The organism is Brevundimonas intermedia (assembly GCF_004614235.1).
GTDB classification, from domain to species: Bacteria; Pseudomonadota; Alphaproteobacteria; order Caulobacterales; family Caulobacteraceae; genus Brevundimonas; species Brevundimonas intermedia_A.
The window spans coordinates 503915-558952 of the sequence record NZ_SPVH01000006.1; the positions used below are offsets into that span (position 1 = coordinate 503915).

Consider the following 55038-nt stretch of genomic DNA (forward strand, 5'->3'; position numbering starts at 1 on the left):
CTGTTCCAGGCCCGCCCCGGCGGCGCCCGTGCGGTCTTCGCCTGGATGGACCTGTCGGGCCTCAGCCTGAAGGGCCGCAATCTCGCCGACGCCGATTTCGCCGCCGCCTGTTTGGAGGGCTGCGACCTGACGGGGGCCAGGCTCGACAACGCCAACTTCTTCGGCGCTGACATGCAGGACGCGATCCTGGCCGAGGCCAGCCTGCGTCGCGCGGACCTGCGCGGCGCCTGCCTGCGCGGCGCGGACCTGTCGGGCGCCGACATGTTCGAGGCCGATCTGCGCGAAGGCACCATCGCCGCCGCCGACGCCAAACTGGGCTTCAAGGTCATCGAACCGCGTCATCGCGAGGAGACCGAGGCCGTGGGCGCCAACCTGTCCGGCGCCAATCTGCAACGCTCCAAGATGTCGGGCGTCATCGCCATGAAGGCCGACTTTTCCGGCGCGGTGATGAAGGACTGCAAGCTGGTCCGGGCCAATCTGAAACAGGCCAACTTCCGCGGCACGGACCTCGCCGGGGCCGACCTGTCCGGCGCGGACCTGTCGGGCGCGGATCTGCGCGACGCCATTCTGGTGGGCTGCAAGATGACCATGTGGCGCGCTGACGGCGCCGACATGCAGGGCGCGCTGACGGACAACAAGTCCGCCTGCGAATCCGTGGACCGGATGCCGGCCGCCGAAATGCTGCGCGAACACGCCCGCTGGTGCGAGACCGGCGGTTCCGAGGGGCAGCCTTCGGTCTTCGACGGCGTCGATCTGCGCCCGCTGAAGTCGATCACGGGCCTGAACCTGACCGCCCTGTCGGCCAAGGGGGCGGTGTTCTATGGCCTGGACATGGAGGGGGTGCAGTTGCAGGGCGCCCAGCTCGAAAACGCCGATCTGAGGTCCGCCAAACTGCGACGCGCCGATCTGCGCGGCGCGCGTCTGAAGGGCGCGAGGCTGAACGGCGCGGATATGCGCGAGGCGCAGCTGGGGCCGTTGCTCATCACGGCCGATCGTCTGATGCCGGCGGATCTGACCGGCGCGGTGCTGCGCGGTGTGGACTTGTCCGGCGCCGATCTGAAGCGCGCAGTGCTGGTCGGCGCCGACCTGGGTCGTGCCACGATGCACGGGGCCCAAATGCGTCAAGCCGACCTGACCGACGCCAATCTGACCGGCGTGCGCGGCCTGGTCGTGGACCAGGCCGCCTAACCGGCTTTAGGCCAGATTCTTAGGCTAGGGCCTTGAGTTGATCGACAAGGTCGGTCTTTTCCCAGCTGAAGCCGCCATCGGCATCGGGTTCGCGGCCGAAGTGGCCATAGGCGGCCGAGCGGGCGTAGATCGGCTTGTTCAGCTGCAGATGCTGGCGGATCGCACGCGGCGTGGCGCCGCCGATCAGGTCCAAGATCTTGTCCTCCAGCACCGCTTCCGAAATCTTGCCAGTGCGGTGCAGATCGACGTGGATCGACTGGGGCTTGGCCACGCCGATGGCGTAGGAAATCTGGATGGTGCAGCGGTCGGCCAGACCCGCCGCGACCACGTTCTTGGCCAGGTAGCGGCAGGCGTAGGCGGCCGAACGGTCCACCTTGGTCGGATCCTTGCCCGAGAAGGCGCCGCCGCCGTGGGGCGCCGCGCCGCCGTAGGTATCGACGATGATCTTGCGGCCGGTCAGGCCGGCGTCGCCGTCCGGCCCGCCGATCTCGAAGATGCCGGTCGGGTTGATGTGCCAGACGGTGTTCTCGTCGGTAAAGCCTTCCGGCAGAACTTCGAGGATGAGGGGTTTCACGAAGGCTTCGACCTCGGCGGCCTTGCCCGGCGCATGCTGGGTCGACAGCACGATGGAGGTCGCACGCACAGGCTTGTCGTCTTCGTATAGGATCGTGACCTGGCTCTTGGCGTCCGGCTCCAGCAGGCTGCCGCCGGCGTGGCGAACCTCGGCCAGGCGCTTCAGGATGTTGTGGCTGTACTGCAGGGTCGCCGGCATCAGCTCGGGCGTCTCGTTCGACGCATAGCCGAACATGATGCCCTGGTCGCCGGCGCCCTCGTCCTTCTCGTTGGTCGAGTCGACGCCGACGGCAATGTCGGCCGACTGGGCGTGCAGGTAGCAGGCGTATTTGGCCGTCTCCCAGTGGAAGCCGTCCTGCTCGTAGCCGATGTTCTTGACTGCGGCGCGGACTAGCGGTTCCAGGCTGTCGATGATGCCTTGGGTGAAGGCCTCGTTCTCTTCCTTGGTGTTGCCCGGCTGGGTGGCGCGGACCTCGCCGGCCAGCACGATGCGCTGGGTCGTGACCAGGGTCTCGCACGCCACGCGCGCCTCGGGATCCTTGGCCAAGAAGGCGTCGACGACCGTGTCGGAGATACGGTCCGCGACCTTGTCGGGGTGACCTTCGGAAACGCTTTCCGAGGTGAAGAAGAAGGAAGAACGAGCGGCCAAGAGAGGCTCCTGTCTGGGTCAGGCGATCAGACATATAAAGATATGCTTATATGTTCAAGTGATCTGACGTCGGGCGATAAGACGGAAAGTGGTTCGCAAGCCGCGCGGATCGGCTGACAGGGTCGGATTTTAGGTTAAACAGGGTGCGGGGGATCGAATGCCTGACAGCCTGACGACGAGAGAAAGCGAATGCGTCCACCTCGCCGGCCAGGGCCTGGAGGACAAGGAGATCGCCGCGCGTCTCGGCATTTCGCCGCGCACCGTCGGCAATCACCTGCACAGGGCCTACGCCAAACTGGGCGTATCGGATCGCAAACTGGCGGCGCGTCGGCTGAGTAGCGTCTACTCAGAGGCGTCGATACTCATTCCCAACACCGACCCCGATCCGCTGAATGATCCCACGTCGGCCGAACAGTCTGACGATGCGGTTTCCGACCGAACGACGTCCTGGCTTCTGCCGGCTCCGCCCCGCGGCGCTCTGGCGAGAGTGGGGATCATCGTCGCCGGCGCCGCCATCGCCCTGCTGTTCGCCATCGGGATCGTGACGGCGGGCATGGTGGTTCCATCCCTTTTCGACCGGCTCGCTCCCGCTGAAATGCGCTGACAAAACGGCTTAACGGGAGATGAGCCAATGAAGAACATGCACGTCGGCGTTCGCGTGGCGCGACAGGTCAGAACCGCCGAACACGCCGTCGATCAGGCGATGATCGAGGTCTGCCGGCTGTTCCAGACGGCGCTGGAAGGTCGGGTCGAGGCCCGGCTGGCGGCGGAAGTCGGTCAGGACGCCCTGGCCAATATGGTTCGCGGCCTCAGCCAGTTGGCCGAGGTTCGCGGCGCGGTCATCGCAAGTCACGGCGAACTGGCCCAGGTCGCCGACGAACACCAGGTCGGCTGGTATATGGACGGCCCTAGCGAGGACAAGGCGGGCACAACCACCGGCGTCGCGCCCTTCGCCATCGCCGCCTGATCGCTGCTGCGGGAATGTGGTCGCCGCTGTCCCTGCTGCTGGAGTGCCTGACCTACGCGGTCATGGCGCTTCTGCTATGGAAAGGCCGCACGCCCGAGCGGATTGTCGTCGTCGCCCTGTTCGCACTGCAGTGGGGCACGCCGTTCGTGGACCACCTGTTCATCGGGCATTTCCGATGGGGGGTGGCGTCGCTGTCGTTCGCCATGTTCTGCCTGCTGGTGGGGCTGGCGCTGCGATACGACCGCTGGTGGCTGCTTCTGGCGACCGGCGCCCAGCTTATAGCCGTCTCGACCCATCTGGCCGGGATCGCCGGTTCCGACGCCCTTCTCTGGTCGATCGTGTCGACCCGGATGGTCGTCTGGTTCGAGCTCCTGCTCCTCGCCCTCTTCGGCGTCTGGGAGGCGCGCGCCGCCCCCTACGCCCATCCCCAATCACGGCCCGCGACCGTTCGCGCGCCACACAAGGTCACAGTCCAATGAACACCCAAACCCCCAACGCCTTCATGCCCCTGTTCCGCTCGTGGCTCGAGACGGCCAATCTGGCCCAGCAGGTCGGATCGCAATCCCTGTCGGCCAGCGGCGAAAACCTGCTGGTCGAGCTGGACCTGGCGCCGATGGAGGCGGCCGAAACCACCCTGCTGGACCATGCGCCCAGCACGGCGGTCGAGGCGGTCTGCATGATCGAGATCATTCGTCAGGGTCTAGCCGACGCCGGCCGTTCGGACGGCCGCGACATGCGCGCGCTGGCCGCGATTCAATCGTGGCTCGCCGGCACGGCTCTGGATGCGCCTTCGGATCGGCGGGACGAGGTGGAGCAGTTGCTGAAGAGCATCAGCAACCGCGGCTGATCAGCCGCGCAGGCCCTTGGCCACGGTCAAGAGGGCGTCGCGTTGTGCGGCGTCCTTGATCCCGCGGAAGGCGGCCAGCAGTTCAGCGACGCCAGGGGCGGCCAGCGCAAGCTCGTCGCCCTCGGCCGTCTCCAACTCGCCCAGCAGGGCGGCGCCGGTCGACTTCAGGACCGATGCGATCTGCAGCAGACGGGCGGCGGAAACGCGGTTAACGCCCCGCTCGTACTTTTGAATCTGCTGGAAGGTGACGCCTGCGCCGGCGGCCAACTGCGCCTGCGTGATGCGAAGCTCTTCGCGACGCGTGCGGATGCGGCCGCCGATGGCGATGTCTACGGGATCTACTGCGTCGTTCATTTGGGCCTACGGACAGGACTAATGCGGGCGCCATGGCCCCAAAACGCCAACGGCGTCAAGCCAAAGCTGCTCCACTAGGGAGTGCTACGTGTGCTGATGAGTGTGAATTCAACCAATGGGATATGTGACGGAGTTTTCGCCGTCGCTTCCGGCGCGAACCGCGCTCGGAAAAGTGGTGCCGCTTAGGTGACTCGAACACCTGACCCCATCATTACGAATTCGATGGAAGCTTACCCACCAAATTCAAGCCGTGACTAGCTTCTAGCAACGTTTCGTTCAGGCTGAAAGCTCCCCACCCACAGGCTTCCCAGTTTGGGCCGAGGGGGTAGTTCGGGAGTTTCCTAGTTAAAGATCGTTAGCGTGGGAACGCGACAAATTCCGACCTGCGCCATACCTGCATGGCCCGCGCTGCCAGGAGTTCACTTCGTGGGACGGCCCCGCTTCGTGGATGCCTTCGGAGCATCTCAAGAAGGCTTAGCTTTGCGACCTTTCGCGCCCAGCCCAATCGACTTTGCCAGTTCCGACCGACGGGCCGAGTAGGCAGGCGACACCATCGGGTATGTGGAGGGCAGGCCATATCGATCGCGGTATTCGTTTGGCGTGATACCGTTCGCCGACAGGTGACGTTTCAGGGACTTGTAGGTGCGCCCGTCTACGAAGCTAACCAGGCCCTCATCGGTGATCGACTTCCGGATTTGGCCAGCACTGGCACGAGCGAAGATTTCTACAGCTTCCGGTTCAGGCTGGCCGACGTTCGCGAGCGCCGCATGAGTGGACGAGATCAGATCGCCGATCCGCTCGGGCGGAAGGTCGTTGTTCGACACGTAATTGGCTACGATCCCAACCGTCATGTCGAGAAGCGAGGATATTGCCTGGTCAGTCATGTGGCGATGCACTTTTGGTGATGGCCGGACCCAAGCGGTTCGACATTCGATGCCCACGGTAAGCCGACCTTGCGAGCGTCTGCAACGGGTGGAAGCGGACACTCACTCAGCGCACCTCGGGAGCGCTCACTCATCGGGTTGGCGCGTTTCAACGAGGAAGCCTTGGCTGGTCGTCTGTTGCTCGAATGTGTGCGCAAGGCGACGAACTTCCCCTGCTGATCTTCCCCACGGAATGATGCTCTTACGGAAATCGACATCGGTCTCCCCCGGCCTGAAACCTCTCCGGAAGAAGATGTGCGAATCTAACCGAAACAGCTGATGAGAATACAGCGTGTCTGGCTTCATCGCTTCTTCCTGGGGCCGAGTAGCGTGAACCGATGGGCGTTCGAGAAATCCAGAACTACGGCTCTACCCGAGTTTGATTCCCCATCGCGATCGTGCACCGTGAAGGTCACCTCGGGTGCACTCGCGGCCAAAGGTGGCCAACCCATAAGGATTGCGGCCACCAAGATGATTGCCGCGCCTAGCCCAAGTAAGCCCACTGCTTTGCCAATGCGCATGATCATGCAGCCAACATTGACCTCATTAAGAATGTCCGCAATGGGTCGGAATGCGACAATGGCCCCAGAACGACTAGTGAACGATGGGTTGGGCGGTCTGCCGCAGCAGATCAGGGTAGTCCTCGGGGCGGCCTTGGCGAACCACAATGCTAGTTTGGCCTACTCGCTCCACTGCCCTCCGCGCCAACTCGATGCACTGTTGGTCTTGGTCATCTCCCCAGACGATATCCACCTGATTGGGCCTCGCTTGTAGTGCGGCGAACCATCGTTCGACCATAGCCATTTCGGACATCCACATATCTTGGATCAGATAGCGGCACTGACCGTCCCGATGATCGACAGTGACTGGGTAGCCGAGCGACTGCTCCGGAACTGCCGCGCAGCCAGTGGGTAAGAGTAACAGCGCTGCGACGACGACCGGCTTCATTCCAGAAGCATCTGCCATGCGGTCAACGTCCGCAATGGGTCGGTTTGCGATACTGGCATCTCGCCGGAAACCCGACATTCCGGTGACGGTCCGGAAGCGGACTCCGCGAGGTTCAGCTAGGGGTGGCAAGCGGAAGTTGCGCTGCAGGCATTAGGCTGAAACATTGCAAGAACCTCGCAATGGAGCCGACCATGCAATCTGTTTTAGCCGCTGTCGCAGCGACAATCGGGCTCAACATTTTCGTTTTGCCAGCCTATTCCGGATGGGATGGCGCGGAGTGGGGCATGACGCCAGAACAGGTGTCAGCCGCTGTCCCCGGAGTTCGAGTTGTTCGCCGGGGAATGTTGCTGTCCGATGCGCGGAAACAGAGCGCGAGGGATGTGGAACTCTACGGCATCAGTCTCGAAGCATCGTATTTCTACAGCCCACGCGGTTTGACCTTCATTCGTTTCGACGTGCCCTTCCGACGGTGCGCTACCCTCGTCGATGGCCTTATCGCCGCCCACGGGCAACCCGCGAACGTGAGCGACCAAGGCATTCTCAAACTAATCACTTGGGAAGACCCGGACGCTGGCAACCGGCTGATCCTGTTGCAGTCCGCAGCAGGAATCTGTGACCTACGCATTCGGTCAATCGAAGCCGGGAACGGCGTCGGCTAAAGTCCGCAACGGGTCGTGAACCGAAGTTCGTTTATGGGGGGGTTAGCGGATCGTGGGCGGGAACAAGTCGGCACGTGCCTTGTCTGTCTTTTTCATCCTACCGGCGAGGACAGCAAAGCCAACTGAAGCCGCTGCGACAACGATGGCAAACGCCGCGTTTCCAGGGTCGCCGCTGATGCCCAATAGGATCGCCAATGCCAGGGCGGCGACAGCCATGACCGCGCCTTGAACTTGGAAATATCCGAGGATGAAGGACCGGATTCGAAACATTCGCCGAACAGATCAGATTTCCCGACTGTCCGCTATGGGTCGGACCACAACATCGACACCAGCGCGAAAAGCGGACATCGGCCCCACAGCCCAAAAGCGGACGCGCCGAACTGCGGCAAGGGGTGGTAAGCTGACACTTTGAATTGCAAGGTGGGCCATGCAGTCGTTGGAGCAGGGCTATGATTTTAGCAGCGGTCATTGCGTTGGTTTCGGCTCAATCTTCGCCCACCACCTTGACGCTTGAGCAATGGGAGGGCTGCGCAAAATCGACCGTTTCCACATGCGACGTGCCGGGTGGAACTGACGAATGGAAGTCGTGCCTTGAAGTAACCGACCCCATGAGCATGGAGGAATGGGACATGTGTGAGTTCGTGTCCTTTCCAGACTGCTTTCAAGACAGCCTACCCGACGATGTTCAATCGAGCCTCAGACTTTGCGGCGCTCAACGCGCGGTCGCAGCACGAAATATTGCGATGAGTTGGACCTCTGAACAGAGCGCGTGGGGTAATGAAGCCGGAGCGGCGCAGATGAGGTCCACTTGGGCTCGCGTTGAGCAACTCGCGATGGCCGATGCATCTGTCGATCCCTTGATGGCATCCGGAGCGCGCGTAGGAGCTATGGTGTCTGGCTTGAAAGCGATGGCGTTTATTCGGAATGCGTCTAATCAAGTCTCCCCTGCGCGAAGGGCGAATTCCACAAGAAGCTAGTACCCGCTCTAGGTCCGCAACGGGTGGATTTCAGCCTTTAGCATCGGCCGGAAAGCAGACATGCTGGATGACCGTCAGGGGTGGTTAGCGGACATCGTTTTGCGATAGCGTGACGCTTATGAGCGGATTTGGTTTTTTCCCACGAGACGGAGCAGGCGGGCCTTCCTCGGCGCCTATGGACTATGGATCGGCAACGGTGCGCGTAGGTGAGATGGTAGAGACCGTCTTCTGCAACCTCGCGATCTGGAGCAGCGCGGACTACGCCAGTCATTGGCGGGATGGCGCGTTGAAGTGCTTGGCGGAACAGCAGCCTCGCCTGTTTTGCACGGACCTGACCAAGCGGAATGCGACAGTCTTTGCCGCATTCCCCGAGGGTGATGGATATGCATTTGAACAGTGGGTTATTCAGCGTCGCACCTTCGCGGTGAGCGGGAAGGAAATAACCCTCAATCGTGAAGGTGACATGGTGCGCTCAGGCGGCGACGCATCGTGTTGGTGGGTAGACCGGGCGAGCATCGCCGACTTTGCCAACGCAGTCTGAATGTCCGCGATGGGGTCGGTTTGCGAACTTTCCACATAGCACCAAACGAGACGTCCAACTCACTACACGCCTACGCGTTCGATCGCGTCTGAGGGTTGAAGGAGGCAGGCAGGATCCTTCATCTCGCCTTGCGGAGCCAAACGATGCTCAGAGCGCCAGCCATGATCCCCGCGATTAGAACCGATGCGATTGCGGGTGAAAGAAGGTTCTCGCGCGCGCCGTAGAAAGCGAGGCCCGCACATAACGCGCCGCACCACGCTATTGCCTGGAGAAGGGCGTATCCCTTTGAATGCTTCTTCATGATGCCCTGCCTAGCATTTGGACCCAGGTTTCCCGCATTCAACTCACGTCCGCAACGGGTCGATTTCGGTCTTGATCTTCCGCGCCGGAAACAGACGTTGGCCCCAAGGCCAGACAGCGGTCGCGGTCGACATCATCTAGGGGTGGTTTGCGGACGTTGGAAATCACTACTTGACTGCCCCCCTTCTGCGTAGGAGTCGGGTCGACGTTTGAGGATCGTCGTGACCTTCGCGTACGTCCGCCTGGGAGATACGGATGTTCGGCGAAAAAGAGGCAAGCAAGCAGGTCTTGAACGATCTGTCTGACGACACGCTGGGCTTCGGCGGAACTGATCTACGAACGGTTCGAGACCTGCTGATTCGACCAAAGGCGGTTCTCGAAGCATGGATGGCCCACGGGCCGATGGGCGGCGGTGCTTACTCGAGGCCGCTGAAGCTCTACCTCGCTCTGAACGCCATCCTAATGCTGATTTGCTTTTTGAGAGGCGGGTTCGGCTATCTGCTGGATGCACTTCCTCCGGAACTGCTCACCAGCGTGCTCGAGCAGTCAGGGAAATCGCGAGACGCTTTCGTGGGCGACGCTGACAATTGGATGTCGCTCGTAATGGTACCCCTCACCGCTTCGCTTCTTATTGTCTTCACGACGCCCCTGTTCCGTTGGTGGGACCCCGAAGACCTTAAGTGGCGTCGCGGTGTCCGAGCCTCACTCGCCTACCTGAATGCGTGGACCGTGCTCATGCTGCCGTTCTCATGGTTCATGTACGGCGCGAGCGCCGTAGCGATGGCATTCACGGTTCTGTTCTCCTTAATGGGGGTGGTCGCCTTCCTCCGGATGGGTAGGGGCCGCTGGTACAAGAGCTACGGGCCGGGTGTGGGAAAGTCGCTGATCGTACTGCTCGCCATGCAAATCGTTGGCGCCATCGCTACCTGCATCGTCGTCGCCGTTGGCATATTCGCGGGACGATTTGCTTAGGGCTTAGGGCAGCCTGGGTCCGCGTCAAACCCAGCGCTACTGCCACGGGTCCGCAGCGGCCGCGAAGGTCCGCAACGGATCGGCTTGCGAAGTTGGCGTCCCGCGGGAAACCCGACATTCCGGTGACGGTCTGAAAGCGGACTCCGCGCGGTTCAGCTAGGGGTGGTAAGCGGACATCCGGTCAGGTTGTCATTATTGATAAAACAAACGCCACAGCGAAGATGACGACGGTCGTTCTGGCAATCAATATCAAACACCAAGACGCTCTGAACCTTACACCGTGACGCTCGACCGTGAATAAGCGGATCGTCACCCACGGCCCGGCCCGCCAAAGGTGTTTTGTCCAGCCACCACCGTTCCAAATTGCCTCGATGGTTACCGCCAACAAGCCACTAACGATGTGGATGAAAACGGCACCGACAGCTATTTCGAAAAAGGGGAAACTGCCCATGTGTCCCTTGTCAGATAACCGTTGAAGGTCTGCAATGGGTCGAATTCGGTCCTGGGCTTCGTCGCCGAAAGAGGACGTTGGCCCACTGGCCGGAAAGCGGTCCCGGTCTACGTCAGCTAGGGGTTGTTAACGGTCGTTCCATGATCCGATCTGAACCGTCGTGATGAGGCTTCCAACGGTCAGACTGCGATAGGTTCGCTCACCGCGCCATTCGCGAAACTCTCGAAAAAGGTTCAGTCCAAAGTTATGCGCCACCTCGTTTGGCGCGTATTGCCTCAAGTCCATAAGGCTGAAGTCCGTGCCGAACGGTTCCCTGATCGCGTCAATGGCATCACCCAGATCCTCACCGGCGAGACCCAGATCGTAATAGAGTTCTGTTGTCTCGGTGATTGCGTCCTCTCTCATGGTGACGCGCTTCAGCGCGCTGACCACATGGGCGCGGATAGCATCTGCTGATCGAGCGATGTCGTCGGCCATCACCTGAGTGAACGCCAAAGGGCTAATGTCTGCAACGGGTCGGACCACGAAATTCGATCCGAGCCGTTAAGCCGACATTGGCGTCAGGGGCGGACATCGGACTCTGCCGACCGCTGTTTTGGGTGGAAAGCGGACATCGCCTTATCGATTGCCACGGGCCTCGGTATGGAAGCAGCAAACTAGAACTGTGATGTTTGCGTAGGCCATTCCCACCAACGGGATCGCCAAGCCAGCGAGAAGGATCCATCTCAGGATGGAAGAGTCCGCATAGCTAAGTGGGATTGTTTTCCCCGTGTTGAGCAGAAAAGCGCAAGCCACGCCGGGAAGAAGTGCGACCGACCAAGGGATCGAAACAGCCGGTGCGATGTAGGCTAGCCGAGCAGGCTCTGTACCCGAGCCAAGTTGGCACAGCCTCTTGTGATATCGCCCTGCAAGCGTGATGAGCAAACCAGCTCTCCGACCCTGTTACGGACGTTATCATCGATGGACATGATAATGTCCGCAATGGGTCGTGTGCAGCCTTGGGATTCGGTGCCGAAAGCGGACGTTGGCCTTTAGGCCGGAAAGCGGTCGTCGCGTCGTCCGCCAAGGTGGAGAGCGGACCTAGCCTCCCAGCAAGACCGCCTCACTTCGAGTCCCGGAGGCGAGGGCACGCAGTTGAGGCACGAAGCGATCTAAGCTGGCGTAGCTAGTCAGAAGCTTGGCCTTTAGGCGACAGGTGGGGTCGTCTCTGTCGGTGATCTCGGCCCTAGCTTCAAGAGCACCCAAGGTTCCGCTGTGTCGGATGCGCAGGTGCAGCATTATGTCGTCGCCCTGCATCTGATCGTAACCCAGGACGAGTGCAGGTTCATTTGCCAGGGGATAGGTGCTCAACTCCGAGGCAAACTCCGTTAGGCTTTCCGGCGCACCCCAGAACCAGCCGCGACCTGAAAAGGTCTCGGTGTGCAGATCGAAATGTATCTGCCAGACCCCGTCGCCATCGGGTACCACACGTATAGTCAGCTGGTTCATGCAGACGAGCCTAAGTCTTGGGCGCAACTTCCGCTATGGGTCGGTTTCGGTCCTGAGCTTTAGCGCCGAAAGGGGCAACGACCCTCACTTGTGGACGAGCGGCCTCGGCCAGCGCGACTGACCCTCCGCGTCCTCGCCCTTTGAAGATCAGCCCGCTTTCAACCAGTGCGTCGCGCGCGCGCTCATAGGTCTCTTCCTGCCAGCCGAGCTCGTTCCGGAGATGTCCGTTCCCTGCGCTTCCACCGAGTTCCTTGAGGACCTCCAAAAACCGTTCCTGCCGTCCCACGACGCCCCCTGCACAACTAGAGAGGTTGATTAGCTTGGGTTATGCGGCATATGGCTGGAGGGTGTGACGCATGATCCCCACTGCGACATCAGGTCTTCCCGTCGCGCTGCTGGATGTGCTCCCCCGTATGCGGACCTCCAGCCGTTTCGAGAGCGGTCGCCGCCTTTTAGCTTTGGTGGCGATGGGGAGGCTCGCGCAGGGGGATGACCGGCCAGATCCTGATCAGCTTATGCTTGCTGCGCGCGAGGCCGAGGCTGAGGCGGAGGAAGCGCTCCACCGGTTCGACGAAATCCTGGCCAAGCTGAATGTGTGAGGTCAACGAGGCCTGCTGCTAGTCAGTTGATCCCATTGCTTCGCCTATGCGCCGCCGATTTTCTCGTAAGGGGAGAACTGGAGGTTCCGCTGAGAGTGTGACGCGAAGGCCCTTCCCACTGGGCACCCACGAATCTCCCAAGCGGAAGCGCCTTGCGGCCCATCCCGGCCCGGCTTCAAAGCTATCGCTACTCTGAAAAGGTGGTGCCGCTTGCGTGACTCGAACACGCGACCCCCTCATTACGAATGCCCCACTATGGCTAGAGGCACTCCAGCGTGGGGACGGGGTATGGACTGGGATTTGCGCGCTTTCGCGCGCTTCCGTCGTCCGTTCCTGCTGGAAGTGGTGGTGCCGCTTAGGTGACTCGAACACCTGACCCCATCATTACGAATTCGATGGAAGCTTACCCACCAAATTCAAGCCGTGCCTCGCTTCTAGCAGCGTTTCGCTCAGGCTGAAAGCTCTCCACCCACAGCCTTCCCAGTTTGGGCCGAGGGGGTAGTTCGGGAGTTTCCTAGTTAAAGATCGTTAGCGCGGAAACGCGACAAATTCCGACCTGCGCCATACCTGCATGGCCCGCGCTGCCAGGAGTTCACTTCGTGGGACGGCCCCGCTTCGTGGATGCCTTCGGAGCATCTGAAGAAGGCTTAGCTTTGCGACCTTTCGCGCCCAGCCCAATCGACTTTGCCAGTTCCGACCGACGGGCCGAGTAGGCAGGCGACACCATCGGGTAGGTGGAGGGCAGGCCATATCGATCGCGATATTCGTCTGGGGTGATCCCGTTCGACGATAGGTGGCGCTTCAACGACTTGTAGGTTCGACCGTCTAGGAAACTAACTAGACCCTCATCGACGATCGACTTCCGGATTTGGCCAGCACTGGCACGAGCGTAGATTTCGACAGCTTGCGGTTCAGGCTGGCCGACGTTCGCTAGGGCCGCATGAGTGGACGAGATCAGATCGCCGATCCGCTCCGGTGCCAAGTTGTTGTTCGAGAGGTAGTTGGCCACGATCCCAACCGTCATGTCGAGAAGCGATGAAGTCGGCTGATCAGTCATTTGGCGATGCGTTCCTGGCGATGGCAGAATCCCGGTTGAATCGACATTCCATGCCCACCGTAAGCCGACATTCTGAGCGTCTGCAATGGGTGGTTAGCGGACTATCGCACCTCGGTGCGAACAGGGGTGCACTCACCGCGTTGGAGCACGAAGTAGAACTCTTGGACTGCTCCTGGGGTCACATAGCCGATCTGGCATGTCGCGCTGGCACCATCTCCCGAACGCAGCCGAACTTCACCGGACCCTTCACAGGTGATCGGCACCCCAGCGGTCAAGTGATCTCCGCGCGCGGTCAGACGTGTTTCCCTATCGCACAGGACCACCACACCCGAGACGTTTGGCGATCCTGACGTGTCCACATCGACCGAGTTCTTGGCGGGCACGCATGCCGCAAGAGCCGCCGACCCAAGTAAGATGCTGAGGATTGTGCCCTTCATCAGCAAACTATCGCCGCCGCCATCGATGTCTGCAATGGGTCGGATTACGAAGTTGGCATCCCCTCAGAAAGCTGACCTTGGCGGCCCCTGCTAGGAGCGGACCTTCCGAACGGCGACTAAGGGTGGTTAGCGGACATCAGGAGTTGCGATCAGAGCCGTGGTCCATGGAGACCTGACCACCCAGCCCATATTTTCGTAGAGCACACGACCTTCGTCGGTCGCCACCAACGCTTGCGCCGACTTCGGCTCCTCGCTCGCACTCGCAAGCAGCGTCATGATTGCCGATCCAAGGCCGCGTCGCCTGTGCTGTGGCTGGCTCACAATGCGATCATAGACAAAGACACCGCTCGCGCTCGCTCCGTATCCGCTGGCCGCAAGTTCTCCGTTCGAAGCGAAGATACGTGCTGTAATCAGACCATCCTGCTCCGCGACTTCGGCTCTATAGCCGGGAGGGACGGCACGGCGAGCATGCGCTTTGCCAGTGAGCGTCATGAAGTATCCGCCCTCTTGAACCTCCCACCGCGAGGAGACTACGAGTCGTAAGGAGGCGACTGTTCCGCACAGTTTGAGGGCGATCAACGGGTCTGTCGTCGCCAGCGCGAGTTTCCGAAGGTCTTCGCTCACCTCCATGAAAACGTAGCGCGACCTCTCGTTTGGCTGACAGGTGTCCACGCGCCAGCCACCACGCGCATCAACGGGTGCGGGCAGGCCCCGTGCGATGGAACGTCCCGCCAACCAGTTGCGGACGAGGGAGGCATCCAGAGGCTCGCTCATTCGTCGAGGTTAGCGCGTTCGAAAACGTCCGCAACGGGTCGGAATGCGACAACGGCCCCAGAGCGACTAGTGAACGATGGGTTGGGCGGTCTGCCGCAGCAGATCAGGGTAGTCCTCTGGGCGGCCTTGGCGAACCACAATGCTAGTTTGGGCTACTCGCTCAACTGCCCTCCGCGCCAACTCGATGCACTGTTGGTCTTGGTCAACTCCCCAAACGATAGGGTGGTTAGCGGTCAGATGGCAGAGGTTCATCCGAAATCCCGTCTGGCCCAACGGTGAAGGCAGAGCAACTGATCTCATCTAAGCCATCACGCAGAAGGCACAACTCATTGCCTTTTGAGGTAGCGTCCGAGCAGGCTAATCAGCCTGGCGAGGTTTCGATGGCGACGCACCAGCGCCGAACCCGGAGGGCAGCCGCTGATCAGCCCACTGATTAAGTTGAGTTTAAGCCCTCTCTCCTATCCTGAAATTTGGTGAGGGGACTATGTCTGAAGAATCGGCGGCAACGCGAGCGCAACTGCTGCGCATACTGCTATTCGCGATCATCGCCGTCGCCGCGCTGATGCTGTCGGTCGGAGGCATGGTTGCCTACTCGGCTTCCGTGCTCGACAACATGAGTGTCCGAAACCAGGTTCGGCTGACGGAGCGGCGTGTCGAAAGACGTCTCGAAGGGCTGCGGGAAGATGTGACGTCCGCAACGGTTTGGAACGAGGCGTACGAAATGACGCTCGCCAGCGATCTTGATTGGATGCAGGTCAACTACGGCGACTACTACGCGGACTATATGAGCCACGAAGTGACCGTGGCGCTAGATGGCGATGGGAAGCCCGTGTATGCGTCACGGGACAGTGAGCCCGTTGCTCCTGAGGCCGAACGCGCTTTCCTGGACGCCGTGAGGCCCCTTGTCGACGAGATCCGAAGAGGCGCGAAACACCTGCGGTCCGAGGGTGGCAGAACGGCCTTTGGCCTGGAGGCCGTCAGCACGCGAGAAGCCCTCGTGCTAGTCAGCGATGAGCCCTACTTCATCAGCGTCTCCACTGTCGTTCCGGAGGACGCTGCACACGATCATCCCGGAGTCAGAGATCCCATCGTTGCCTCTGGTATCTCTGCGAGAACATTCGTCGGCACGCTCGCCAGGGACCTCATGCTGTCGGGTCCCCGGTTGCTCTCGCCCATGGCGCCAACCTCGCCAGCGCAACTGCAGTTAGTGGCGACTGACGGCAAAATTATCGGCATCATCGGCTGGACGCCGGACAGCCCCGGCGGCGCTCTCCTCGTTGGTGCCATACCGGCGCTGTCGGGGCTGGTCGCCGTGTTGTTGGCCTCGCTCGTCTTTGGCGGGATGCGCATCTATCGCCTGATCCGTGATCTTGCCTATAACGAGGAGGCTCTAGACCGGTCGCTTGCGGAGGCGGAAGCCGCCAACGCGGCCAAGTCGCAGTTCTTGGCCAATATGAGCCATGAGCTTCGAACGCCGCTGAACGGCATCATCGCCATGAGCGAACTTCTGCATCATCACCAGACAGACGATCGCGGACGAGAGATGGCGCGGACCATCGTCTCCTCCGGCCACACGCTGGAGCATGTCGTCAACGACATCCTGGACGTCGGAAAGCTTGAAGCCGGCATGCTGCAGTTTGACGTTGCGCCGTTTGCACTGGACGAGGTGCTCCGATCAGCGGCCCAGCTTCACGGTGCAACGGCGGCCGCCAAGGGCGTCGAGCTGACTCTGACAATCTACCCGAATGCGACCGGCGTCTATTCGGGGGATCGCACACGGGTCGCGCAGGTGATCTCGAACCTGGTCGGCAACGCCGTGAAGTTCACCGAATACGGAAGCATTCGGATTACCGCTCGTCGTCATCATCATGGCAAATTATGCCTCTCTGTCAGCGACACCGGCATCGGCTTCGATCGATCGACCGCCGCGCGCCTGTTTCAAAGATTCGAGCAGGCCGACGCATCCATCAGCCGTCGCTTCGGCGGGACCGGGCTGGGCCTCGCGATCTGCGTTTCATTGGCGCGGATGATGGGCGGATCGGTCTCGGTTCGATCGGTTCCCGGCAAAGGATCGACCTTTTTCGCGCACCTTCAACTTGAGCGTCTGTTGGACTGTGACGAGCCGGCCGCGCCCCTCGCGGCGGCGCGAGAGACGAACGAGGCGCGCGAGCTGCGGATCCTCTATGCCGACGATCATGCAGTGAACCGTCAGGTCGTCAGCCTCATCCTTGAGCCGCTTGGCATCGTGATGACCCTAGCGCAGGACGGGGCGGAGGCTTTGGCGCTCGTGAAGGCCTCAGCCTTCGATCTGATCCTTATGGACGTCCAGATGCCGGGCATGGACGGGCTGACGGCGACGCGGTTGATCCGGCAGCACGAGGTCGAACACGGGCTTGACCGCACGCCGATCATCTCTCTGACCGCCAACGCCATGGACGACGACGTCACGCGAAGCATGGCGGCGGGATCGGACCTCCACCTGCCAAAGCCCATTCGACCGGCGGCCCTCATCGAGGCCGTGGACGCCCTGCTCGTTCCATCCCATTCCGACGCGGCCTCCGTGGCTGCATGAGGCCAGCCATGATCAAAGCCATCATCATTTCTATCGTTCTCTTGGCCCCGATCTCTCCAGCTCTGGCCCAGTCGCCGTGGTCGCTCGACGCGACCGCCGGGGTAGTCAGCGACTACCGCTATCGAGGTTATTCACTGTCGAATGGCGACCCCGCGCTACAGGCCGGGGTGACCGTAGGCCATACCTCGGGCTTCTACGGCGACGCCTTCGTGTCATCGATCGACGAGTACGGCATCGGCGATGACGGCGACGGGGCGGACATCGAGGTCACGGGCTCGTTCGGATGGGCCGGTATGCTCGCCGGTTTTGACGTGGATGCAGCTGTGTCGGCCTATCGGTATCCGGATGGGGATGACGTCAACTATCTCGAGGCCCCCGTCCAGATCGGCCAGACCGTGGGCCCGCTGACTTGGACCGTCGGAGTTGCCTATGCCCCGGCACAAGACGCTCTGTCCGACGAAGACAACAGATATGGTTGGGCCGGACTGGCCTACGCGCCTGACGGGTGGCCGATTTCGGTGTCAGGCACGGTCGGGTATGAGGACGGTGCCTTCGCGCCTGACGGCAAATCCGACTGGGCCGTGGGCGCTGAGCGTGATTTTGGACCCGCGACGCTGGCGCTGACATGGATCGACAGTGACGTCGATGCCGGTGCCTTTGTGGCGTCCGCGTTCGTGAAGTTCTGATGAGGTCGACCTGCATGAGCCATAGGAGCCTAAACTGGCCGCTGGTGAGTGGCTGGTCCGCTTAGGTGATAGCTGACGGTGGCCGGGCTGCCGAAAGCGGACCTTTGCCTAAACGCAACTCCCGAAGCGGCCGCTCTTAGCGTCCGCTGTGGGTCGAAAGCGGCCCCCACCGTCAGACCGGAAAGCGGACCTTGATGGATGGCTGGCTATGGCTTCTTGCCACTACGTCGGCTGAATACACCTAGACCACCGAACAAGATGCCGAGGATGATCCACACCACCCAACTATCACCCTGAACGAGCTTGAAGACGCCCAACGCGAGGAATACCGCGCCGATGAGCGGGAAACCGTTCCGCAGAAGTTGACCCATTGGTTCTTGCCCTCGTCTGTTTCACGGACGGTATGATCCAGCCTTGACGCTGCCAAGGACAAATCAATCGGCGGTCCCGGGGAGTAAGCACGAGGGAAGTGGGGCGATTGTCCGCTTTGGGTCGAACTCGGGCATGACCATCAGGCCGGATATCCAAACAGCCTGTCCCTTCCGTGGGCAAAGGCTCCATCGTCATGGGGCAGGTGTCCGATCGGTCTGACTGTCGCGCTTTAGCCTGAAGATTTCTTGACCGTCCCGCTCAACCTCCACATGGGTGTATGACCTACTCAAGGTCAGGCGCAGCCCGGCGAGATCCCGCGCCTCCTCATCGTCGGGAGCAAGGACCATCTCTGATTTCATGGGAACGTCGGGGCCGTCGTGAAGATGAAAAACATACTTGGGCACGCTCACTCCTCCGTCTGTTAGCTCCACTGTAAAACGGCAGTTAGCGAAAGACCGTTCCCGGACACAGCGTGTGCTCGCCTGGCAGAGTTCAAAGTCCATTATGGTCGATTTCGGCCGTGGCGTCAGGTGCCGGAAGCGGGCCTGGCCGATCGTGCCCGACAGCAGACGCAGCCAACGACCACTAGGGGTGGTTAGGCGGACTTCGCTACGGCACCATCGGACCGGGACTGACCGCCGGTGTTCTGCCGTCGTTCAATCCGTAGGCCTGCATAAACCGACCGTAATCTTCGTAGGACACACGCTCGTCGTTGCCGCAAGCCACGTCGAACTGGCGTTGTATGGCGGGCTCGGTCAGGCGTGAGAATGGTGCGTCATTGTTCGCGATGAGGACGCTAACTAACGGATCGCCGTTGCCGCGATGGAGCCTCAAGAATGCGACTCTCGCTGTTCGTTCGTCACAGCGAACATCCAGCGCACCTTCTTGATACGCGGGGGTAGTCCAATCGGTTTCGGGCAGGCCGTGCCGATACACTGCATAGGTGAAAAACCGCCTGCTGCCATCGTCCAACTTAAGGCTTCTACCTAGCGCGATCGCGACGTTGTCGTCAGCACTCACGACGATAACGCGGTTGTCCGCACCGCAGCACTCCGGGCGATCAGTCGTCACTTGTTGACCCGCCACAGTAAAAAGAGCCACCGCCAGAGACAATCGGGTCATTCCACCTCCGTTTGGGAACGGCAGATTAGATGCCCGCGTAAAGTCCGCAACAGGTCGTTTCAGGCTCGGGCTTCGCCTTCCGAAGCAGACCTTGGCCGCCCTGCCGGGAAGCGTTGGCTGTGGACCTCAGCCAGGGGTGAGAAGGCACAGTGCTGGCGCAACTAGCGCCATCCTCTACTCATCTTCTGGCGTATTCCGCTCCCAGTATCGACTTGAGTTTGCCGGTATCAAAGGCTGCCAGCACAAAAGTAGCGCCGACACGACATCATGTCCCCATTTGCCGTAAGGCCCGCCTGCTGCCTCCACCGATACTGCGGCTGAAACAAATCGGATCTGGGTCGAGAAGCCGTCCTTCATCGTGGGCAAATTTGTCGAGGTTTCACTAAAGGTTCGCGTGGCCAAAGTGTCGTTATGAATGGCGGGCAAATCGCGAAAGCTGCGTGCCAATTGCCTCAAGGCGGGACAATCGTTTGAGGTTATGCGGTCTGTTCCCCGTGCCGAAACTCGGGTGGCCGTCCAGCCAAGCCTTTCCAAATCTCGTTCGGTCCGAACCGGGCGAGGCCCCTCTGCACTGATTGTTATCGTGTGCTGAATGGTGTGGTCAGCATCTCCCGCTACCTCCAACGTCACGTGCGGAATGCTCTCGTTGGATGGCTCTTGGCTAACCCCCGCTCCGCCAACAAGAGCGGCGAGACCCAAGCCGACGACAACATTTTCAATGGCGTTCAACGCTTGCTCTCCAAAGTAGCTAGCTGGAGAGGCTCGCACGATGAACGCGGATTGTGGAGTCGCCGAGGCAAACGGGACCAATGTCTGTCATGGGTCGATGTCGGTCGTGGGCTTCGCCGCTAAAAACGGCCATCGGCTCGATGGCTCGAAGCGGTCGCTGTCGACGTTACGCGCTCGATCCAGTTTAAAGGGTTGAGATGAGCCAGCAGGATTCGTCAGGTCGCCTTGCGGAGCCAGTTGATGCTCAACGCGCCAGCCACGATCCCTGCGATTAGAACTAATGCGATTGCGGGTGAAAGAAGGTTCTCGCGGAGGCCGTAGAACGTGAGGCCCGCACATAACGCGCCGCACCACGCGATCGCCTGGAGAAGGGCGTATCCTTTTGAATGTTTCTTCATGATGCCCTGCCAAGCATTTGGACCGAGATTTCCTGCATTCTACCCACGTCCGCAATGGGTCGATTTCGGTCTTGGCCTTCGGTGCTAGAAGCAGACCTTGAACGCGACGCTAGAATGTAGTCACCGCCGTGGTCGCTGCGGGTGGAAACGATCAGTTCCGCTTGCTCTCCAGGGCATCTCAAATAATGATGTTGGGTAAGCCATTAGAACCGGACCCGACAATGATCAGGCCCCTCGCTTCCCTGACCCTGGTGCTCGTTCTTGCAACGCCTGTACGAGCGCAACAAATCTTCAACTTCGATGCCGTCGCTGCCGCCCCAACAAGTCACCAAGTCTTGCTAGAAAACGAAAGCGTGCGGGTGCTGCGGGTCACCATCGAACCGGGGGCAACCGAGCCGGTTCATGATCATGCGTGGCCAAGCATCATGTATTTCGAAAAGGCGCAGGCAATCACCTACATCAGCTACGAGCTGAAGAATGGCCTTCCGGTCGAGGCGCGCCGCATAGACGCTCCCGCCGAAACTTTGACCGGTGCCGTTTCGTCACCACCCGAAGGCCTGCATGCCGTGCAAAATCGCGGAACGGAGACATTCACGGCGCTGCGTGTCGAGTTCAAACCCCAGTGACCCGCGTTCCCAATGCGGACGCCGCCAACATCAGAAACGGGTGGTCAGAGGGCATCCCTGTTTCTGACGCTCTTGGTAGAGAACGGAGTGCCGAGTTGTCAGTTAAGAAATAACGGCAGGGGGATCGTCACCTTCAAAGGAGCTGAACGGTGATCGTGTATGGGAAGCTGTGAACTCCCGACGACGCGCCGCCCTGTAAAACGACGTCCATGCTGAGATTAAAGCTGACCGTCGAAAGCAGACCAATCGCATTGAGATCGAAAACGATCATTTGGGCGTCAGCGGGCGGAGCCCCGGTTCGGTACGTCCCGCCTCTTAGGCCGGAGACGCGGAACTTAGATATGGCGATTGAACCAGTGCTCGCTGAGGCGATTGTGATGCGAACCGGCCTAAGGGCGCACAGGCCGCCTAAGTTGAGCAGCCCGCAGTTGAAGGAAACCGTCGGCACGGTCACGGAACTGTTCGACAACCGGATCGCATCACCGTTGAGGCGGCTTACCGCACCTGTATTGCTGATGGAAAACGTCGTCGCGCTGGAACCACGAATGGTGGTGCCGAGGGAGGGTGCGGTACGAGGCGACAAGCTCACTTGAGCCTGAGCTCCAGAAGCGACGCTCAGAACAGCAACTGCAAAAATCAGCCAAAGCCAACGCACGACCATCTCGACGCCCACGCAACTGTAGAAGCTTCCTGCCCCAGTGTTACCGCCAAACTCCCTCCGGGTGGAGCGACATATCCGCCTATCGCGACCCACAGGCCACGTTTGAGTTTAGTTGTAGGCTGCCGAGACAGTGAAGGTGCCGGTGTATACGCCCGTGGCTGTGGTCGCACCGACGGGAACGGAGCCGCCGACGCTGAAGGCCAGCGAACCGGCCGACCCAAGGGCGTTCGATAAGGTCTGGCTGGCGGCCGAACCCGTCAGGCTGTTCGAGGTGGTGACGACCAGGGTGTCGGTGCCGTTGGCCATCGAGAAGGAGGCCGGGACGGTGACCGAGACCGACTGGCCGCCTTCGCCGGCGACCGTGAAGGCGGCAGCGGCCGGGGCGTCGCCTGAGCTCAGGCCAACCACGCCGCCGGTGACGGAGCGGGCGCCGGCGGCGCTGATCACGGCCGTGCCTGAACCCGTCGCCGGGCGAACCACGGTGCCGAACTTCAGGTCGGCGGTCTTGGTAAGCGTCAGGGGGCGGATCACGGTGATCGAACCCGAACCGGTGGTAGAGGAATTCGACTGCGCCAAAGAAGGCGACGCAAGTGCGATCAGAACAAGAGCAGCGGCGGCGGCAATAATCTTCATGGCCATTCTCCAAACATTAATCTGGCGTCGCCGCCGGTCTGAGGGGAGAGATCGACCCGGTTTCCTCCGAAGTCGAGCAAGCGCCAGCCTCAAACGAGGCAAATCGAACTAAAGTTATACGTCCGACGCAAATTCTGTGGCGTGTATTGCCGTAGCGAAAACCACATGGTCCGCTCAGCGATCCGCAGTGACAATCCACAAGAAATAGAACGAACCATGAACGCCCGAGCTCGAAGTGAGTTATGAGGCGCGTGGGTCGTGGCGTCCCAGCGCGAGTTTCCGGTATGCGAGCCCGGCCTGAATCGACGTGGAAGGACTACAGCGTCACCGCACGTGACCTCGTCTCCGACAGTGAAATCTACATCACCTTCAGTTGCCTTGGATGTCGCCTGATCCGCGAGGTTTGTCTCTGGAAGATTGGGTCTCGGCTGGCCGACCAACCTCTTCAGCGGATGCGCTTCCGATGCCAACGGTGTGGCGTCTACCCAGAAGAGTTGAAGGTTGAGCGGCGCAAATCGATGGCGGGTGAGCCGCTGCTTCGGATCAAGCTGAACCCAGCCTGTTTCGACGACGGCCACCGAGCGGCCCAGGTCCAGGCCTTGGCCAGAGCTGAGAAAGCCTGGGCGGCCAAAGGTGGCCGGTAGTGGGCTTCAACGCCAAATATCGATTCTGGACCCGTCAAAACTGGCAGGGTTACGCCCCAACGATCAGTGACATGGAGCGCAAGTGCTGGAGCCTCACGCTGAAGTGTCAGGCCTGTCAGCTGGCAATCGGTGCCGATCCCCAGAAGATCATCCGACAGAGAGGGCCGACCTGGAGCCCCTGGGGGCGGTCAGCGGCGTGTCCACGCCTAGGCTGCGGAGGCCGGATGACGATGTCCGCATACGCCCCAGGTCCAGGTGTCACGGTCGAAGTCTAGTGGCCGAACCGGGCGTTTTCCGAGCAGCATCAACAGAAACACCGGCTCAGCAAGCTATCTCCACGGTTGCGACTAGTCATGATCGGTGTTTCGCCGACAAACACCCCTTGCGAAACGCCGGTATTACGCGGTTAGTCCGCCTCATGAGCGAACACGAAAAACAGATAGACGCCGCTATCGGTAAGGCCATTACCGGCCGTCGCGAAGCGATCGGAATGACACAGCGCCGGTTGGGCGAGGCGATCGGCGTCACCTTCCAGCAGGTGCAGAAATACGAGACGGGCAAGAACCGGATCGCCGCTCCGAAGCTGGTGCTCGCTGCCAGGGCATTGAAGTGTGATGTAGCCGAACTCGTCGGAGAGAACCGTGGCGACCACCCCGGAAGCGCCCGCTTGATCAGGGCGTGGTCCAGCCTGAATGACAAACAGCGCGAGGCCGTCACATCCATGATCGAGGCTTTCGAATAGGAGGCCCACGGTGTGCAACAACTACGCCTCGCACGTCCCCGCGTCGCAGATCGCTGACGCCTTCAGCGAGACGGGTTTCCCGCTGCGTTTCGACGGTGGCGGCATCCCAAATCTGGAGCCGAACGATGACATCAAGATCGGTGACGCGGCCTCGATCGTGACGTGGGACGAAGGCCCTCTGCTGGCGTCGATGCGTTGGTCTTGGCGATCACCGCAAGGGCGTCCGGTGTTCAACTTCCGAAGCGATGGACGAGAGTTCGGCAACAGCAGTCGGTGCCTGATCCCGGCGTCCGCGTTCTACGAGTTCACGGATGCCGAGCCTGGGCAGAAGCGAAAGACCAAGTGGTCGTTTTCGATGAAAGGGGAGGCGTGGTTCTGGATCGCCGGGATCGTGAAGGAAGGCGCTTGGGCCATGCTGACGACGGAGCCCGGACCTGACGTGTCGCCATATCATGATCGGCAGATTGTCGTGCTGCCACCACCGGCAGGGCTGGATTGGCTGAGGTTGAGCCGTCCTGCGGCCGAGATGCTTACGCCGTCGCAAGCCGGGTCATTGCAGGCTGGGAAAGTTTTTCCCTAAGCACTCGCACCGCGTGCATCGGCTTCTGGCGAAGCACACAATTCCTAAACCAACCACTGTCAGGTTCGGCTGATGCTCCGGATCATGTTTGCTACTGTAGGTCTCTCTTTGCTGGCGGTATCAGCAGTTCGCGCAGATCCATGCGAGGGACGGCTTCCGACACGACCTGGCGAGGTGTTCGCCGGAACTGTCCGGTATGTCGGAGACGGCGACAGTCTGTGTGTAGGTCGGACCGCTGACGCCAATGAATGGATTGAAGTCCGCTTGGCGGACTTTGATGCGCCGGAACTTCGGGAGCGTGACGGTCGGCGAGGTCATGAAATTCTGACACGGCTGGCGCGCGGACGTCAGGTCAGCTGCGTCGCCACGGGGGGGCGTGGGGGTAGGGTCATTTCGCACGACCGGGTCATCGCAACGTGTCGGTTGAACGGACAGAATCTTGGCAATTTGCTTAGGTCACGGGGTGCCCCCCAGGGCGGCAACTAGATACTTGCCGTGGGATTCAGCGCAGACATTGCCTGCCCACGAAGAATGTATTGAGGATGAAATCATGAGGACAGTTGACAGATACCGAGCGGAAGCGACCAAGGCGCGGAAGCGGGCAAACGCTGAGCTTGATCCTGATGCCAAGGCGGCACTCTACAGACAAGCACGTGCTTGGCTCGACCTCACGCTGACCGCCGAAATACACAGTCACCTTATGGCAGCCTTGAGAGAGGTGCGGCGGGGAGAAGTAGCGGTTCCTTTGTCTCCAAGCTGCACATCGCTTTCAAAAAATAAAAAGGGGAGCCCCGCGCGCCAGCCGAAGCCAGCGCACGAGGCGAATATAAGCTAGGCTGCAGCCTGTTTGGCTGCGCCGGCTTCGACGGCCTTCAGCAGCGTGTCGTTGGCGAGGTGCGAATACCGCTGGGTGGACTGGTAACTTGCGTGACCCAGCACCTTGCCGACAGCGAACAGATCCACACCGCTGTTGACCATGAACGACGCTGCCGAGTGGCGCAGGTCATGAAGGCGAAGACCCGGCAGCCGCGCCTCCCTGATCGCCCGTTGCCAGCCGTGCTTGATGGACACGAAGGGAAGGCGGGTCTCTGGATTGGGCACCAGCCAAGGGCAGTCCTTGAAGCGAGGCAGCGTCTCGATGATCGCCAATGCTGGTGTGGAAAGCGGGACGTGACGTGGCTTACCGGTCTTGCTGGTCGGGATCAGCCAGGACCGACGTTTGACATCCACGTTCTCCCATTTGGCGTCCAGCAACTCGCGTAGCCGTGCCCCGGTGAGGAGCAGAAGGCCGACGATGTGCTGCAACTGAGAATTTTGCGACGCCGCCACAGCCTCCCTCAGCCGGGCTGCCTCCTCGGCCGACAGGAAGCGTTCACGCCCATTGTTCAGAGGCTTACGGGGGATGCCACGCGTCGGGTTCCTGTCGCTGCCCGGCACATCCCAACTGGAGCCCAGAACAAAGGATCGACCGAGCAGCACCCTCAGCTTTTCCACCGACGCCGGCGACAACCCCTTTGCCCGCTTCTCGGTCAGCCACTGGGCCACGGCCCGGCTGTTCATGTCGGTCAAGCGCGTCTTCCCCCACTTCGGGACGATATGGACGCGCATGCACATCTCGATGCTGGAGTAGGACTTCTGATCCTTAACGGACTCCAGGTGCATGGCCGCCAGTTCGCCGTAGAGCGGGATGGACTTGACCAGAGCCTTCTGCGCGCCGGGATCGCCGCCCATCACCACTTCTGAGCGGCGCTGCTGGGCATTCTTTCGGGCTGCAGCAAACGTGATGTCGTTATAGCCGCCGATCTTAAATTGCTTCTGGCGGCCGGACTGATCGGCGTAGCGCAGATAGTAGGTCTTGCCCCCGGTGGAGCGGCACTCCAGCACGAAGCCAGTAACGGTGGTGCAGTACCAGTCAGTCTTCTTCTTGCCGACCTCGCAGCCGGCATTGGTGACGAAGGCCTGAGTCAGGTGGGCTTTGGGCATGGTTGGTCTCCTTGCATGGTTGAGGATGTCAGCGGGCGAGCGCCGAGGAGCCGCGCCGGGGCGCGACGGATGGGGTGGGGTGGGGTGGACTGGAGGCGGGGCAGGCCCGCGAGGCCCCCAGAGTCGGCCGCCTGGGCAGCACGTCGAGGGCGGAGATGGTCGGGCCATTGGAAGCCCGGAGCTGGCCTCAGCGGGCCGCAGGGGTAATCGGTTTTGCCATAGAGGCGACGCCGATCAGGTGGTGGTCAGGCGAAGGACGCCGACAAGGCTCAGGCCTCTGCGGCGCTGCGATTAGGCCTTAGCAGTTCATAGGAAAGACGGCCTCGGTTGGCTGAGCGGGCCTTCCAATAGTGGTCCCGGCAATCTGCACCCGTGTAGCGCCTGAGCACGGATAGGGCACACTGGACCGGCAAACCGCACTGTCTGGCGGCAGTCTCGGCAAGGGCATTTTGGCCCTCCGAAAAGCCACCGTCGATCAGACTTAGGATTGTGATGACCAGGGTGGTTTCGTCATCCAGATTGGTGTCGCATCGGTGGTTCAGATGTCGTTGTTTCATGGGAAAATATTCCTGATGGCAGGTCATGGGGGAGCGCTTGCCGGTGAGGCCGCCCGCATGAATGATTGAGTTTGAGTTGGTGTTGAGGGGGCTGTCCCCCGCTTGCAGTCGGAGACGGAAACTCTGGTGCGAGTACCGCCCCAAATCCCCAGTTCTCCAGATCTTCACCCGGCAGCCCCGGCCGGGGTGATGGGGTTTTGGGGAATTAGGGCGTTGGGGTGGTGGTTCCCTCAGCCGGGCGATCTGTCAGCAGGTAATAGCTTCGCTTGCCTCGAGCGCCCTTGTCGTAATTCCAATGATGTCTTTCGGGATCGCTGCCGGTGTACTTGTCCAGGACTCGGTGAGCCTGGGCACGGGAGATGTCGCCATTGACTGCCATCGCCTTGACCAGCCGGTCCTGACCGACGTGACCATGGCCCTGGGCAAGGAAACTACGGATCGCCGCAATCACCTGATCGTCGTCGAGCTGCCCGGCTTCGAGGGTGTGTCCCTCCAACTCTTCCGAATAGACTGGGCGTACTGAAGCTACCTTCTCGACGTAGGTTAGGCCTTGTTCGGTTGAGTAGGCATAAGCGACCTCTTGCGGGCTGTCCGCCCTGCTCTTCTGTTGGGTAAAGCGGACGACCCGTTCAGATGCCCCTGCGCTGCCTGTCATCGGCTCAGCAACGTAAGCGGCATCGAAGTCTTCCAGGATATCCGTCGTGCCCTGGTAACGCAGGGATCCGTCGGCGTTCCGGTTCTTCGCTGTATGGCCCAGCGCTATGATGGTGCCGCCCGCCATCACATACTCCCGGCAGACATTGGCGAAGTTGCTCGAACGGGCCTTGTCCATGAGATTGGTGAACTTCTTGAGGGTGTCGATGATTACGACAGAGCCTCGAGCCGTACCGTCCTGGGTAGCCTCAATCAGCTTGTCCACGAACTGACTGGCCTTGAAGCCTTTCAGGCCGGGAGCCAGCATGTGGGCGTTCAGAAGCTCCAGTATCTCGACCTTTACGGCTAGGCCTTTCCCGCTGTCGTCAGCGTTGATGTAAAAAAGCTTGTTCGGGTCGAGCCGCCCTTCCTCGATTGCGTCTTTGATGAACCGCGTCACCAGAAGCGTCTTACCAGCGTTGGGGGGCGCATAGATGATTGTCGCCTGCCCCAAGAACATGATGCCGCCGAGCAGGGGTATGGTGTCAACAGCCCGCGCATGAAGCTTGGCGGCGTCCCCTCTCAGGCTGTGCTGAACGAGTGGATTGAGTCTCTCTGCCGGGGGCTTGGGTGGCTCTTTATCCGGCTCTTCAGGGGGTGGTTTAGGGGGTAGAACCATCGCTCGATCTCCTTGTCTTTGTGATCAATGAGCGTGTTCTGACCAGCCAATTTCGGCCTGTAAATGGGGGCAAATTGGTGGTTTTACGGGAGCGAGATGTGTTTCCTAGCGGAAGACACTTCCACCAGGACCTTGCCAAAATAGTGGGTAAAATTAAATTTTGTTTAGGTTGGGAGGAGGGTGCTTTTGTGAGTGAGGAAACGAGTGTGACGGTGAAAAAGCGTGAGGATCGGACCGAGTTCGGTGGTCTTCGCGTCGTTTGGCTGGAGGCCTTCGTCAAATCTGTGGAGGCCAAATCAAGGGTAGTGGCAGCCGCCCAGATGGGCGTCGATCAGGCGACCGTAACGAAACACATCGGAAAACTTGAAAAGTGGCTGGGCCGAGGGTGCATCCGCCCACTAATCAGTGACAATGTGTGGCCGGTGCATTTGACAGCCGACGGTAAGGATTTCCTGCCGGATGCTGTGAAAGTGCTGAAGATTCTTCGCGAAGCACGTATCCCTCCGTTGAATGAGCTTGATGCTAATCCCTCGGTTGAAACCGCCGGGGCACCTCCGTCCGACATCGTCTAGGAAGAAGCTTGATAGGAGAGCCAAACCTCGCTGGCCCGGCCTCCCACCAATCAGCATGATCTCAGTGCGGCGCGTTTAGATACCTTTCCGATGACCTGTTCCGCCTTCGTCGCGCTAGCACCACCGCAATCCCGAAGGTCGTCATGGCGACGATACAGGCGATCGGCTGAGCCACCGTCAGGGCGGACAGGGTGAGGGTGCCCAGGAACACCAGCGTCTGTTTAGGCCGGGTGATGAAGCTGACGACTAGCCCCAAGACTACCGATGCGATCAGGACGATCGCGACTGCCCTGAGAACGGCCAACCCCACGCATAGGATGACCAGCAGGAGAAACCGGTCCATCATCGGCCGCCCACCTCGGTCCAGAAGTGGGCGAGGCAGAGATAGTGGATGCCAAGTTCGGTGCCTGGGCCGTTCTCGACCAAGATCACGGTGTCCCGCCCACACCGGCCCCGGTAGACGATCTCAAACCATAGGCCGTGATCTTCCAGGGTGTCGTACTTGGGCTCCTCCGCATCGTCGCCAGTGATCGGAAAGCCAGCGGCGGTGTTAATCACGTAGGCGGTGTCGCCGCCCTGGACGACGAGGATCCGGGTGTCCTCGCTTACGTGTGACGGATGATCCGCGTAGGCCTGCCATCCACGGTGAGCGATCAGGGTGCGCAGGTCTTCTTCTAAGTCGGGATCGCTGATGACGCCGGCGACGTCGGCGATGGTGTTCATGGAGAGCAAGGGGATGGCGTCCTTCAGGCACAAAAAAGCCCTCGCGACAGGGTGTCGGAGGGCGCGGGTCGGATGGGTGATTGAGGCTCAGTCGGCGTGGGAGGTCGGAGAACGGTCGGCAACACCCAGGCAGTTGAAGCGGAGGGTGTCGTTGGTTTCGGGGTGGTCGGCCACGAAGACCAGCATCCCGAAGTCGTCGGTTAGGACGTAGGCCAACTCGAACCACGAACCGTGGTCGTTGAACCACTCCCAACCGGGTTGGTCGGCCTGGTCCCAGCAGATGGGGAAGCCTAAGGCATCATGTATGGTCTCAGGTGGATCACTCGGCTGCACGACGACGATCTGGAGGATTTCGCCAAGGGGGCGGCGACGGTCGGTGTCCACCTGCCAGACACGAAGTCCGATCAGGGCGCGCAGGGCAGGGTCGAGGCTAGGGTCTGTGAGCGCCGCCGTAACGGCGTCACGGTCGTTCAGGGAGAGCATGGTCTGGATGTCCTTTCGGGGCATGAAAAAACCCCCGCAGCTGAGGGCCACGGGGGTCGGTGATGGTTGGGGTTTTGGAAGGCGTCAGGTCGTCCTAGTGAACGGCCTTGAAGTCGATGACGCGCATCGGGTTTTCAGGCTGCTGACTGAGGGAAGGGACGTTGGTGTCCTGCCCCTGCCAGCGACCCGGTAAGGCACCACTTACCGTGCTGAAGGGACGCTCGGCGAAAGAGCGCCTGCCGCCTGGTTGAGCCGGTCCTTCAAGCGCTTTGAACGGGTGATCCCAGACAGGGGCATGGTGCCGCTGTGAGAGACGGTGAAATAGAAGCCGTCCTGCACGGTGCCGTCAGCCTTCCGGCCCCTGGAGGGAACCATCGTGCCGACGATCTGGTGGCTGTCGAACAGGAACTTGATCGTGGCCTGATACCCCTTGTTCGGATGCTCAACGCGCACGATCGGGCTGGTACCGAACTCGACGTTCATGGCGTCCACCAGGATCTGATCGGCCTGAGCTTCGGTGATCAGATAGACGGGTTCGCTCTGGCTGACATAGGTGCCGGGCGTCCGTGCTGGTGCAGAAGCGCAGCCACCGATGGCGAGCGCGGCAGCGGCGAGGGCGGCATAGACGAGGCGCTTCATTTGGTGATGCCTTTTGCCGATTGAGCCCTGTCCACGCGCTTCCTCTGGCGGGTTGCCACGTAGACGCCGCCGAAGGTCGCAATCCCGACCGTGCCCCAAAGAAGGATGGAGCCGTAACGGCTGACCTTCCTCTCGTTTTCTGGATAGCTCAGGGTGTCTTGCAGCCTTTGATCTCTAGAATTCGGGTCAATGGAAAGAGACGTTGCCTCGACGCTGGCGTAGAACCGTTGGAGTGGTATGTAGGCTTGCAGAAACAAGCTTGTGACAATCACGTAGAATGCAGCCACCGCTGCCAGCCCGATGCGGGCGGTATTACTATTCATCTGATACGATCTCATTGTGTGTTGAGACGCGCAGTTATTTGCACATCATATAAGATGCCGAGTTTTGCGCTCGGCGCGGTATCAGGCTGTGTTGTTGCTTGTGTTCGCTCCGCACGATGCGGCAGCGGTCTCCCCAGACCGAATAACCGAATCTGGGATATCCCGATTTAGGTTTTAGCGAAAGCGTCTCACCGATCAGGGGCGCGCGTTGCCGTCATCGATTTTCACGCAGCGGCACCAGGAGTTGATCAGCTTCCTCGCTTCGACGCGGAACGCGGCTGGGGTCACTCAGGTCGAGCTAGCAGACCGACTGGGAAAGCCGCAGAGCTTCGTGTCGAAGGTGGAGCGAGGCGAGCGGCGTCTAGACGTGATTGAGTTCTGTCAGGTCGCCGAGGCGCTCGGATGTGGTCCGGCGAAGCTGCTCCAAGAGTTTGTCGATTCCACGCGTCAACTAGACCGTGCAGGGCTTCCATGAAGGTCGCCGACGATTCCTCGTGGCGGAGCCCGCCATAGGTCGGCTATCCCCTTCCAGGTCACATCAGGGAAACAGGTGAGAGTTGAATCTCTTCAATCGGAAGACCCTAAAGCGCGTCATCAAGCCGGCACCGATTCCGGCGTCGCACTTGTCGGTACTTGAAGGCTGGGCCGAGTTAATTCGCACTGGCCGCGTCTACACCCACAAAGAAACGGCGCTCCGCGAAGACTTTACGTCAGAGATCGTCAAAGGAGTCCTTGGCTATAAGGGGCCGGCGAGCGGGGCTGCCTACACATTGGCGGCTGAGCAATCGATCCTGCGAGGCAGTGTCGATCTGGCTTTGGGACATTTCGGAGAAAAGATCCCCGAAATCCTTGCACCATTCGAACTGAAGGGGGCCGATACCCGCGACCTTGATGCGATTATGCCGGGGAGAAACAAAACCCCAGTTCAACAGGCGTGGGAGTACGCCATGAACGCGAGGGGGGTGAAGTGGGTCATTGTCTCGAACATGGTCGAGCTACGTCTCTATGGCTTCGGCGAAGGTACCATCGCCTATGAGGTTTTCCATCTCGACCGGCTGACAGAACCAGAAGAGTACGCCCGGCTCATGTTGCTTTTGTCGGCGGGCAGACTGCTCTCGGGCGGCACCCTGGACCTTTTGAAACAAAGTCGGGAGGAAGACCGGGATATCACCGACAGCCTCTACCGGGACTACAAGTCTCTACGTCTGAAGCTCATTGGTGCTGTCCAGGCGGCAGACCCGGCGATCGCTGCTCTAGACTCGATAGCCGTCGCGCAGAAAATCTTGGATCGCGTCCTGTTCATCGCGTTCGCCGAAGACACCGGCCTCCTACCGTACAACACACTGTCTCAGGCGTTCGTCGATCGGGACCCGTACAATCCTCGCCCGGTCTGGGATAACTTTCGAGGCTTGTTCAACGCCATCGACAAAGGCAGCGATGCCCTGAAAATCCCCCGTTATAATGGCGGGCTCTTTCGGCAGGACGACACAATCGACGCCTTGGCCCTGCCCGACGAGGTCTGCGAAGGGTTCAAGGCGCTCGGCGAATATGATTTCGCCTCCGAGGTCTCGGTCACCGTCCTCGGCCACATCTTTGAACAATCTATTGCGGACGTTGAACGCCTCCAGGCGCAAGCTCGGGGCGAGGAAGCCGAGGAAGTTCGGGCCACCGGCACCACCGGCCGGCGCAAGCGTGACGGTGTGGTCTACACCCCCGACTATATCGCTCGGTTCATTGTGGCCGAGACGCTTGGGCGGCACCTCGAAGAAGCCTTCGCCACCATTGTGCGCGCCTACGCCAAAGCGGGGGCTGATCTGTCTGATTATGCCACCATACCGTGGCGTCGGAAGTCGGCGGAATTGGAGGCATGGCAAGCCTACCGCGAGCGGCTGAAGTCGCTGCGCATCGTAGATCCCGCCTGTGGTTCGGGTGTGTTCCTCATCATGGCCTTCGACTTCCTGAAAGCCGAGCTGACTCGCGTCAACGACAAGATCAAAGATCTTCTGCCCAAGGCAGAACACTACGGCGATCTGTTAGAGTATGTGCCGGACAGCGATATCCTGACGAACAACCTGTTCGGTGTCGATGTGAATGTCGAAAGCGTCGAGATCGCCAAGCTGTCACTCTGGATCAAAACCGCCCGACGCGGGAAGGTCTTAGATAGCTTGGACGCCAGTCTGCGGGTGGGCGACAGCCTAATCGAGGACAGCAACTTTGCGTATCTTGATCACGCCTTCAGGTGGGAAACCGCATTCCCAAGCGTATTTGCCGAGGGCGGCTTCGACGTGGTCCTGGGAAATCCCCCCTATGTCCGCATGGAGCTTCTGAAGACATTAAAGCCCTATCTTGAAAAGAGATATGAGGTGGTTTCGGATCGGGCTGATCTCTATTGCTATTTCTACGAGCGCGGCCTCCGGCTCCTCAAGCCTGGGGGGCGCTTAGGCTACATATCGTCATCGACGTTTCTCCGAAATGGATCTGGGCGGCCATTACGAGATTACTTGTCTAAGAAATCGACTATTGAATCGATCGTAGACTTCGGCGATCTGCAGATATTTGATGGAGTCGCGACTTTGCCGATCATTTTGACGGCACGTCGTGGGGCCGCCCCTAGTGGTCACGAGCTGAAGTTTTGGCAGTTAGAAGCTGTTCCCGAGACCAACTTCCAGGCCGCTTGGGAAAAGGCGGCCGGAGCATATCCGCAGGCGGCCTTGAGTTCTGGTCCGTGGGAGTTGGAAAACACAACACTCAGATCTTTGAGAGACAAAATCCGAGGGGGCCGAAAGACCCTGAAGGAGGTTTATGGCGCTCCCCTATACGGCATCAAGACGGGTCTAAATCGCGCGTTTGTCATCCCCAACGAAATTAAAGAACGCCTCTGCGCTAAGGACCCCAATTCTGCTGATCTACTAAAACCCTTCCTAGAAGGCAAAGATCTGAAGCGATGGAGGGCAGAACCTCGTGGCCTTTGGCTCATCTACATCCCAAAGGGGCGGATCGACATTAATGATTATCCTGCCATTCGCGAATGGCTTTGGCCCTTCAAGGAGGAGCTGGAGAAGCGCGCTACTAAGCAAGCGTGGTTTGAGCTCCAGCAGGCGCAAGACGCGTACGTCTCTAATTTTGAAAGCCGGAAGATTATATACGCCGAATTCAATCGGAGATATTTCAGCTTCGCTAGTTCGGATACCTATTTCAACAATAAGATATTCATGAGCGCCAGCGGAGACGCGTCGCTTTTATCTCTTCTACAATCTTCTGTGTACTGGTTTCTCCTGATCTCAATGGCACCCCAAGTTATCGGAGGCTCACGAGAGCTTCGATCGCAATATGTCGAGACTATGCCAATTCCTATGTGGACGACCACATCTCAGTCGGAGCTAGCGAGACTGGGGGAGAAAGCGACAGCAACCGCTGACGCCCGACTCAGCCTACAAATCGCCCTCACGCGCAGAATTTCAGACCTTTGCCCGGCGGGGAGAGACGCCAAGCTCACATCCCGGCTCCAGGAATGGTGGACCCTGCCCGACTTCTCCGCCTTCAGAGCGGAGGTGAAGAAGGCGTTCAAAGCCGACATTCCGTTAGCCGACCGTTCCGCTTGGGAAGACTGGATCAATCGCGACCGTGGCGAGATCGCCCGTCTGTCTGCTGAAATTACCCAGGCTGAAGCTCAGATCGACAACATCGTCTACGGTCTTTTCAACCTGACCTCCGATGAAATCGCGCTGTTGGAAAGCGTAGTTTCTCGGTAGCGCTTCCGTAGAACGTCACTATATTTCTTGGAGATACGGCTAAGATTAGCTCGCCCTTGAAGCGGATCCTCAAGTTGCCTCCAGACCAGCACCTTCGCACGGTCCTTGCGCGCCACAGCATTGATACCGGCCCCAACTCAGCCGTGAGGGGTGTTCAAGCCACCCTCTTACCACTTATCGTGCGCTGGAGCGGAGCTTCCCTCGTTGATGTCAAAACCAGCGGTTCTTTCGCCAAAGGCACAGCGGTGCGAGGCGGCACAGATGTCGACCTCTTTATCTCGTTAAGTTCGTCCCTCCAGACGCCGTTGAAAGAGATATATGAGACGCTGAATGCTGCCGTGACGGTCGGTGGATACGTCGCCCGCCGACAGAATGTTTCGGTTGGTTTGACTGTTGGACATTGGAAGGTCGATCTTACTCCCGGTCGAAGGCAGGATCAGTTCGGCAACTACCATAGTCTTTGGAGTACCAAGACCGGTAGTTGGCTTCAAACAAACATCGCCGAGCATTGTCGCGTTGTCTCTGGCTCAGGCCGCCTGGATGAAATCCGTCTGATCAAAATCTGGCGCAATCGGTATGGGCTCGATTTTCCGTCGTTCTACCTCGAACTGTTTGTCATTGAGGCATTGAAAGGCGCGCGTATCGGCAACCTTCAGCAGAACATCGTTACGATCCTGGAAGCTATCCGCGACAAGATTGCGGTCTGGCGGTTCGCCGACCCGGCGAACACCAACAACATCGTTTCTGATACCGTCACCGCCGGCGGTAAATCGAATCTATCTGCGGCAGCTCGAAACGCTCTGGCGAGCCAATGGACAACGGTGTTTCAATGAGCAGTTGGTCGATTCAGGAAATTTTCGCCGACTTTCACAAGAAAATGCAAGGAGAATTGGAATCGGCCCGGAAACTTGGCCACCCAACTGACAAGGGGGACGCAAGTGAACAGGTCTGGATTGATGTCCTGAACGCCTATCTTCCGAAACGATACGAGGCCCGAAAAGGGTTTGTCGTAGACAGTACAGGAACTTTCAGTACGCAGATCGACGTAATCATTCATGATCGCCAATATTCGCCCTTCGTCTTTACCTTCAAGGGTACGGACGTTGTGCCTGCCGAGAGCATCTATGCCGTCTTCGAGGCGAAGCAAGAAACCACCGCCGAACACATACGATATGCGAAGGAGAAGGCCGCTTCTGTGCGCGCGTTAAAGCGCACGAGTCTGGGCACGCAGACCATCAATGGGCCTTCGCCGGTAAAGCCACTCCACCACATTCTCAGCGGCTTGCTTACCCTGAGTTCGAGCTGGAGACCGGCGCTTGGAAAGACCTTTTCTGACCATCTAGATAGGGTGGTGGATCATGGCGCGTTGGATATCGGGTGTGTCGCCGATGCAGGATGGTTCAAACGTTTACCGGATGGCGATTTTGAGGTTCACGAGGCCGACAAAGCCGCCACACGTTTTCTGTTCGAGCTGATGGCTCAGCTTCAAGCTATCGGTACCGTACCGGTCATCGATGTGCGCGCATATACTGCGATGATCGATTGAGGCAGGCCGGCGGCCTTTAGTCTCCTGACCCTCGGACTGCTCTTGTTGCCAACACATTCAGGCGGTCCGCTTAACCCGCTTCCCACTTGGTCCCCACCAAACTGCCGAGCAGAATAGCCTCCACTATACAGGCTGGGCGGTCCCTCATGACAGTAGCTCTGGAACGTTGGTGCCGCTCAGGCGACTCGAACGCGCGCCCCCGCATTACAAGTGACCCCTTGAAGCTAAAGGCACTCTAGCGTGGGAACAGGGTATGGACTGGGATTTGCGCGCTTTCGCGCGCTCCCGTCGTCCGCCCCTACTGGAAGTGGTGGTGCCGCTTAGGTGACTCGAACACCTGACCCCATCATTACGAATGATGTGCTCTACCGGCTGAGCTAAAGCGGCCCGGTTGCGACGGACGAAGCAGTCCGCGCGAGACGGGGTCTTTATACGGCCGCATCGCGCTTGCCAAGCGCCGCTTTCAAGATCGTGAGCAATGTCGCTTCGTCGGGCGTTTGGGCCACGGCCGGCGTCAGGCCCAGGGCGACCAGCGGGGCGGCGGCGGCGGCTGAAATGCAGACCGTGACGGCGTGGGACAGCCGGGCGACGCCTTGTTCGGCCAGGATCTTCGCCGCGCGGGGAGAGTGGATCAGGATCGCGTCGAATATCGTGGGTGCGGTGACGGTCGTGGGTCTGGCGCGATAGACGATCAAGGGCTGGACCGAGAGGTTGCGGGCGTCGGCTGCCGTCAGGGCGGCGTCGAAGTCGCCGGCGGGGGTTTCGGCCTGCGGAACCAGCACGACGCCGTCGCTCAGTTCGGAGCCGATCAGGCGGGCGAGAGCGTGGAGGTCGCCGGAGGCGGAGCGGACGTCGGCGAAGCCGGCGTCGCAGGCGGCCCGGGCGGTCGCATCGCCCACGGCGAAGACCGGGGGGCCGCGTTCGCGGGTCAGGGCGGCGAAGGCGGCGACGCCGTTGATGCTGGTGAAGGCCAAGGCGGCGAACGGGGCCAGGTCGGGGATTGGCGGGGTCAGGTTTTCGATCGCAAGCAGGGGGGCGATGATCGGCTCAAAGCCCATGGCTCGCAGCCGTGCGGCGGTGCGCGAGGCGCCGGGTTCGGCGCGGGTGACCCAGATGCGGGCGGGCTTGGCTTCAGCGTCGGGGGCGGTCATCCGTCCAGGGTCGCTGGATCGACCTCCTGATCGCCGGCCCAGGCGTGGACCTCGCCGCCCAGACGCTGGCCCAGGGCGCGGGCGTCGGCTTCGGTGGGTTGGGCTAGGTCGCCGACACGGCGCCAGCGGGCGGAACCGTCGGGGCTGAGCATTTCGGTGGTCAGGTGCAGCGCATCGTTGGCGATCAGGGCATAGGCGCCGACGGCGGTGCGGCACGACCCCTCCAGCGCCGTCATGGCCCCGCGCTCGGCGGCGACGGCGATGGCGGTCTCGGGGTGGTTCAGGGCGGCGACCCAATGAGCATTCAGGGGGGCGTCGATGTCGGCGGCGCGCGTCTGAATGGCCAAAGCGCCCTGGCCCGGCGCGGGCAGGAAGGCGTCTAGCGACAGTTTCTCGCGGATGTGTTCGGTCACGCCCAGCCGCGCCATGCCTGAGACGGCCAGCAGAATGGCGTCGAAATCGCCCTCGGCCGCGCGACGCAGGCGGGTGTCGATGTTGCCGCGCAGCATCTCGACCTTCAGATCGGGCCGCAGGGCCAGGGCCTGGGCCTGGCGACGCAGGCTGGCGGTGCCCAGGCGCGCGCCGAAGGGCAGGGCGTCGAAACTGTCGAAGTCGCGGCTGATGAAGGCGTCGCGCGCGTCCTCGCGTTCGGGGATGGCGGCGATGCACAGGCCATCGGGCTGTTCGGCGGGGACGTCCTTCATCGAATGGATGGCGATGTCGATCCGGCCGGCCAGCAGCGCCTCCTCGATCTCCTTGGTGAACAGGGCCTTGCCGCCGACCTCCAGCAGGCGGCGGTCCTGGATGCGGTCGCCGGTGGTGACGATCTCGACCAGGGGGATGGCGGTCTCGATCTCGGCCTCGGGCACGTTCAGGGCGCGGCCGATGGCGCGCTGCATCATGCCAGATTGGGCCAGGGCCAGCTTGGAGCGCCGGGTGCCGATGCGGAGAGGAAAGGTCATGAGCGTTGCGCACCGGTCGCCGGGTCGCTACCTCGACCCGATGGAGAGTTCCGCCGACTATAGCAGCCGCGCCCATGCGGCAACTGGACGGGATGTCCGGGCGCTGACGGTGCTGGGCTTGGAAACCAGTTGCGACGAGACCGCCGCCTCGGTCGTGCGCCTGCACCCTTCTGAAATGGGCGGCCGGGCCGAGGTCTTGTCCTCCGTGGTTCACAGCCAGATCGACGACCATGCGGCCTATGGCGGCGTGGTGCCCGAGATCGCTGCGCGCAGCCATGTCGAGATGATCGCCGAGGTCACGCGCCGCGCGATGGCCGAGGTGGACATGGGCTATGACGGGCTGGACGGGATCGCGGCAACGGCCGGGCCGGGTCTGGTCGGCGGGGTCATGGTGGGCCTCAGCTTCGGCAAAGCGGCGGCCTTGGCGCGCGGACTGCCCCTGGTGGCGGTCAATCATCTGGAAGGCCATGCGGTGTCGGCGCGGTTGGGAGCGGAGGTCGCCTATCCCTTCCTGCTGCTCCTGGTGTCGGGCGGTCATTGTCAGCTGCTGGAGGTGCGCGGCATCGGCGACATGAGCCGGATCGGCGCCACCATCGACGATGCGGCGGGCGAAGCCTTCGACAAGATCGCCAAGGCCCTGGGCCTGGGTTATCCGGGCGGGCCGGCGCTGGAGCGGCTGGCGGCGCAGGGCGATGGATCGAAGATCGACCTGCCGCGCGCGCTTCTGGGCCGCAAGGACTGCGACTTTTCGTTCTCGGGCCTGAAGACGGCAGCCTTCCGCATCGCCCAGACCTGCGAGACCGATCAAGACAAGGCCGATCTGGCCGACGCGGTTCAGAACGCCATCGCGCGACAGCTGTCGGATCGGTCCGAGCGGGCGCTGGCGGCCTATGCTGAAACCCACGACCATCGGCTGTTCGTGGTCGCGGGCGGGGTCGCCGCCAACAAGACCATCCGCGCCACACTGGAGGCGACGGCGGCGAAACACGGCTTCGACTTCCTGGCGCCGCCCATGGCCTATTGCACCGACAATGCGGCGATGATCGCCCTGGCGGGGGCCGAGCGGCTGGCCCTGGGTCTGACCAGCGACATCGATGTCGTCGCACGACCGCGATGGCCGCTGGACGAAGCGCGCGCCTTGGCCGATCCTTCGCATAAGCCGGGCCGCAAAGGCGCCAAGGCGTGAAAGATAGAAGAGCCTCGGGAGGGCGTATGGAATTCCGCACGGCAGGGGTCATCGGCGCGGGCGCCTGGGGCACCGCCCTGGCGCAGGTCTGCGTCCGGGCAGGCCTCGACACGACGCTGCAGGCGCGAGAGCAGAAGCTGGTCGAGACGCTGCGGGCGACGCGGGCCAACGACCTGTATCTGCCCGGCGTGCCGTTGGCGGACGAACTGAAGTTCACGGCCGACCTGGCCGACCTGGCCGACTGCGACGTGATCCTGGCGGTGCCGCCGGCCCAGCATATGCGCGCCACTCTGACGGCCTTTGCGCCCCATCACCGCCCCGGCGTGCCGGTGGTGCTGTGCTCTAAGGGGGTCGAGCGCGGCACGATGAAGCTGATGACCGAGGTGCTGGCCGAGACCCTGCCGAATGCGCCCGCCGCCGTCCTGTCCGGCCCCAGTTTCGCGGGCGAGGTGTCGCGCGGCCTGCCGACGGCCGTCACCCTGGCCTGCGCCGATGCGGCGCTGGGCCAGGCGCTGTTGAACACCCTGTCGGCGCCGGGTTTCCGGCCCTATCTGGCGACCGATCTGGTGGGCGCCGAGGCGGGCGGGGCGCTGAAGAATGTGCTGGCCATCGCCTGCGGCATTTCCGAGGGACGACAGTTGGGGCGCAGCGCCCACGCCGCCCTGATCACGCGCGGCTTTGCGGAAATGACCCGCCTCGCCGTCGCCATGGGCGGTCAGGCCGAGACGGTGGCGGGCCTGTGCGGTCTGGGCGATCTGGTCCTGACCTGCTCCAGCCCCCAGTCGCGCAACATGAGCCTGGGTCTGGCCCTGGGCCAGGGGCAGACGGTGGAACAGGCCCTGGTCGGCAAACGGTCGGTGGCCGAAGGTTATGAGAGCGCGCCGGCCGTGCGCGAACTGGCCGCGCGCCTGGGCGTCGAAATCCCGATCTCCGAAGGCGTCGCCGCCCTGCTGGCCGGCGAGATCGACGTGGACGGCCTGATCGACGGCCTGCTGTCGCGTCCGCTGAAGGCCGAGCGTGTCTGAGGAGGCCCCGGCCGAGCGCCAGCGGGTCTGGAAGACGCCGCCCGGCGTGGCCCTGTGCGCCGAGGGCGACATCGCCGATCCCGGCTCGCGCGGCTTCGTGCTTCAGATCGGCGAGGCCTTCTTCCACGGCTTCGTGGTCAGGAAGGACGGTCAGGTCGCCGGCTGGGTCGACCGCTGCCCCCATGCGGGCTTTCCCATCGCCATGGAGATCGACCGCTATCTGACGCCCGACGGGTCGCTGATCCTGTGCGGCTGGCACGGGGCGGTGTTCGAGCCGCTGACCGGCGAGTGCAAGGGCGGCCCCTGCGCGGGCGGGCGGCTGACGCCCTGGCCCGTGGCGGCGACGGGCGGGATCGTCAGGACGGCCTGAGGCCGATCAGCGCGCCAGCTTTCCCTTGGCCTTGGCGGCGCTGAAGACGACCTGCGGGTCCGGCTTCTTCACCTCGACGCTGGCGTGTTTCAGGATCGACAGGATGTAGCGCCCGATGTTCAGCCGCGCCGTCTTCTTGTCATCGGTGGCCACGACGAACCAAGGCGCGAAGGGGCGATCCGTCTCGTCCAGCATGCGGTCGCGGGCGTCGGAATAGGCGTCGAACCGCGCCTCGGCCTCGGCGTCCAGCGACGACAGCTTGAACTTCTTCAGCGGGTCGGTGCGGCGTTCCTTCAGCCGTTTGGCCTGTTCCTCGCGCGAGATGTCCAGCCAGATCTTGATCAGGATGATCCCGTCGTCGGTCAGCATCCGCTCGAAGCGCGGGGCGTCGGTCATGAACTGGGCGTACTGCTCGGGCTTGCAGTATCCCATCACCGGCTCGACCCCGGCCCGGTTGTACCAGGACCGGTTGAAGATCACCGTCTCGCCCGCCGCCGGCAGGTGCGGGACATAGCGCTGGAAATACCACTGGCTGGCTTCGCGGTCGCTGGGCTTGGGCAGGGCGATGACGCGGGTCTGGCGCGGCGACATGTGTTCGGTCAGCCGCTTGATGGCGCCGTCCTTGCCGGCGGTGTCGCGACCCTCCAGCACGATGACCACGCGCGAGCCGTGTTCGATGCTCCAGGCCTGGCTCTGGACGATAGCCAGCTGGATCTGCTCCAGCTCGGCGTCATAGGCGTCTGATTTCTTTCCCATCACGAGAGAGTGGGCCGGATGCGGGATCGGGGCAAGCGGCGCGAGATTACGATCTTCTCATGCGACGCCGCGCGGTTTCGGACTAGGGTCGGAGACTTGCAGGAGGAGGGATCGCATGACGCTGAACCGTCGAAACGTCATGGCTGCCGGCGCCGCAGCCGCCTTGTTGGGCGCCCGACCGGCTGCGGCGCGGACTGCGGCGGCTTATGACGCCGCCCTGGACGCGGCCTTCGCCGCCCAGGCCCCGGTCGCTCTGGCGGGCGGAGTGGTGACGCGCGAGGGGCTGGCCTGGTCCGGGGTCCGGGGCGTGCGCCGGTTCGGCGGGAACGATGCGGCGACGCTCGATGACCGCTGGCATTTTGGGTCGAACACCAAGGCGATGACGGCGGCCCTGTTCGCGCGGTTGGTCGAACAAGGCCGAACCCAATGGGATGCGCCTCTGGGCGAACTGTTTCCCGGCATGACGATCGATCCAGGCTGGGATGGAACGACCATGCGCGACTTCATGGGCCACCGGGCCGGGGTCAAGGACGCGGCCGCCCTGGGCATGGTCTTCTTCATGACGGCGCGAGACGATCCGCGATCCCTGCCCGAACAGCGGGCGGCCGTCGTCGAGCGGGTGCTGGGCGCACCGCCGAGCGGACCCAAGGGCGTCTATGAATACAGCAACGCCGACTACATGATCGTCGGCGCCGCCATCGAAAGGATCACCGACGCACCTTGGGAAGAGGCGATGCGAGCCGAGGTCTATGGCCCATTGGGTCTGACGACCGGCGGGTTCGGCGCGCCGGTCCACAATGCGACGGGCGGCGCCAATGCCTGGGGACACAGAGGCGCCGGGGCCGGGCGGATCGTCATGGACCCCGCCGATCCGGGCGCGGACAACCCGCTGGTCCTCGGGCCTGCGGGCACGTCGCACATGACGCTGGCGGACTATGCGAAATGGCTGGGCGTCTTTCTGAACGACGGAGCGGGCTGGCTGAAATCCGAAACGGTCGCGACGCTCGCCGCCCCGTTGGCGGGCGAGGGAACGCCCTATGGGCTGGGCTGGATCGTTCTGCCGGCAAAAGCATGGTCCAGGGGGCCGATCCTGACCCACGATGGGTCGAACACCCTGTGGTATGCGACGGCCGTCGTGGCGCAGGGTCTCGGCGCGGCCTTCATCGGCCTGACCAACCAGGGCGACGGGGCGGCGGCGACCGGACTGATGCCGGGGTTGGTCCGCGCTTTCGAGGCGGGGTGAACGTATCGCGCCCGGCGGCGTTTGCCAGCGGGGCCGTTTGCGGCCCGTGACGGGGCGGAATGAAGCGCGATCTGGCGGACATGTGGAATCTGGTGTGGGAGCTCGCGCTGATGGTCTGCGCGGGCTTTGCACTGTTGAACGTCTTCGCTCCGGCGCAGGACCTGCCGTGGAAGCCGCTGGATCTGGATCGACCCCTGGGACGGGCCACGACGGCCAAAGTCGCCGCCTTCGACGTGCCGACCGCCGCCTCGCCCCAGGCGGTGAACAGCGCGACGGAGGCCTGCATGCAGGCCTTGCGCAATGCGGGGGTTCAGGTCGAACGGGCGGTCGACCGGGACGACGGCGGCTTCTGCGTGGTGCGCGGGGCGGTGCGGATCACGGGCGGCGAGGTGACGCCCCTGGCGCCCGCCGGCGTCGTCATGCAATGCCCCTTGGCGGTGCGCTACGTCATCTGGGACCGACAGGTGCTGCGGCCGGCGTCGCGCGACATCCTGGGTTCGGCCCCGGCGCGGGTCGAGAACTACGGCACCTATTCGTGCCGCCGCATCTATGGCTCGCAGGACGATCAGGAACGGCCCAGCGAACACGCCAAGGCCAATGCGCTGGATGTCGCAGGCATCACCTTGAAGGACGGACGGACCGTCAGTGTGCTGAACGACTGGCGGGGCGATGGTCCTGCGGGCGAGCCGGGCTCGCGCTTCCTGCATGCCGTTCGCGACGGCGCGTGCCGTCTGTTCTCGACGGTTCTGACGCCCGACTACAACGCCGCCCACGCCAACCATCTGCACATCGACGGCGCCGCGCGGGGCATCTGTCGTTAATCCTGAATGGGGCCAGCGCGAATCGCTTTGCTGTTGACCGCCTCGAAAAGCCGGGTGACAACATCGGTACAGTCCGGATTTTACGTGGGGTCCATACCCGCGTTTCGCTCCTTCGCCTGAACGAGCTGTCCAGAGGACTGTCGGGTCACCCCAAGGGGGATCCGCCTGGAAAAGCGCGTTTACGGAGACGCAGACATGGCGACCGGCACGGTCAAGTGGTTCAACCCCACCAAGGGCTTCGGCTTCATCCAGCCCGATGGCGGCGGAACAGACGTGTTCGTTCACGTCACCGCCGTTCAGAAGGCAGGACTTCAGGGTCTCGATGAGAACGCCAAGGTCGAATACGAGCTGGAAAACCAGCGCGGCAAGACTTCGGCGATCGATCTCAAGCTTCTCTGAGTCGATCAGCCTTCAAGGCTTAGGGACGGGCGCGGGAGTTTCGGCTTCCGCGCCTGTTTTCTTTTTTGCTTGGGCTATCGCGCTTCGCGCGACTTGAACGCATCGTTCCCGGCTACCGCGCTTCGCGCTACTTGAGCCCGTTCGGCGCCTCTGCGGCGGTGACCGTCTTCACCCGCTGCGACCGCTGCGCCATCATGATCGCCCCCAGCACCAGGGCGCCGCCCAGGGCCTGGATCGGCGTCAGGGTCTCGCCGAAGATCCACCAGCCCAGCAAACCCGCGACCACCGGCTGGATCAGGATGGTGACGGCCGTAACCGAGGCCGGCAGCTTGCCCAGCGCCCAGGCCACGCCGCCCTGACCGAAGACGTGCATGACCCCCATGGCGATACAGGCGGCCCAGCCGGCCGGCCCTGCGGGAATGATGTCCTCGCCCAGCGCCAGGGCGACGATCAGCAGAAGGGGCGCGCCCAGCAATGTGGCCCAGAAGGTGACGCGCATGGCGCCGGCCGTGCGCCGCGCCGCCTTCACCGCCAGGAAATAGCCCGAATACCAGACCGCCACCGACAGAGAGAAGGCGTCACCCAGCGGCGGATTGGTCCCCTGTCCGCCGTCCGCCCCCGCCGCCATCGCAAAGGCGCCGCCCATGGCCAACGCCAGGGCCAGCAGGAACAGCCGGTGCGGCCTTTCCTTCAGCACGAACCAGCCGAACAGGGTGACGACGACCGGCGTCAGATTGCACAGCACCGTCGCATTGGCGACCGAAGTCATGACGATGCCGTAGTGCCAGAAGCTGAGATCCAGGGCGAAGAACAGGCCCGCCAGCAGCGCCCATTTCGACGGGGTCGCGATCCCGCCGGGCTCACGCGCCGCCAGGATGCTCAGCAGCGGCAGGGCGAACAGGAAGCGCCAGAAGCCCGCCGCCGCCGGCCCCGTCTCGGTCAACCGCACCAGAATGGGCGCCAGGCCCAGCACACAGGCGGCGATCAGCAGGACGATCAGGGCGAAGGCGCGAGGCGAGACACGCGAAACAAGGGCGGACATGGCGCGGCTCTTACGCCGCCCTGCGGCGTCACGCCACAGGGCGTGCGATCAGATCAGCGGATCGATGCGCGCCTTGACCGTCACGGCCAGGCCCGGCGCCCGGTCCAGATAGTCGATGGTGCCGTCCAGCTGTACCACCAGGCTCTGGATCATCATTGAGCCAAAACCCTTGCCCGCCAGATGGCCGCCGGCCCCTTCGTCCTCGACCGACAGGCGGAAGTTGGCGCCCTGGTCTTCCATGATGATGCGAAGCGGACCGGGCTTGCCGTTATAGGCGTATTTCTGGGCGTTTATGATCAGTTCGGTCAGGATCAGGCCGATGGTGACCGCCCGCCCGGCATCGACGCAGACCGGGTCCAGATCCGTCTCGATCACGGCGGTCCAGTCCGGCCCCATGCTGGAGCTGAGGTCCACGATCAGGTCCCCGATGTAGCGCGCCATGTCGATGGAAGCGACCTGGTCGCCGAGATACAGCCGGCTGTGCACCGCCGAGACGGCGCGCACGCGACGCCGCGCCTCGTTCAAGGCCGTGGCGGCGGCGCTTCCCGTCTGCTCGCGCGCCTGAAGACCCAGGAAGCTGGACACCAGGGTCAGGCTGTTCTGGACCCGGTGGTTCACTTCGCGGATCAGATACTGCTGCTGCTCCAGCCGCAGATCACGCTCGGACAGGCGATCCTGCAGCGAGCGGTTCAGGCGGCGAAGCTGGTCGATGGCGGCATAGTCGGCCAAGGCGTCACGAAGGCGCGCGGCCGACTCGATCGCAGCGGGGCTCCAGCGGTGGGCGCGGCCGGAGACCGATTCCGACCAGCTCTCGAACGAGGCGCGCGGGGTCAGTACGGCGTTGGGGCCGGTCTTGTCGGCGGTCGAAGGATTGCCGGCCCACCGCACCGTCTCGATCACTTCGGATCGGAACCACAGGATCGACACCGGCTGGTCGATGGGCAGGGTGACGGCCAGGAGTCCGCTGCCATGGATCGACCAGGCCTTGGCTTCGGGCAGGATGGCGGCAAGGTTGTGGGAGGACACGGGGCGCAGACCGGGCTGTTCCGCAGCCCAGGCGGCGATGGCGCTCACCGCGTCCTTGGGCGGGGCATGGCCGAAGATCTGGACGTCGCCGTCGCCGACGATGGCCAGGCCGTCGGCGCTCGTCAGCTGCATCAAGGAATCGGCGCGCATGCCCAGCGCCTCGCGCAGCGGACGGTCCGTCGAAAGCCGCCCGATCAGTTCGTCTTCCATACGGCGCAGGCGGATGCGTTCGCGATAAAGCTCGGCGTCGCCCTTGGCCTTCAGCTGCCGCGCCAGGTTGCGGGCCAGGGTCGTGCAGCCGACCCGCAGCTCGTAGGGCAACAGCTTGGGCGAGGCGTTGTGACAGGCGATCAGCCCCCACAGCGCGTCATCGACGATGATCGACACCGAGGCCGAGGCCCGCACGTCCATGTTTCTGAGATATTGCAGGTGGATCGGCGACACCGAGCGCAGGCCGCTGTCGCTCATGTCCAGCGCAGCCTCGCCGGGCGCCACGGGACGCAAGGGTTGGGGCGTATAGCGACTGTCGGGAATGACCCGCACGGGGTTGCGCAGATACAGGGCGCGCGCCTGTCTGGGGATGTCGGCGGCCGGGAAATGGTGATTCAGGAAGGAGCCGGCTCCGTCCGCACGGGCCTCGGCGATCACCTGGCCCGCGTCGTCGTCGTGGAAGCGGTAGATCATGACCCGGTCGAACCCGGTCAGCTTGCGAAAGGCCTCGGCCGCCCGCTCGCACACCGACTGCACCGTCACGGCCCGTTCCAGCGACGCGCCCGCAGCGTCCAGATTGGCGACCAGATCGATGCCCAGTCGCGCCTGCTGCGAGCTCTGTTCGACCTCGACGATCATCAGGTCGTCTGCGGCGCCGGCGTTGGGCGCACGGTGAACGACGACATCGTATTCCAGGCGGTTGGTCGCGCGCCAGCGACAGGCGAATCCGGTCTCCTGCATGGCCGCCATGGAGCGGATGCGCCGGTCCGTGACATCGCCCAGCACGTCCGCGATGGCGCGATCGATCCAGGCCTTGCGGCCGGTCAGCTCCTCGATGGCGCCCGCACCCTGTCGGATCGTCAGGGTTTGCAGGTCCAGAACCAGCAGGAAACCGTGCGGCTGGATGGATTGCGGAATGTGGATCGGCTCGCGATCACAGTCCGTCAGCACCGGTTCGACGCGGTCCGGGGCCTCGGTCATGCGGCGGCGTCCTGCGTCTGCGGTCGCAGGGTCTGGTGGGCGAAGGCGAAGCCGTCGATACCACCCTGCACAATCTCCTCGACGGTCGCGCGACCCGAGGCGCAGGCCTGGTCCAGCAAGGTCATAAAGGCGCGCCAGCGGGCGCCGGTCTCCTCGCCATAGGGATCGAGGAAGTCGAGGCCGTCTAGATCGCGTCTCTCGGCCGTCAAACGACGACGGATGATGCGGCCGCCCAGCATCGATCCTTCGGCGACATAGACCCAGCCCAGGGCGGTCCCTGCGTTCGTCGGCGCGACCGGGCGTGCAGGGGCGGGGACGCGGACGCCCAGCGCCGCAAGATCCCGGGCGATGCCGTCGGCGCGAGAGCGGGGCGCGAACGCGCCGCCGACATCAATGTTCAGGCCTGCGACCAGCGGGTGGCTGACGGGCTCCAGACCCGCGTGAAACCGGTGAAAGGCTTGCACCGTCTGGGCGCGGGTCGCGCGGTCTGCCAGGCGCGACTCTATGCGGGCCTCGATCTCCAGCGTTTCGTGGGCGGATGCGGTGGCTTCCCGAAGAGCGAGAAGGGCGGGGGAAGCGATCATGGGCGCCAGACTAACACACTGTCTTGTCTTGTCGATTTTCACGGACGCAAAGCCGCGCTAGAAGGCGCCTCACGGACACGGAACGGCCCAGGGCGCATGGCGTTCAGCAGCCTCGTCCATTTTCATTTCGCTCGGAACGGTAGGCCCTCATGAAACTGCGCGTGCGCGCCGAGCTCGTCTATCGTTTCGATCCGCCGACGGACGCCATCTACAAGATCCAGGTGGCCCACTGGCCCGGCCAGGACATCATGGAAGAGACCCTGACCTTCGATCCGCCGGTCGAGTTTCACGAGGACGAGGACGTCGATTTCGGCGCCCGCACCCTGCGTTGTCATGTCGAGGGCGAGGTCACCCTGACCTATGAGGCCGTGGTCGAGAACGGCGTGCTGAAGGGCCTGCCGCCCAGCGTGTCTCAGCATGACTGGGGCGAACTGCCCGCCGAGGTCCTGCCCTATCTTCAGCCCAGCCGGTATTGCCCGTCGGACCAGTTCGGCCGGTTCGTGACACGCGAGTTCGGCGATACGGCGGGCGGCGCGCGTGTGCTGGCGATCCTGAACTGGATCACCGCCAACGTCGATTACGAGCACGGGGTTTCGGACACCGAGACCACGGCGGCGCGCACCTTCATCGACCGCGCGGGGGTATGTCGCGACTTCACCCACCTGGGCATGACCCTGTGCCGGGCTTCCGGTATTCCCGCCCGCGCCGTCAGCGCCTTCGCCCACCAGCTGGAGCCGCCGGATTTCCACGCCATCTTCGAGGTCTGGCTGGACAACGGCTGGTGGCTGGTCGACGCGACGGGCCTGGCCCCGGTCGAGGGTCTGGTGCGGATCGCCTGCGGGCGGGATGCGGCCGACATCGCCTTCCTGACTACCCAGGAGCGGTGCCAGATGGTGCGCCAGTCGGTGACGGTGGCGGCGGCTTAATGCTTACCCTCTCCCGTTGGGAGAGGGCTTGAGCGCCCGAGAGCGTCAGCGATCGGTCTTGGCGCGAAAGGGTGAGGGGTTACGCTGTGCGACGCGATTGACACCGTAACCCCTCATCCGGCCCTTCGGGCCACCTTCTCCCAATGGGAGAAGGACAGCTATTTCGGCTTCTGCGCCGCCTTGTAGGCCTGCAGTTCGTCGATCACGTCCATCTGGCGCAGCACCTTGTTCTGCGGGTCGATGAGGACATGGGCGTTGGCCGGAACCGCGACCCGGCCGCGCCCGCCGGTCATCGCCACGGTCTGGACAACGCCGTCGATCTCGACCTCCAGCGACATGGGGAAGGCCCCGCCGTCGCCCGTGGTCCACGCCAGTCGCAACATCCCGCCCTCGCGCGTCTGTGTCAGCACAGGCAGGGCCGCGTTGTTGAGATAGCCCCGGAAGAACCAGCCATAATCCTGGCCCGTCACCGCATTGACGATGTCCAGGAAGTCGCCCGTCGAACGATAGAGCGGCGCGAAATTGCCCGGCCGGGGATCGGGTCGGCCATAGACCAGGCGAGTTACCGCCTCGTGGAAGGCCGCGTCGCCGATCAGCATCCGCAGCGAATGGCTGATCAGCGAGCCCTTGTTGTAGATGTCGAGGCCCGGCCCGACATCGCCCTTGTAGACCTCGTCCTCGGTCTTGGGGGCGCCTGAGACGACGGGGAATGCGTTGATCAGCCCCTCGCGCTGGTTGGCCAGTTCGCGCTGCATGTAGCGGTCGCCCAGCAGCCAGCGGGCGTAGAGCGGCTGCATATAGCTGCCCAAGCCTTCGTGCAGCCACATGTCGTCGGCGTTCTGGTTGGTCAGCTGGTTGCCGAACCATTCGTGGGCGAACTCGTGCTGCAGCAGCCAGTCATAGCCCCGCCCGTCGATCTTGTAGCCGTTGCCGTAGGCGTTGATGGTCTGGTGCTCCATGCCCAGGTGCGGGGTCTCGACCACGCCCATCTTCTCGTCGCCGAAGGGATAGGGACCGACCGTCGCCTCGAAGAAGTCGAGCATCTTCGGGAATTGCGCGAACAGGGCCTGGACCTGTTCCGGCGTGTCCGACTTCAGATGCCAGTAGGCCATCGGGATCGTGTTGCCGAACCGGCTGCGATACTCGCCCGCGACCTCCTCATAGGGGCCGACATTCAAGGCGATGGCGTAGGTGTTGGGCGACTTGGCCGTCCAGTTCCAGGTGGTCCAGCCGTCGCCGTGATCGACCTTGCCCAGGAACCGGCCGTTGGACGGCGCCGACAGCTCGGACGGCACGGTGATGTGCAGATCGACCCGGCCCGGCTCGCCATGCGGGCTGTCGATGCAGGGCCAGAAGATGTCGCACCCCTCGCCCTGGACGGCCGTGGCGATCCACGGCTCGCCCGACGGCGCGGCGGACCAAACGAAGCCGCCATCCCATGGCGCGCGGGGCGCCACGCGCGGCTGACCGGCATAGGCGACGCGCAGGACCACGGACTGTCCGGCGGGAAGGGTCTGGGCCAGCTGCACCGTCAGCCGGCCCTGGGGATTGGACCAGCGGTCGACGGCGACCTCGACCCCGTCGATCTGCACCGACGAGATGGTCAGCAGCGTATCCAGATCGACGACCAGGGCCTCCAGCGGGGCCTTGGCGGTGAAATCCAGCACCGCGACGACGTCGATGGCCTTGTCGGCGGGAATGACCCTGATGGTCAGGTCGGCCTTGTCGAACCGCATCGCCTGCTGTTCGGGCGTCAGCGGCTGGTCGGTGGCCAGGGTGTAGGGGGTCGATTCGCGCGTCGTCGCGGCGGTCGGGGTGGTGGCGCAGGCGGTCAGGGTCAGAAGACTTGCGGCGGCGAGCAGAACCTTGATGCGCATTGAACTTCCCTTCGGTCTGGCGGGGAAGGCTTAGCGCGGGCCGGCAAGGGCGCAAAGAAAAAGGCCGGTGTTTCCACCGGCCTCTTCCAGAACTCTATGTCGTCACCGATCAGGCGGCGGCGGCTTGCTCGGCCAGCTTGGCGCGAACCTGGCGCTTGATGCGCTGGGCGGCGATCGACAGCTGCTCGTCGCGAGCCTTGACGATGAAGACGTCCAGGCCGCCCTTGTAGTCCAGGGTGCGCAGCGCGGCGTTCGAGATCCGCAGGCTGAACGTCTGGCCCAGGCTGTCCGAAGTCAGCTTGACCGTCTTCAGCGACGGCAGGAAGCGGCGCTTGGTCTTGATGTTCGAGTGGCTCACATTGTGGCCGACCATCGGGCCGATACCGGTGAGTTCGCAACGACGCGACATCGTCAGATCCTTAAGATGCGGCGTCCAGCCCGAGCACGGGAGAAGACGCATGAACAGTTGCGCGCAGGAACCTGCCCGCGCGAGAGGGGGCCGTATAAGGGAAGAGGCGGTTCGGCGTCAAGCTGAGTCTGGACGCATGATCCAGACGGTTCGTTCAGCCGTCATTCAAATGCCGCCCTGTATGGGTCATAGCATGAAGACCAAAGCAGAACAGAAGGCCGCCATGTCCCGTCCGTCGCTGATCGACCGTCTGCCCAAGCGGGCGCTCGCCGTCCTGGCCCCAGTCGTCGCCGGCGGCTTCATGCTGGCCTCGCCCGCCGTCGCCCCCGCCCAGACGCCCGCCCAATCCGAAGTGCTGCCCGGCTATTGGGAATACACCACCAGCGCCGTGGGCCAGCGCGACACGCTGCAACGCTGCGTTCGCCCCAGCGAGATCAACCGATTCTTCGGCGGCCTGTCGACCAACAAGTGGCGCTGCACCTATCCCACCCGCGTGGTGGGTAATGGCAACGCGCGCTTCGAAGGCACGTGCCAGGACCGCAAGGGTCGCCGCATCGCCGTGCGGCTGAACGGCACCTATACCGACACCAGCTTCAGCTTCCGCGGGGGCGCCCAGATCGTGCGCGGCACCCCCTATATTCCCGCCAGCATCACCGCGCGCCGCATCAGCGCCCAGTGCCCGGCCAACGCCGAGTATTTCTGAGGCCCGTATAGCCGAGCAGCAAAAAAGGCCCCGGATCGCTCCGGGGCCTTTTCTTTCGTCCGAGGTCGAAATCTACGCGGATTCGGCGGTCGGGATCGGTCTGTTGGCGCCGACGGGCGCGATCCAGTCCTCCAGCGCGTCGATGACGGCGTCATCGACCTCGGCGTCGAACTTGCGCGCGAACAATGACGGGCTGGCCTTCAGTTCAGGCAGGTCCGCCAGGGTGTAGGTGCGCGGGCGCAGCTTGATGTCGCCGTCGGGAATCCAGTCGATCATCCGCATGTCGTCGTTGACCATCGGCCCATGAGCGTCGGTGTTCTTCATCACGGTCTGGAAGAAGCCTTCGTCGGCGATGAAGGTGTGGCGATAGAAGGCCTTGAACCGATCCGCCGCCTTGTCGTTGCAGACGAAATCGCAGAAGCGGCGGCTGACCATCATCCATTGATTGCCGATATAGGGCGTGGCGCCGCGCAGGAATGGGCGGCGCAGGATGGTGCGCAGGATGCCGCCGGGGCGTTCGAACACCATGTTGCGAACCCGGTTCATGGTGTCGGGGCGGATCGTGCGCTGATCGACCGCGCGGATGAACTCCTGCCCTTTGTGCTTCGTCAGGAAGGCCATGATGTCGGCCTGGGACTTCAACGGGAAGTCCTGGCCGCTGAGATTGATGAAGACCGACCAGTCGTCGCTCATCTCCAGCAGCCGCTTCATACCGCGCAGCTCCGCGTCGATCAGGCTGTAGCCGCCCCACAGGGCGCGCCGGCTCTCGATGACGTCGGCGTTGGCGTAGGGGGCCATGAACTGGCGGATCTGTTGTTCCAACTCGGGGCGGAGTTGCGATCGACGTGAACGACATACTGGTTGGCGGGATCATAGATGGCGTCGAACAGGCGTTTGAACTGTTCGGAATAGCGGTGAACCAGGATCAGATAGCCGATCATGCGTCCGCCCTCCCCTTGATTGAAAGGGGACGACCCGCCGCGGCGGCGCGCGCGACGGATAGCTCGATGAGCCAGATCATAAGATCGAAGGTTTCGCATGGTGGTCAAACCGGATCCGATCAACCGCCTGCGGGCGGTTCGCTCTCGGCGACCATTCTCCTATTTGGGAAGTCTCGGCTCAAAAGCCATGGGCGCGGGCCTGTGCGGCCTCATTTGGCGGTCGTCTGCCTGTTAGGCTGATCTCTCACAGAAAGGGTCGATCACCGTGAAAGAGAGCAAGGGCAAGTCCAAGAAGGTCGCGCCGCCCAAGGCGAACGCGTCCCAGCCCAGTCTGAAGAATCTGGTTCCCGTGCCCGGCAAGTCGGGAAAGTTCGGCAAGTAGGACCCGAAAAACAAAAAAGCCCCGGATCGCTCCGGGGCCTTTTCGTTTGTCCGAGGTCGAAGATTAAGCGGCTTCGGCGGTCGGGATCGGCTTCTTGGCGCTGAGCGATTTGGCGAGCAGCTCGACAGCGGCGCCCTTGTCGATTTTGTTGGCGGCGGCGACTTCGCGCGCCATGCGGTCCAGGGCCGATTCATAGAGCTGGCGCTCCGAATAGGACTGTTCCGGCTGGGTGTCGGCGCGGTGCAGGTCGCGGACCACTTCGGCGATGGAGATCAGATCGCCCGAGTTGATCTTGGCTTCATATTCCTGGGCGCGACGCGACCACATGGTGCGCTTGATGCGGGCGCGACCCTTAAGGGTGCTCAGGGCCTTGGTCACGACGTCGTCGGCGGCCAGCGAACGCAGGCCGGCCGTCGCGGCCTTCTTGGTCGGAACGCGCAGGGTCATCTTTTCGTGGTCGAAGGTCACGACATAGACTTCCAGCGACATGCCCGCGACTTCCTGGGTCTCCACCGCCGCGACTTTCCCGACGCCGTGCGCCGGATAGACGACCGCGTCGCCAACCTTGAACTCCAGACCAGTCTTGCTCGTCATAATCGTCCTTTCCCGGTTCAGGGCCGGGCGACGCGAAGGCGCAGAAAACGCAAACAGGATCTCATCCGCCGGATCGCTCCGTCGGAGGGGATGATGTCAGGCGTCAAATGCGGAAACGGATCACCAAACCTCTGGCCGATCCCGTCTGTGGGCGGGATTCTGTCGCAAACACGGGCGGCGCGAAGATTTCGACCGCCCGATCCAATGAAACAGAACCTATCACAAATCTGCGGAATTTCAAAACGTCCACAGGTCGGACGTGGATTTGCGGCAAGGCTTGAGCGCCGCCGGGCTCTAGGTCAGGAACCCTTGCCTGGCTTGGGGCTGAAGTATTTCTCGTATTTGCCGGTCTCGCGTTCGTACTGTTCGCGGTCGGCGGGGGGCGTGCCCTTGACGGTGATGTTGGGCCAGACCTTGGCGTATTCGGCGTTGACCTGAAGCCACTTGCCGTCCGGCTCGTCCTCGGTGTCGGGCACGATGGCGTCGACGGGGCATTCCGGCTCGCACACGCCGCAGTCGATGCATTCGTCGGGCGCGATGACCAGGAAGTTCTCGCCCTCGTAGAAGCAGTCCACCGGACACACCTCGACGCAGTCCATGAACTTACATTTCACGCAGGCGTCGGTGACGATGTAGGTCATTGGGCGAAGATATGGGGGCAAGCTGTGAGCGGGAGGCCTGCGACATGGCGGCCACGCAACCAACTGTCAACAGCAGGGCTTAAGGCGAGAGACATTCGCAAGCGGGTTCGACGCCGCTTGACAACAGTCAGGCTTAATCGCAACTGTATTGATTGCATATCCACCGTCCTATCGACAGGAACTCCCCCATGCGCACTCCTTTCACAAAATACGCCCTAGCCGGCGCCCTGGCGCTCAGCCTCGCTGCCGGCGGCGCGGTCGTGGCCCAGGCCGCCCTGACCAAGAACCCGGCTGAAGTCACCGCCGGCGCCTACGACCTGGAATCCAGCCACGGCAAGATCACCTGGTCGGTGAACCACTTCGGCCTGTCGACCTACACGGGCCAGTTCGTGAACGTGAAGGCCGAGCTGAAGCTGGACCCGGCCAATCCGTCGGCCTCGACCCTGACCG

Annotated in this window: 60 protein-coding genes and 1 tRNA gene (2 of these 61 only partly in view); 28 read left to right on the forward strand and 33 right to left on the reverse strand. The window is 62.4% G+C overall.

The features are described 5' to 3' along the window. A protein-coding gene (locus tag EGY25_RS08745; RefSeq protein WP_135194615.1) for a pentapeptide repeat-containing protein crosses the window boundary here: on the forward strand, positions 1-1188 show its 3' portion. It extends 78 nt beyond the left edge of the window; 1188 of the gene's 1266 nt are visible here — the last part of the coding sequence; its start codon lies beyond the left edge, outside the window; its stop codon occupies positions 1186-1188. A gap of 19 nt (positions 1189-1207) precedes the next feature. Here the strand turns inward: EGY25_RS08745 and metK are convergent, their stop codons facing one another. Continuing rightward, the gene (gene metK, locus EGY25_RS08750) at positions 1208-2410 is read right to left on the reverse strand and encodes a methionine adenosyltransferase (RefSeq protein WP_135194616.1); all 1203 of its coding nucleotides are present in this window, start codon (positions 2408-2410) and stop codon (positions 1208-1210) included. Positions 2411-2567: 157 nt separating this feature from the next. Here metK and EGY25_RS08755 point away from each other — a divergent pair, with 157 nt between their 5' ends. Genes EGY25_RS08755 through EGY25_RS08770 form a run of 4 tightly spaced genes read left to right on the forward strand, consistent with a single transcriptional unit; the run spans position 2568 to position 4224 of the window. Beyond that, positions 2568-3014, forward strand: a complete 447-nt coding sequence (locus EGY25_RS08755) for a helix-turn-helix domain-containing protein (RefSeq protein WP_135194617.1) — start codon at positions 2568-2570, stop codon at positions 3012-3014. A 27-nt stretch (positions 3015-3041) separates the two neighbouring features. After that, positions 3042-3377, forward strand: a complete 336-nt coding sequence (locus EGY25_RS08760) for a hypothetical protein (RefSeq protein WP_209308023.1) — start codon at positions 3042-3044, stop codon at positions 3375-3377. Positions 3378-3391: 14 nt separating this feature from the next. Continuing rightward, positions 3392-3856 (forward strand): hypothetical protein, encoded by a 465-nt coding sequence (locus tag EGY25_RS08765; protein ID WP_135194618.1) that lies wholly within the window; start codon positions 3392-3394, stop codon positions 3854-3856. After that, a complete protein-coding gene (locus EGY25_RS08770; protein WP_135194619.1) occupies positions 3853-4224 on the forward strand; it encodes a hypothetical protein in 372 nt (123 codons plus the stop codon). The genes EGY25_RS08765 and EGY25_RS08770 overlap by 4 nt, the downstream gene beginning before the upstream one ends. On the opposite strand, the gene EGY25_RS08775 is transcribed toward EGY25_RS08770, so the two are convergent. The 3 genes from EGY25_RS08775 to EGY25_RS08785 all read right to left on the reverse strand — a co-directional run bounded on the left by EGY25_RS08775 (position 4225) and on the right by EGY25_RS08785 (position 6449). After that, a complete protein-coding gene (locus EGY25_RS08775; protein ID WP_039246365.1) occupies positions 4225-4578 on the reverse strand; it encodes a helix-turn-helix domain-containing protein in 354 nt (117 codons plus the stop codon). A gap of 464 nt (positions 4579-5042) precedes the next feature. Then, complete coding sequence (locus tag EGY25_RS08780) at positions 5043-5462, reverse strand: MucR family transcriptional regulator (RefSeq protein WP_135194620.1); 420 nt, start codon at positions 5460-5462, stop codon at positions 5043-5045. Between the two features lie 633 nt (positions 5463-6095). Then, positions 6096-6449, reverse strand: a complete 354-nt coding sequence (locus EGY25_RS08785; RefSeq protein ID WP_135194621.1) for a hypothetical protein — start codon at positions 6447-6449, stop codon at positions 6096-6098. A gap of 179 nt (positions 6450-6628) precedes the next feature. Here EGY25_RS08785 and EGY25_RS08790 point away from each other — a divergent pair, with 179 nt between their 5' ends. Next, positions 6629-7108: a hypothetical protein gene (locus tag EGY25_RS08790; protein ID WP_135194622.1), complete on the forward strand. Its 480-nt coding sequence runs from the start codon at positions 6629-6631 to the stop codon at positions 7106-7108. A 42-nt stretch (positions 7109-7150) separates the two neighbouring features. On the opposite strand, the gene EGY25_RS16530 is transcribed toward EGY25_RS08790, so the two are convergent. Beyond that, positions 7151-7324, reverse strand: coding sequence for a hypothetical protein (locus tag EGY25_RS16530; RefSeq protein WP_167762519.1), 174 nt, complete (start codon positions 7322-7324; stop codon positions 7151-7153). A 972-nt stretch (positions 7325-8296) separates the two neighbouring features. Between EGY25_RS16530 and EGY25_RS08795 the strand changes: the two genes are divergently transcribed. Together EGY25_RS08795 and EGY25_RS08800 are read left to right on the forward strand one after the other, a co-directional pair. Continuing rightward, entirely contained in the window at positions 8297-8626 is a 330-nt protein-coding gene (locus EGY25_RS08795; protein WP_135194623.1) for a hypothetical protein, read from the forward strand. Positions 8627-9181: 555 nt separating this feature from the next. Next, on the forward strand, positions 9182-9898 hold the full coding sequence (locus tag EGY25_RS08800) for a hypothetical protein (RefSeq protein WP_135194624.1): 717 nt from the start codon (positions 9182-9184) through the stop codon (positions 9896-9898). A 577-nt stretch (positions 9899-10475) separates the two neighbouring features. Here EGY25_RS08800 and EGY25_RS08805 read toward each other — a convergent pair. Then, positions 10476-10826: a DUF1493 family protein gene (locus tag EGY25_RS08805; RefSeq protein ID WP_135194625.1), complete on the reverse strand. Its 351-nt coding sequence runs from the start codon at positions 10824-10826 to the stop codon at positions 10476-10478. 603 nt (positions 10827-11429) lie between these two features. After that, positions 11430-11837: a hypothetical protein gene (locus tag EGY25_RS08810; RefSeq protein ID WP_135194626.1), complete on the reverse strand. Its 408-nt coding sequence runs from the start codon at positions 11835-11837 to the stop codon at positions 11430-11432. Between the two features lie 356 nt (positions 11838-12193). On the opposite strand from EGY25_RS08810, the gene EGY25_RS08815 reads away from it, so the two are divergent. Then, positions 12194-12436 (forward strand): hypothetical protein, encoded by a 243-nt coding sequence (locus EGY25_RS08815; protein WP_135194627.1) that lies wholly within the window; start codon positions 12194-12196, stop codon positions 12434-12436. 592 nt (positions 12437-13028) lie between these two features. Here the strand turns inward: EGY25_RS08815 and EGY25_RS08820 are convergent. Both EGY25_RS08820 and EGY25_RS08825 read right to left on the reverse strand, forming a co-directional pair. Beyond that, the gene (locus EGY25_RS08820; protein WP_135194628.1) at positions 13029-13493 is read right to left on the reverse strand and encodes a MucR family transcriptional regulator; all 465 of its coding nucleotides are present in this window, start codon (positions 13491-13493) and stop codon (positions 13029-13031) included. A gap of 563 nt (positions 13494-14056) precedes the next feature. After that, positions 14057-14704: a GNAT family N-acetyltransferase gene (locus tag EGY25_RS08825; RefSeq protein ID WP_135194629.1), complete on the reverse strand. Its 648-nt coding sequence runs from the start codon at positions 14702-14704 to the stop codon at positions 14057-14059. Between the two features lie 484 nt (positions 14705-15188). On the opposite strand from EGY25_RS08825, the gene EGY25_RS08830 reads away from it, so the two are divergent. Both EGY25_RS08830 and EGY25_RS08835 read left to right on the forward strand, forming a co-directional pair. Then, positions 15189-17276, forward strand: coding sequence for a hybrid sensor histidine kinase/response regulator (locus tag EGY25_RS08830; RefSeq protein ID WP_135194630.1), 2088 nt, complete (start codon positions 15189-15191; stop codon positions 17274-17276). Positions 17277-17284: 8 nt separating this feature from the next. Continuing rightward, on the forward strand, positions 17285-17962 hold the full coding sequence (locus tag EGY25_RS08835) for a TorF family putative porin (protein ID WP_167762520.1): 678 nt from the start codon (positions 17285-17287) through the stop codon (positions 17960-17962). 981 nt (positions 17963-18943) lie between these two features. Here EGY25_RS08835 and EGY25_RS08840 read toward each other — a convergent pair. Further along, a complete protein-coding gene (locus tag EGY25_RS08840; protein WP_135194632.1) occupies positions 18944-19456 on the reverse strand; it encodes a hypothetical protein in 513 nt (170 codons plus the stop codon). Positions 19457-19630: 174 nt separating this feature from the next. After that, positions 19631-20185 (reverse strand): hypothetical protein, encoded by a 555-nt coding sequence (locus EGY25_RS08845; protein WP_135194633.1) that lies wholly within the window; start codon positions 20183-20185, stop codon positions 19631-19633. 619 nt (positions 20186-20804) lie between these two features. Here EGY25_RS08845 and EGY25_RS08850 point away from each other — a divergent pair. Next, the gene (locus EGY25_RS08850) at positions 20805-21209 is read left to right on the forward strand and encodes a hypothetical protein (protein WP_135194634.1); all 405 of its coding nucleotides are present in this window, start codon (positions 20805-20807) and stop codon (positions 21207-21209) included. A gap of 133 nt (positions 21210-21342) precedes the next feature. Here EGY25_RS08850 and EGY25_RS08855 read toward each other — a convergent pair whose 3' ends face one another. Continuing rightward, the gene (locus tag EGY25_RS08855; RefSeq protein WP_135194635.1) at positions 21343-21882 is read right to left on the reverse strand and encodes a hypothetical protein; all 540 of its coding nucleotides are present in this window, start codon (positions 21880-21882) and stop codon (positions 21343-21345) included. A gap of 96 nt (positions 21883-21978) precedes the next feature. Beyond that, positions 21979-22503, reverse strand: coding sequence for a DUF4402 domain-containing protein (locus EGY25_RS08860; RefSeq protein WP_135194636.1), 525 nt, complete (start codon positions 22501-22503; stop codon positions 21979-21981). A gap of 1062 nt (positions 22504-23565) precedes the next feature. On the opposite strand from EGY25_RS08860, the gene EGY25_RS08865 reads away from it, so the two are divergent. Together EGY25_RS08865 and EGY25_RS08870 are read left to right on the forward strand one after the other, a co-directional pair. Beyond that, positions 23566-23889: a helix-turn-helix domain-containing protein gene (locus EGY25_RS08865; RefSeq protein ID WP_135194637.1), complete on the forward strand. Its 324-nt coding sequence runs from the start codon at positions 23566-23568 to the stop codon at positions 23887-23889. 10 nt (positions 23890-23899) lie between these two features. Continuing rightward, positions 23900-24469 (forward strand): SOS response-associated peptidase family protein, encoded by a 570-nt coding sequence (locus EGY25_RS08870; protein WP_135194638.1) that lies wholly within the window; start codon positions 23900-23902, stop codon positions 24467-24469. A gap of 831 nt (positions 24470-25300) precedes the next feature. Here the strand turns inward: EGY25_RS08870 and EGY25_RS08880 are convergent. Together EGY25_RS08880 and EGY25_RS08885 are read right to left on the reverse strand one after the other, a co-directional pair. Continuing rightward, a complete protein-coding gene (locus EGY25_RS08880; RefSeq protein ID WP_167762521.1) occupies positions 25301-26452 on the reverse strand; it encodes a site-specific integrase in 1152 nt (383 codons plus the stop codon). A gap of 762 nt (positions 26453-27214) precedes the next feature. Then, positions 27215-28321, reverse strand: coding sequence for an AAA family ATPase (locus tag EGY25_RS08885; RefSeq protein WP_135194640.1), 1107 nt, complete (start codon positions 28319-28321; stop codon positions 27215-27217). Between the two features lie 206 nt (positions 28322-28527). Between EGY25_RS08885 and EGY25_RS08890 the strand changes: the two genes are divergently transcribed. Next, on the forward strand, positions 28528-28893 hold the full coding sequence (locus EGY25_RS08890) for a LysR family transcriptional regulator (protein ID WP_167762522.1): 366 nt from the start codon (positions 28528-28530) through the stop codon (positions 28891-28893). Between the two features lie 61 nt (positions 28894-28954). Here the strand turns inward: EGY25_RS08890 and EGY25_RS08895 are convergent, their stop codons facing one another. From EGY25_RS08895 to EGY25_RS08915, 5 genes are all read right to left on the reverse strand, one after another. Continuing rightward, positions 28955-29239 (reverse strand): hypothetical protein, encoded by a 285-nt coding sequence (locus EGY25_RS08895; protein ID WP_135194642.1) that lies wholly within the window; start codon positions 29237-29239, stop codon positions 28955-28957. Continuing rightward, positions 29236-29616 carry a hypothetical protein gene (locus EGY25_RS08900; RefSeq protein WP_135194643.1) on the reverse strand — a complete coding sequence of 127 codons (381 nt, stop codon included), beginning with the start codon at positions 29614-29616 and terminating at the stop codon, positions 29236-29238. The genes EGY25_RS08895 and EGY25_RS08900 overlap by 4 nt, the downstream gene beginning before the upstream one ends. Positions 29617-29703: 87 nt before the next feature. After that, entirely contained in the window at positions 29704-30099 is a 396-nt protein-coding gene (locus EGY25_RS08905) for a hypothetical protein (RefSeq protein WP_135194644.1), read from the reverse strand. Positions 30100-30300: 201 nt separating this feature from the next. Then, complete coding sequence (locus EGY25_RS08910) at positions 30301-30738, reverse strand: hypothetical protein (protein ID WP_135194645.1); 438 nt, start codon at positions 30736-30738, stop codon at positions 30301-30303. Beyond that, positions 30735-31061, reverse strand: a complete 327-nt coding sequence (locus tag EGY25_RS08915) for a hypothetical protein (protein WP_135194646.1) — start codon at positions 31059-31061, stop codon at positions 30735-30737. The genes EGY25_RS08910 and EGY25_RS08915 overlap by 4 nt, the downstream gene beginning before the upstream one ends. Before the next feature lie 244 nt (positions 31062-31305). Between EGY25_RS08915 and EGY25_RS08920 the strand changes: the two genes are divergently transcribed. The 4 genes from EGY25_RS08920 (at position 31306) to EGY25_RS08935 (ending at position 36359) form a co-directional block, all read left to right on the forward strand. Continuing rightward, on the forward strand, positions 31306-31536 hold the full coding sequence (locus EGY25_RS08920; protein WP_245159474.1) for a helix-turn-helix domain-containing protein: 231 nt from the start codon (positions 31306-31308) through the stop codon (positions 31534-31536). Positions 31537-31618: 82 nt separating this feature from the next. Next, a complete protein-coding gene (locus EGY25_RS08925) occupies positions 31619-34813 on the forward strand; it encodes an Eco57I restriction-modification methylase domain-containing protein (protein WP_135194648.1) in 3195 nt (1064 codons plus the stop codon). 56 nt (positions 34814-34869) lie between these two features. Further along, positions 34870-35646: a nucleotidyltransferase gene (locus EGY25_RS08930; RefSeq protein WP_135194649.1), complete on the forward strand. Its 777-nt coding sequence runs from the start codon at positions 34870-34872 to the stop codon at positions 35644-35646. Continuing rightward, positions 35643-36359, forward strand: a complete 717-nt coding sequence (locus tag EGY25_RS08935; protein ID WP_135195579.1) for a DUF6602 domain-containing protein — start codon at positions 35643-35645, stop codon at positions 36357-36359. The genes EGY25_RS08930 and EGY25_RS08935 overlap by 4 nt, the downstream gene beginning before the upstream one ends. 311 nt (positions 36360-36670) lie before the next feature. Here the strand turns inward: EGY25_RS08935 and EGY25_RS08940 are convergent. From EGY25_RS08940 to hemC, 3 genes are all read right to left on the reverse strand, one after another. Further along, positions 36671-36746, reverse strand: a tRNA-Thr gene (locus tag EGY25_RS08940). Positions 36747-36787: 41 nt separating this feature from the next. Further along, on the reverse strand, positions 36788-37510 hold the full coding sequence (locus EGY25_RS08945) for a uroporphyrinogen-III synthase (protein WP_135194650.1): 723 nt from the start codon (positions 37508-37510) through the stop codon (positions 36788-36790). Next, positions 37507-38472, reverse strand: coding sequence for a hydroxymethylbilane synthase (hemC, locus tag EGY25_RS08950; protein WP_135194651.1), 966 nt, complete (start codon positions 38470-38472; stop codon positions 37507-37509). The genes EGY25_RS08945 and hemC overlap by 4 nt, the downstream gene beginning before the upstream one ends. Between hemC and tsaD the strand changes: the two genes are divergently transcribed. From tsaD to EGY25_RS08965, 3 genes are read left to right on the forward strand one after another with little or no spacing between them, the layout of a single operon-like run. Beyond that, positions 38471-39658, forward strand: coding sequence for a tRNA (adenosine(37)-N6)-threonylcarbamoyltransferase complex transferase subunit TsaD (gene tsaD, locus EGY25_RS08955; protein ID WP_245159405.1), 1188 nt, complete (start codon positions 38471-38473; stop codon positions 39656-39658). The genes hemC and tsaD overlap by 2 nt on opposite strands. 26 nt (positions 39659-39684) lie before the next feature. Beyond that, the gene (locus tag EGY25_RS08960; RefSeq protein ID WP_135194652.1) at positions 39685-40683 is read left to right on the forward strand and encodes an NAD(P)H-dependent glycerol-3-phosphate dehydrogenase; all 999 of its coding nucleotides are present in this window, start codon (positions 39685-39687) and stop codon (positions 40681-40683) included. Next, positions 40676-41053 carry a Rieske (2Fe-2S) protein gene (locus EGY25_RS08965; RefSeq protein WP_135194653.1) on the forward strand — a complete coding sequence of 126 codons (378 nt, stop codon included), beginning with the start codon at positions 40676-40678 and terminating at the stop codon, positions 41051-41053. Before EGY25_RS08960 ends, EGY25_RS08965 begins: the two co-directional genes overlap by 8 nt. A 6-nt stretch (positions 41054-41059) precedes the next feature. Here the strand turns inward: EGY25_RS08965 and ppk2 are convergent, their stop codons facing one another. Then, on the reverse strand, positions 41060-41809 hold the full coding sequence (gene ppk2, locus EGY25_RS08970) for a polyphosphate kinase 2 (protein WP_135194654.1): 750 nt from the start codon (positions 41807-41809) through the stop codon (positions 41060-41062). A gap of 115 nt (positions 41810-41924) precedes the next feature. Here ppk2 and EGY25_RS08975 point away from each other — a divergent pair, with 115 nt between their 5' ends. The 3 genes from EGY25_RS08975 to EGY25_RS08985 all read left to right on the forward strand — a co-directional run bounded on the left by EGY25_RS08975 (position 41925) and on the right by EGY25_RS08985 (position 44272). Beyond that, positions 41925-43052 (forward strand): serine hydrolase domain-containing protein, encoded by a 1128-nt coding sequence (locus EGY25_RS08975; RefSeq protein WP_135194655.1) that lies wholly within the window; start codon positions 41925-41927, stop codon positions 43050-43052. 59 nt (positions 43053-43111) lie between these two features. Further along, positions 43112-43873: an extensin-like domain-containing protein gene (locus EGY25_RS08980; protein ID WP_135194656.1), complete on the forward strand. Its 762-nt coding sequence runs from the start codon at positions 43112-43114 to the stop codon at positions 43871-43873. A gap of 195 nt (positions 43874-44068) precedes the next feature. After that, positions 44069-44272: a cold-shock protein gene (locus tag EGY25_RS08985; protein WP_135194657.1), complete on the forward strand. Its 204-nt coding sequence runs from the start codon at positions 44069-44071 to the stop codon at positions 44270-44272. A gap of 127 nt (positions 44273-44399) precedes the next feature. Here EGY25_RS08985 and EGY25_RS08990 read toward each other — a convergent pair whose 3' ends face one another. The 3 genes from EGY25_RS08990 to EGY25_RS09000 are packed head-to-tail and all read right to left on the reverse strand — an operon-like array spanning position 44400 to position 48115. Continuing rightward, entirely contained in the window at positions 44400-45314 is a 915-nt protein-coding gene (locus tag EGY25_RS08990; protein WP_135194658.1) for a DMT family transporter, read from the reverse strand. A 48-nt stretch (positions 45315-45362) separates the two neighbouring features. Then, positions 45363-47531 carry a histidine kinase dimerization/phosphoacceptor domain -containing protein gene (locus EGY25_RS08995; protein ID WP_135194659.1) on the reverse strand — a complete coding sequence of 723 codons (2169 nt, stop codon included), beginning with the start codon at positions 47529-47531 and terminating at the stop codon, positions 45363-45365. Continuing rightward, positions 47528-48115, reverse strand: a complete 588-nt coding sequence (locus tag EGY25_RS09000) for a biliverdin-producing heme oxygenase (protein WP_135194660.1) — start codon at positions 48113-48115, stop codon at positions 47528-47530. The genes EGY25_RS08995 and EGY25_RS09000 overlap by 4 nt, the downstream gene beginning before the upstream one ends. A gap of 149 nt (positions 48116-48264) precedes the next feature. Here EGY25_RS09000 and EGY25_RS09005 point away from each other — a divergent pair, with 149 nt between their 5' ends. Further along, positions 48265-49041 carry a transglutaminase-like domain-containing protein gene (locus EGY25_RS09005; protein WP_135194661.1) on the forward strand — a complete coding sequence of 259 codons (777 nt, stop codon included), beginning with the start codon at positions 48265-48267 and terminating at the stop codon, positions 49039-49041. Between the two features lie 158 nt (positions 49042-49199). Here the strand turns inward: EGY25_RS09005 and EGY25_RS09010 are convergent, their stop codons facing one another. Then, positions 49200-50918, reverse strand: coding sequence for a M1 family metallopeptidase (locus EGY25_RS09010; protein ID WP_135194662.1), 1719 nt, complete (start codon positions 50916-50918; stop codon positions 49200-49202). 109 nt (positions 50919-51027) lie between these two features. Further along, positions 51028-51327: a 50S ribosomal protein L28 gene (gene rpmB, locus EGY25_RS09015; RefSeq protein ID WP_135195581.1), complete on the reverse strand. Its 300-nt coding sequence runs from the start codon at positions 51325-51327 to the stop codon at positions 51028-51030. Positions 51328-51520: 193 nt separating this feature from the next. Here rpmB and EGY25_RS09020 point away from each other — a divergent pair, with 193 nt between their 5' ends. Then, on the forward strand, positions 51521-52030 hold the full coding sequence (locus EGY25_RS09020; protein WP_245159406.1) for a DUF3617 domain-containing protein: 510 nt from the start codon (positions 51521-51523) through the stop codon (positions 52028-52030). Between the two features lie 72 nt (positions 52031-52102). Here the strand turns inward: EGY25_RS09020 and EGY25_RS09025 are convergent, their stop codons facing one another. From EGY25_RS09025 to fdxA, 4 genes are all read right to left on the reverse strand, one after another. After that, positions 52103-52828 (reverse strand): beta-1,6-N-acetylglucosaminyltransferase, encoded by a 726-nt coding sequence (locus EGY25_RS09025; protein ID WP_245159407.1) that lies wholly within the window; start codon positions 52826-52828, stop codon positions 52103-52105. Then, positions 52762-53070 (reverse strand): beta-1,6-N-acetylglucosaminyltransferase, encoded by a 309-nt coding sequence (locus EGY25_RS16785; RefSeq protein ID WP_348521868.1) that lies wholly within the window; start codon positions 53068-53070, stop codon positions 52762-52764. The genes EGY25_RS09025 and EGY25_RS16785 overlap by 67 nt, the downstream gene beginning before the upstream one ends. A gap of 346 nt (positions 53071-53416) precedes the next feature. Beyond that, positions 53417-53947, reverse strand: a complete 531-nt coding sequence (locus tag EGY25_RS09030) for a CarD family transcriptional regulator (RefSeq protein WP_135194663.1) — start codon at positions 53945-53947, stop codon at positions 53417-53419. A gap of 299 nt (positions 53948-54246) precedes the next feature. Then, positions 54247-54588, reverse strand: coding sequence for a ferredoxin FdxA (gene fdxA, locus EGY25_RS09035; protein ID WP_017505910.1), 342 nt, complete (start codon positions 54586-54588; stop codon positions 54247-54249). A gap of 188 nt (positions 54589-54776) precedes the next feature. Between fdxA and EGY25_RS09040 the strand changes: the two genes are divergently transcribed. After that, positions 54777-55038 carry the beginning of a YceI family protein gene (locus tag EGY25_RS09040; RefSeq protein WP_135194664.1) on the forward strand. The gene runs 365 nt beyond the window's last position, so only the first 262 of its 627 coding nucleotides appear in the window; the start codon lies at positions 54777-54779; its stop codon lies off the right edge, out of view.

Bases quoted from the DNA above. Each gene is read 5' to 3' on its own strand.
- ppk2 (WP_135194654.1), bottom strand. From the start codon at position 41,809: ATGGGAAAGAAATCAGACGCCTATGACGCCGAGCTGGAGCAGATCCAG.
- EGY25_RS08790 (WP_135194622.1), top strand. From the start codon at position 6,629: ATGGAGCCGACCATGCAATCTGTTTTAGCCGCTGTCGCAGCGACAATC.
- EGY25_RS08835 (WP_167762520.1), top strand. From the start codon at position 17,285: ATGATCAAAGCCATCATCATTTCTATCGTTCTCTTGGCCCCGATCTCT.
- EGY25_RS08755 (WP_135194617.1), top strand. From the start codon at position 2,568: ATGCCTGACAGCCTGACGACGAGAGAAAGCGAATGCGTCCACCTCGCC.
- EGY25_RS08975 (WP_135194655.1), top strand. From the start codon at position 41,925: ATGACGCTGAACCGTCGAAACGTCATGGCTGCCGGCGCCGCAGCCGCC.
- EGY25_RS08910 (WP_135194645.1), bottom strand. From the start codon at position 30,738: ATGAAGCGCCTCGTCTATGCCGCCCTCGCCGCTGCCGCGCTCGCCATC.
- EGY25_RS08805 (WP_135194625.1), bottom strand. From the start codon at position 10,826: ATGGCCGACGACATCGCTCGATCAGCAGATGCTATCCGCGCCCATGTG.
- EGY25_RS09025 (WP_245159407.1), bottom strand. From the start codon at position 52,828: ATGGCCCCCTACGCCAACGCCGACGTCATCGAGAGCCGGCGCGCCCTG.
- EGY25_RS08915 (WP_135194646.1), bottom strand. From the start codon at position 31,061: ATGAATAGTAATACCGCCCGCATCGGGCTGGCAGCGGTGGCTGCATTC.
- EGY25_RS08800 (WP_135194624.1), top strand. From the start codon at position 9,182: ATGTTCGGCGAAAAAGAGGCAAGCAAGCAGGTCTTGAACGATCTGTCT.
- EGY25_RS08780 (WP_135194620.1), bottom strand. From the start codon at position 5,462: ATGACTGACCAGGCAATATCCTCGCTTCTCGACATGACGGTTGGGATC.
- EGY25_RS08810 (WP_135194626.1), bottom strand. From the start codon at position 11,837: ATGAACCAGCTGACTATACGTGTGGTACCCGATGGCGACGGGGTCTGG.
- rpmB (WP_135195581.1), bottom strand. From the start codon at position 51,327: ATGTCGCGTCGTTGCGAACTCACCGGTATCGGCCCGATGGTCGGCCAC.
- EGY25_RS08990 (WP_135194658.1), bottom strand. From the start codon at position 45,314: ATGTCCGCCCTTGTTTCGCGTGTCTCGCCTCGCGCCTTCGCCCTGATC.
- EGY25_RS08900 (WP_135194643.1), bottom strand. From the start codon at position 29,616: ATGAACACCATCGCCGACGTCGCCGGCGTCATCAGCGATCCCGACTTA.
- EGY25_RS08830 (WP_135194630.1), top strand. From the start codon at position 15,189: ATGTCTGAAGAATCGGCGGCAACGCGAGCGCAACTGCTGCGCATACTG.
- EGY25_RS08850 (WP_135194634.1), top strand. From the start codon at position 20,805: ATGATCAGGCCCCTCGCTTCCCTGACCCTGGTGCTCGTTCTTGCAACG.
- EGY25_RS08865 (WP_135194637.1), top strand. From the start codon at position 23,566: ATGAGCGAACACGAAAAACAGATAGACGCCGCTATCGGTAAGGCCATT.
- EGY25_RS09000 (WP_135194660.1), bottom strand. From the start codon at position 48,115: ATGATCGCTTCCCCCGCCCTTCTCGCTCTTCGGGAAGCCACCGCATCC.
- EGY25_RS08860 (WP_135194636.1), bottom strand. From the start codon at position 22,503: ATGAAGATTATTGCCGCCGCCGCTGCTCTTGTTCTGATCGCACTTGCG.
- EGY25_RS08815 (WP_135194627.1), top strand. From the start codon at position 12,194: ATGATCCCCACTGCGACATCAGGTCTTCCCGTCGCGCTGCTGGATGTG.
- EGY25_RS08960 (WP_135194652.1), top strand. From the start codon at position 39,685: ATGGAATTCCGCACGGCAGGGGTCATCGGCGCGGGCGCCTGGGGCACC.
- EGY25_RS08760 (WP_209308023.1), top strand. From the start codon at position 3,042: ATGAAGAACATGCACGTCGGCGTTCGCGTGGCGCGACAGGTCAGAACC.
- EGY25_RS08935 (WP_135195579.1), top strand. From the start codon at position 35,643: ATGAGCAGTTGGTCGATTCAGGAAATTTTCGCCGACTTTCACAAGAAA.
- EGY25_RS08770 (WP_135194619.1), top strand. From the start codon at position 3,853: ATGAACACCCAAACCCCCAACGCCTTCATGCCCCTGTTCCGCTCGTGG.
- EGY25_RS08905 (WP_135194644.1), bottom strand. From the start codon at position 30,099: ATGCTCTCCCTGAACGACCGTGACGCCGTTACGGCGGCGCTCACAGAC.
- EGY25_RS09030 (WP_135194663.1), bottom strand. From the start codon at position 53,947: ATGACGAGCAAGACTGGTCTGGAGTTCAAGGTTGGCGACGCGGTCGTC.
- EGY25_RS08775 (WP_039246365.1), bottom strand. From the start codon at position 4,578: ATGAACGACGCAGTAGATCCCGTAGACATCGCCATCGGCGGCCGCATC.
- EGY25_RS08980 (WP_135194656.1), top strand. From the start codon at position 43,112: ATGAAGCGCGATCTGGCGGACATGTGGAATCTGGTGTGGGAGCTCGCG.
- EGY25_RS16530 (WP_167762519.1), bottom strand. From the start codon at position 7,324: ATGGCTGTCGCCGCCCTGGCATTGGCGATCCTATTGGGCATCAGCGGC.
- hemC (WP_135194651.1), bottom strand. From the start codon at position 38,472: ATGACCTTTCCTCTCCGCATCGGCACCCGGCGCTCCAAGCTGGCCCTG.
- EGY25_RS09005 (WP_135194661.1), top strand. From the start codon at position 48,265: ATGAAACTGCGCGTGCGCGCCGAGCTCGTCTATCGTTTCGATCCGCCG.
- EGY25_RS08785 (WP_135194621.1), bottom strand. From the start codon at position 6,449: ATGAAGCCGGTCGTCGTCGCAGCGCTGTTACTCTTACCCACTGGCTGC.
- EGY25_RS08945 (WP_135194650.1), bottom strand. From the start codon at position 37,510: ATGACCGCCCCCGACGCTGAAGCCAAGCCCGCCCGCATCTGGGTCACC.
- EGY25_RS16785 (WP_348521868.1), bottom strand. From the start codon at position 53,070: ATGCGAAACCTTCGATCTTATGATCTGGCTCATCGAGCTATCCGTCGC.
- EGY25_RS09020 (WP_245159406.1), top strand. From the start codon at position 51,521: ATGAAGACCAAAGCAGAACAGAAGGCCGCCATGTCCCGTCCGTCGCTG.
- EGY25_RS08825 (WP_135194629.1), bottom strand. From the start codon at position 14,704: ATGAGCGAGCCTCTGGATGCCTCCCTCGTCCGCAACTGGTTGGCGGGA.
- EGY25_RS08985 (WP_135194657.1), top strand. From the start codon at position 44,069: ATGGCGACCGGCACGGTCAAGTGGTTCAACCCCACCAAGGGCTTCGGC.
- EGY25_RS08995 (WP_135194659.1), bottom strand. From the start codon at position 47,531: ATGACCGAGGCCCCGGACCGCGTCGAACCGGTGCTGACGGACTGTGAT.
- EGY25_RS09010 (WP_135194662.1), bottom strand. From the start codon at position 50,918: ATGCGCATCAAGGTTCTGCTCGCCGCCGCAAGTCTTCTGACCCTGACC.
- EGY25_RS08795 (WP_135194623.1), top strand. From the start codon at position 8,297: ATGGTAGAGACCGTCTTCTGCAACCTCGCGATCTGGAGCAGCGCGGAC.
- EGY25_RS08820 (WP_135194628.1), bottom strand. From the start codon at position 13,493: ATGACTGATCAGCCGACTTCATCGCTTCTCGACATGACGGTTGGGATC.
- EGY25_RS08885 (WP_135194640.1), bottom strand. From the start codon at position 28,321: ATGGTTCTACCCCCTAAACCACCCCCTGAAGAGCCGGATAAAGAGCCA.
- EGY25_RS08895 (WP_135194642.1), bottom strand. From the start codon at position 29,239: ATGATGGACCGGTTTCTCCTGCTGGTCATCCTATGCGTGGGGTTGGCC.
- EGY25_RS08840 (WP_135194632.1), bottom strand. From the start codon at position 19,456: ATGACCCGATTGTCTCTGGCGGTGGCTCTTTTTACTGTGGCGGGTCAA.
- EGY25_RS08880 (WP_167762521.1), bottom strand. From the start codon at position 26,452: ATGCCCAAAGCCCACCTGACTCAGGCCTTCGTCACCAATGCCGGCTGC.
- tsaD (WP_245159405.1), top strand. From the start codon at position 38,471: ATGAGCGTTGCGCACCGGTCGCCGGGTCGCTACCTCGACCCGATGGAG.
- EGY25_RS08765 (WP_135194618.1), top strand. From the start codon at position 3,392: ATGTGGTCGCCGCTGTCCCTGCTGCTGGAGTGCCTGACCTACGCGGTC.
- fdxA (WP_017505910.1), bottom strand. From the start codon at position 54,588: ATGACCTACATCGTCACCGACGCCTGCGTGAAATGTAAGTTCATGGAC.